We start from the raw sequence: 57,257 nt of genomic DNA on the forward strand, positions 1-57,257 counted from the left end.
GCCCCAGCGCGGGCGGTGCGACGATTCGACAAGCCCGCTCGCCACAGAGGTCCCAGTTTGCTGCGCGACAGCGCTACGTCGAAGAGGTAGTGGCACCTCCCTCGCCACAAGTGCAGTGTTCTTCCTTAAATGACGGGGCTCGTCTGATCGGGGCTGTTTTCCTGCTGACATTTTCTGACAGGGTGCTCTGCTAATCTGCAGCTCTTTTGTTTTTCGGCAGGATCAACGTGTCGCGTACCACTCGTTTACTGACGTTGTTGCAGGCCCTGCGGGGCAAGAAACGCCCGGTGACCGCCGCCGTGCTGGCGGCGCAATTGGAGGTGTCCGAGCGTACGCTGTACCGCGACATTGCCGAGTTGACCGCCCTGGGCGCGCCGATTTTCGGCGAGGCCGGGGTAGGGTATGTGCTGCGCAGCGGCCTGTTTTTGCCGCCCTTGATGCTCAACGCCGAAGAAACCGAAGCGATCGTGCTGGGCTTGCGTTATGTGGACCAGCGCGGCGATGACGTGCTCAGCCGTGCCGCCGCCAACGCCTTGGCGAAAATCGCCGATGTGCTCGACCCGACGGCGCAGGAAGCCTTGCGCAACCCGACATTGCTGCCCGGCCCGCCAGGGTTTGGCTACCCGGAAAACCGCGTGCCGCTGGATGTATTTCGCGAAGCGATTCGGCATCAGGACAAGCTGCATATCGACTACGCCGATGCCAGCCAGACCCAGAGTCAACGCCTGATCTGGCCCCTGGCCCTGGGGTTTCTCAATGAAGTGCGGGTGATCGTGGCCTGGTGTGAGCTGCGCGGCGCGTATCGCACCTTTCGCACCGACCGCGTGGCGAGTGCCGAGGTCGTCGGCGAACGTTATCCGGGGCGGCGCAGCGACTGGCTGCGGGCCTGGCGCAAGCTGATGGAGCAGAATGAATCCGGGCCGTTCACTCCTGACAAAAACTGACACACCCCTGGCTTAGCATGCTGTTACAACCACCTGAAAAGGAGCTTTGCCATGTCCCAGCCTGAATTGGCCCCCGCCATCGCCGCCTATATCGCGGCGACCAATACCCGCGACACCTCGGTCATTGCCCAGTGTTTTGCCGACGATGCCAATGTGTTCGATGAAGGCCAGCACCAGGTGGGCACCGCCGCCATTGCACGCTGGATGGAAGACACCGGGCGCCGCTACCAGCCGCGTGTCGAGGTGCTCAAGGTGCAGCACCGTACCGGCAAGGTGCTGGTCAGCAATGTGGTCTCCGGCAATTTTCCCGGCAGCCCGCTGGAGTTGCGCTACACCTTTCGCCTGGACGCGAAGGGCAAGATTTCACGGCTGGACATCTCCCTGTAGGTCATAATCGCGGGCATGACTTTCGACTCGCCCCTCGCTGCTTACCAACACGCCATCGCCCAACAGGGTTTCGTTGCCGACGACGCCCAGCGCCGAGCGGTGGATGCCCTGCAAGCCTGCCATGCGGCCCTGCATCAGGGCCGTTCGCCCGTGGCTGGCGTTTACCTGTGGGGCCCGGTGGGCCGCGGCAAGACCTGGTTGATGGATCAGTTCTACCAAAGCCTGCGGGTGCCCGCGCGGCGTCAGCATTTTCACCACTTCATGGGCTGGGTGCATCAGCGTCTGTTCCAGCTCACCGGTACCCATGACCCGTTGCAGGCCCTGGCGCGGGAGCTGAGCCGGGAGGTGCGGGTATTGTGTTTCGATGAGCTGTTCGTCAGTGACATCGGTGACGCGATCATCCTCGGCCGGCTGTTCCAGGTCATGTTCGAGGAAGGTGTGGTGATGGTCTGCACCTCCAATCAACCACCGGCCCAGCTGTATGCCGATGGCTTCAATCGGGAGCGCTTCCTGCCGGGCATTGCGGCGATCGGGCGGCATATGCACGTGGTGGCGGTCGACGGTGGCGAGGATCATCGCTTGCATCCAGGCGTGGGCCGGCAGCGCTACTGGGTGAACCAGCCCGATGCGCTGGCGAACGTGTTCGCACAATTGGCCGAAGGCCAGGCGGTGAGTCGTGGTCCTGTCACCGTCGGCCATCGTTCCATCGTGTGCGTGCAGGCCAGTGACAGCGTGCTGTGGTGCCGCTATGCCGACCTCTGCGAACAACCCCTGGCGGCGATGGATTTCATCCTGCTGTGCGATCGCTTCAAGGCGATCCTGCTGGGGGAGGTGCCCAACCTGAGTGCGCAACAGCGCCCAGGCCGGATTGCCCGCGGCACCGAGGATGGGGTCGAGCGCGTGGTGGCCGGTGATCGCGAGTTGCCGCAGTTGTCGGTGCACGACGACAGTGTGCGTCGCTTCATCGCCCTGGTGGACGAGTGCTACGACCGTAAGGTGCCGCTGTTCATCGACGCCCAGGTGCCGCTGGAGTGCCTGTATACCGACGGTTACCTGGCGTTTCCTTTCCGTCGCACCTTGAGCCGCTTGCAAGAAATGCAGTTGCAGCGCTTCGGCTGAGGCCTGTACGAAAAAAGCCCTGAATGGGCACTTTGGGTTTTTTTAATGCCAAAGCCTTCGCGCTTTCGGGCGCACATTTGTAGTTAATCTCCTTCATCTGGTGCTGACTCCACGCTTACAATCGTGCCCCTCAAAGGGAACCGGTTCCCTTGTAGTCGTGATCGAGGACGGAAATGGACACCCCAGATATCCTGGTGCTGCAAGCCAGCTACACCAATCCTGTACATGCCGAAGCCATTGCCAAGGTGCTTAACCATTACGCCGAAGACCCCATGGGCGGCGGCCATAGCCTGCCCGCCGACCTGCTGGAGCAACTGCCGGCCGAGTTGGCCAAGCGCCCCCATGCGTTCAGTGTGCTGGCGTTTGTCGGCGGTGAACCGGCGGGGCTGGTGAATTGCTTTGAAGGGTTTTCCACCTTTGCCTGCCGCCCCTTGGTCAACGTGCACGACGTGGTGGTGATGAATGAGTTTCGCGGCTTGGGGCTGAGCCAGAAAATGCTGCTGAAGGTCGAGGACATCGCCCGCCAACGTGGTTGCTGCAAGATCACCCTGGAGGTGCTGGAAGGTAATGCCGTCGCCCAGTCGGCGTATCGCAAGTTTGGTTTTGATGATGCGAAGTTTGATCCGGCCCATGGGCGCATGTTGTTCTGGAACAAGCCGCTTTAATAAATAACCGGCGAAAAAAAGGGCGCCAGCAGAGGGCGCCCAATAAACCTTTGCCAACGGAGCGGAATGGCCGAGGGTATTGCGGATTAACTAACGATTAAATTAACTCTTGGGCTGTTCCTGTTCGGTCGTGTTGGTGTTCGGTGTCTTGCCGTTGGCGGACGCCGTTTGTTCAGTCGTGCCGTGAAGCGTCTGCTGCGTGAAGGTGAAGTTGTTGTAGAACTCCTTCGAGCGCTCCGAGCCGCCTTCGGCAAACGCGGCGGCGGAGCCCAGGGTCATCAGGCTGGCAAGCATCAAGGTCGAGAGTTTCATCTGTGTTTACTCATTAAGTGTGATCGGTTATCTGCTCTGTCCTTGATCAGAATCTTGGGGCGATTCTGGTGCGATCTTATTAAGTGGGAATTAACGCGAGAAACATCCGAAGTTAACAATATCGTTAACTTCGGATGGCCGGCTTTAAAGCTTCCAGTCCAAGGCCAGCGTAATGGCGCGTGGGTCGCCCCAATACACGCCGTTATAAAAGCCGACGCGTTCGTAATACTTTTTATCGAATAGGTTGTTGACGTTAAGCGACGCTGAGACGTGCTCGTCGAATTGATAGCGGGACATCAGGTTGACCACCGTGTACGCCTGTTGTGTGATCTTCGCCCGTTCGGTCACCGGTGTGTTGCCGACGCGTACCCCTGTAGGTCGATTGCTCCAATCGTAAATGTCGCTCTGCCAGTTCACCGCGCCGCCGACCGTGAGGTTGCGCCACGCCCCCGGCAAACGGTAGGCGCTGGACACTCTCAGCAGGTTCAGCGGCTGCCCGGTGTTGTTGCGTTTGCCCGAGCCGTTGACCGAATGGGTGTAGGTATAACCGGCCGTCAGGTTCCAATCGGGCAGGATTTCTCCGGCAGCTTCCAATTCGAAGCCGTTGACCTTGTTACCTTTGCCGCCGGACTTGTAGTACTCCTCGCCGGTGGTCGGGTTTCGCTCCACCGAATCGTCCCGCTCGGCGACGTTGTCCTGGGTGCTCCAGAAATATGCCGCCGCCAGGTTCAAGCGTTCGTCGAGCACGCTGCCCTTGAGGCCTACCTCGTAGTTGCTGCCGACCACGGGCTCCAGGTACTTCTTGTTGGCATCCCGCAGGCTCTGGGGTTTGAAAATGTCGGTATAGCTCGCGTAGACGGTGTACTCCGGTGTCAGGTCGTAGAGCAGGCCGGCGTAGGGCGTCCACATATCATTGTGGGTCTGGCTGGTTTTCCCGGCGGCGGTAAGCTGGTCGTTGGCATCGTAGTGCGGGGCGGCGCTTTTCAGTTCCCAACTGCCATAGCGACTGCCCAGCACCGCATGCAAGCGGTCGGTAAGGCTCAGTCGCGTGGCCAGGTAGCCGGCCTTTTGTTGCTTGCTGCTGTGTTCGCCCTTGAGGTCGGTGACGGTGTCGCCGAACTTGGCGATCCCGCCCATGTATTTCCAGTCTTCGATGGTGTAATAGCCGGCGGGTAGGTTGCTGCGCATCACGGGGGAGACGTCCCGCTGCGTGGCCTCGCCATAGCCCATCATCAGTGCATGTTCGCGGCCCAGCAGTGCATAGCTGCCGGCGAGGTTGAGGTCGACGGCCTCCATTCTCGATGTGCCGCGCATATGGCTCGCCCAGGCGGTCATGCCGCTGCGGTCATCGTTGGGGAAGCCTGCGCCGCCGTAGTACACCTTGCCATCCGTATCGCTCTGGCGATGGGTGTAGGCGGCCTTCACGTGCCAGTCGCCGCCCAGCCGATGGTCGAGGGTCGCGAAGGTGGTCTTGTCCGTCAGCGGCCAGGAACTCCAGTGCGCCGCCATATTGGTGGAGCGCGACAGTCCGGCCTTGCCGCCCTCACTGTTCCAGTACGGCACGGTACCCCATGAGGTGCCCTGGACCTGCTTGTTCTGGTAATCGAAACCTACGGCCAGCACGGTATCGTCGGAAAGATCGCCTTCCAGGATGCCGTAGCCGACCGCCCGCTGCAGGCCATAGTTGTCGCGGAACGATTGGCTGTCACGGTAGGCCAGCACCGTGCGTCCGCGCAGCTTGCCGTCGAACGCCAGCGGGCCGCCCACGTCCACGTAGCTGTAATAGTTGTCATGGCTGCCGGCGCTGACGCCGGTTTTCGCCTGCCATTGGGCCGTCGGGCGCTTGCGCACCATATTGATGGTGGCCGAGGGGTCGCCGGCGCCGGTGGTCAAGCCCGTGGCACCGCGTACCACCTCGATGTGGTCATAGATGATGGTATCGGCGTCGGACTTCATGTAGCCGAAGGTATTGAGCATTCCGTCAATCTGAAAGTTGGTGATGCCGTAGCCGCGGGAGGAATAGGACACGCGGTCGGAGTCGTTGTGCTGGACGTTGATCCCGGTGGTCTGGCGCAGCACGTCGGTCAACGTGTTGAGATTGAAATCATCCATCTGCTGGCGAGTGATCACCGAGATCGATTGTGGGGTTTCCTTGACCGACAGGTTCAGGCGGGTGGCGGTGCTCATCGAGCCGGTGGTGTAGGCACCGGTGTGTTCGGTGGTGGCGCCCAGGCCTTCGGCGGAGATGTTGGTCGCGCCGAGTTCGAGCGGGGTGTGTTCGGGGTCGGTTTCACCCAGCAGGTCCGGGCTTAGGGCGGCGCCGCACAGGCCGAGCGTGAGGGTCATGGAGCGGGTAAAAGGCGCGAACATCGCGGAAGACTCCTTGTCGTCTTTGCGGCCACCCCGGAAAGGGAAGGCCTTGGCTCAAAGACGAAAGGAGCGGGGGAACTTTAGGGCTAAACGAGAATGATTGTTATCTTTCTGTTACAAGGCCGGCGGTTCCTGCAGGACCACATCGGTCGGATTAACCTTCTTGGGCTTGATCAGGCTGAAGTCAATCAAGGCCTTTTGCGGGCGCATGTAGGGGTTGCCGATCATCAGCGGGCGCGGCGTGAAGCTGTCGCTCACGACGCTCTTGCTGCGGTCCAGTTCGTTGAAACTCAGCCCTGCGAGGTCGGCCCAGGTGTGGATCAATTGCGAGCTGCTGTAAGGGCGTTGCAAGTCGCCGGCAAACTTCCAGTCGTGGGTTTCACGCCATTTCGGCGAGGCGTAGGCCATGAACGGAATGGTGTACATCGGCGCTGTCGGCTTGCCTTCGTTACGCCCCAGCGTGGCGTGGCCAGCGGAATCGAATACGTCTTCGCCGTGGTCCGACAGGTACAGCAAAAAGCCGTTGGGATCGGTCTTGGCGTAGTCCTTGATCAGGCTCGACACCACGAAATCGTTGTACAGCACCGCATTGTCGTAGCTGTTGTAGATGGGCAGTTGATCGTCACTGATCCCGGCAGGCACGCCCTGGCGGTCGGTGAATTTGTCGAAGGTCGGTGGGTAGCGGTACTGGTAGCTCATGTGGGTGCCGAGCAGGTGCACCACGATGAACTTGCGCTCGGCCGGATCGGCCAGGGCCTTGGAGAATGGCTCCAGTACATCGCCGTCGTATTGGCGGGCGTTCTGGTTGCGGTTGTTGTTCAGGTACACCTGCTCGTCGGCCTGTTCGGAAAAGGTCGTGAGCATGGTGTTGCGTTTGGTCATGGTCTGCTGGTTGGTGATCCAGTAGGTCTTGTACCCGGCCTGTTTCATCACGCTGACGATCGACGGTGTCTTGAGGTAGAGATCGGGGTTCTCCTCGTCGGCGAACGTCAGTACCTGTTGCAGGGCTTCGATGGTATAGGGGCGCGGGGTGATGACATTGTCGAACACCGCCAGTTGGTCGCGCAGCTTGTCCAGTTCCGGCGTGGTGTTGCGCGGATAGCCGTAGAGACTCATGCGTTGACGGTTGGTGGACTCGCCGATCACCAGCACCAGGGTCGACGGCTGGCCGGCCATGGTGTCCTTGAGGTTGGTCAAGGGCGCGATCTGGCTGGCGCTGTCGAGCATGCCCTGCATGTTGTCCAGCTGTTCGGTGTAGCGGCGGTAGGCAACGATCATCTGCCAGGGCACGGCCGGTTCGATGCGCGATTCGAAGCGGTCGATGGCGTCGTCCAGGGTGTCGCTGCGGGCAATCTGCTTGACCAGCGGGTAACCGATGATCGCCACCAGGATCGCCGTTGCCGCCACCAGGGCCTGGCCGCGCGGCAAATACACCGGGCGTACCCGGGTCCACAGGAAAATAGCCACGGCGGTGTGGGCAATGAACGCCAGCACGATCCACCAGGCGAAGTATTGGGTGGCGTACTCGCCGGCTTCGGAGATGTTCGACTCGAACATGATGAAGATGACGCTTTGGGAAAATTCCTGCTGGTAGATGAAGAAATAACCCAGGCTGGCCATGGAACAGGCCCACAGCACCACGCCGATCACAGCGGCCAGCAGGCGCGTACGGCGGGGGAATACCAGCAGGGGCGCGAGCCATATCGCGCTCATGAAGAAGGCTTGGCGAAAACCACTGAAGCCGGAAGTGCCGCTGAGTTGGATCAGCAGTTGGGTAATGCCGGAGAAGTACCAGAAAAACACGAATAGCCAGGCAAGACCGGCCCAATCAAAGCCTTTCGCAGACTTGCTGCTGCGTTCGAACATCGCCATCCAGCGCTCCAACCCGATAATTTTTCAGTTGACGCGCAGGGCTGCACGCAACAGAGGCCACCCTTGCATGGGATGGCCCTTGGGGGCGGGAGTATCGGGAAGGGCATGTGAAAACTTTGTGAGATTTATGTAGCCGTTATCTTACAAAGTGATGACGGGCTCAGCAGAGCGCGGGCTGCACACCGGAAGGCTGGTCCAGCTGGGCTTGAATGATATGGGCACGCAGGCGCATGACCTCAAGCTGCAACTGATCGCGTTCGTCTTTCAACTGGCGCAATTCATCGCGACGGAGTGTGACGTAGAGGGTCTGTGGAGGACGGGTCATCTGTGCTGTGCTCATTGCTTGCCTCGCAAATAGCCGGTGTGTCGCGGTGTGCCAGAACGCTTGAGTCGAGGTTCTCGGCAACAGTCGGAAGCAATTCTGAATTCTTTTCCACTTCAATGGAACTTTTTTATTTTTGGTGGTCGTGTGACTTTCGGAGGCGTGATGGTGAAACGATGGCAATTTTTTCCCATGAAACTACACGGATCTGCCCTGGACTAACCCTCATTAGCCTCATTGCGCTATAAACTATGTCACACATTTATTCAGTAGTTGGGAGCATCAGCACATGCAACTGGGGATTATCGGACTAGGCCGCATGGGCGGGAATATTGCACGGCGCCTGATGCTCAATGGGCATACCACCGTTGTTTACGACCGTAACGAAGCATTTGTCAAAGGTTTGAGCGAAGAGGGCGCCACCGGCGTTGCCGACTTGAAGGCCCTGGTGGCCGGGCTGCAGAAACCCCGTGCCGTCTGGGTGATGTTGCCGGCAGGCGACCCCACCGAAAACACCATCAATGAACTCAGTGAGCTGCTGGAAGACGGTGACGTGATCATCGACGGCGGCAACACCAACTATAAGGATGACGTGCGTCGCGGCAAGGCCCTGGCGCAAAAGGGCCTGCACTATGTCGATGTCGGTACCTCCGGCGGGGTCTGGGGCCTGGAGCGTGGCTACTGCATGATGATCGGCGGCGACACCGAGACGGTGCAGCGCCTCGACCCGATCTTCGCCAGCCTGGCACCGGGCCTGGGCAACATCCCGCGCACCAAGGACCGTTCCGCGTCGGCTGACAAGCGTGCCGAGCAGGGCTACATCCACGCCGGCCCGGCGGGCTCCGGGCATTTCGTCAAGATGATCCACAACGGCATCGAGTACGGGATGATGCAGGCGTTTGCCGAGGGTTTTGACATCCTCAAGACCAAGAACTCGGAAAACCTGCCCGAAGACCAGCGCTTCGACCTCAACGTTGCCGATATCGCCGAAGTCTGGCGCCGTGGCAGCGTGGTCTCGTCCTGGTTGCTGGACCTGACCGCCGACGCCCTGGCCACCGACCCCAAGCTGGACGGTTACTCCGGTTCCGTGGCCGACAGTGGCGAAGGCCGCTGGACCATCGAAGCCGCCATGGAGCAAGCCGTACCGGTGCCGGTACTGTCCACGTCGTTGTTCGCGCGGTTCCGCTCGCGCCAGCAGAGCACCTACGGTGACAAGATGCTGTCTGCCATGCGCTTTGGCTTTGGCGGCCACGTGGAGACTTCCAAAAAATGACCGCCAACGGCAAGAAACTCAAGGCCGAACCTGCTCCACCCACCACCCTGTTTCTGTTTGGCGCCCATGGCGACCTGGTCAAGCGCCTGCTGATGCCGGCGCTGTACAACCTCAGTCGTGATGGCTTGCTGGGCGATGGCCTGCGTATCGTTGGCGTCGATCACAACGCCATCAGCGATGCCGACTTCGCCAAGAAACTCGAGGATTTTATCCGCACCGAGGCGGCGAGCAAGGTCAAGGGCAATGGGGATAACGCCCTCGATCCGGCATTGTGGGCGCAACTGGCCAAAGGCATCAGCTACGTCGAGGGCGATTTCCTCGATGACAGCACCTACGCCGACATCGGCAAGAAGATCGCCGGCAGCGGTACCGGCAACGCGGTGTTCTACCTGGCCACCGCACCGCGCTTCTTCAGTGACGTGGTGCAGCGCCTGGGCAGTGCCGGCCTGTTGACGGAAACCGATGACAGTTTCCGGCGCGTGGTGATCGAGAAGCCCTTCGGCTCCGACCTAGCCACCGCCGAAGCGCTGAATGCCAGCCTGCTCAAGGTGATGAGCGAGAAGCAGATCTATCGCATCGACCATTACCTGGGTAAGGAGACGGTGCAGAACATCCTCATCAGCCGTTTCTCCAACGTGCTGTTCGAAGCGTTCTGGAACAACCATTACATCGACCACGTGCAAATCACCGCCGCCGAAACCGTCGGCGTGGAGACGCGAGGCAATTTCTTCGAAAAAACCGGCACCCTGCGCGACATGGTGCCCAACCACCTGTTCCAGCTGCTGGCGATGGTGGCCATGGAGCCCCCGGCTGCCTTTGGTGCCGATGCGGTGCGCGGTGAAAAGGCCAAGGTCATCGGTGCGGTACGCCCGTGGTCCCTGGAAGACGCGCGGGCCAACTCGGTGCGCGGGCAATACACCGCGGGCGAAATCGCCGGCAAGCCACTGCCCGGCTACCGCGAAGAAGCCAACGTCGCTCCCGACAGCAGCACCGAGACCTTCGTCGCCCTCAAGGTGATGATCGATAACTGGCGCTGGGTCGGCGTGCCGTTCTACCTGCGCACCGGCAAGCGCATGAGCGTGCGCGACACCGAAATCGTGATCTGCTTCAAGCCGGCGCCCTATGCGCAATTCCGTGACACCGAGGTGGACGAGGTCAAGCCCACCTACTTGAAGATCCAGATCCAGCCCAACGAAGGCATGTGGTTCGACCTGCTGGCGAAAAAGCCCGGGCCGACCCTCGACATGGCCAACATCCAGCTGGGCTTTGCCTACAAGGACTTCTTCGAGATGCAACCGTCGACCGGGTACGAAACCCTGATCTACGACTGCATGACCGGCGACCAGACCTTGTTCCAGCGCGCCGACAACATCGAAAACGGCTGGCGAGCAGTGCAACCGTTCCTCGATGCATGGAAGGAGGACGACGGGATCCAGACCTACAAGGCCGGTGAAGACGGGCCCGCAGCGGCTGATGGGTTGCTGGCGCGCGATGGCCGCACCTGGCACTCGCTCGGATGAGTGATGCAGCGATTCATCCCATCCGTTTTATCCTCAGCGACGTGGACGGCACCTTGCTGCATCCGGATCACCGCCTGAGCCAGCGTACTGTCGACGCGGTGAGCGCCCTGCGCGAGGCCGGGGTGTTTTTCAGCCTGGCCAGCGGGCGACCGCCCAAGGCCATGCTGCACCTGATCGAGACATTCGGGATCGATGTGCCGGTGGCGGGCTTCAACGGTGGCACCTTGATCAACCCGGATGGCAGCATCCTGGTTGCCCACCACCTGCCGGCGGAGGCGGCGCTGGTGACCTTGGCGCTGTTCTCGGCCGAGCCGGATGTGGAAGTCTGGGTGTTTGCCGACGGCGACTGGCTGCGCCGTGGTCCGCCAGGGCCGGTGGAACCGCGGGAAGCCCATGGCCTGGGTTATGGGCCGGTGGTGGTGGAAAGTTTCGAACCCTACCTGGAGCGTATCGACAAGATCGTCGCCGCGAGCAACGACACCCAATTGCTGGTGGCGTTGGAAGCGCAATTGCAGCCCAAGGTCCAGGGCTTGGCCCAGGTGTCGCGTTCGCAGCCGATTTACCTGGATGTGACGGCCATGCTGGCCAACAAGGGCGAGGCGTTGAAGACCCTGGCGGCGCACCTTGGGGTGCCGCTGGAGCAGACGGCGGCCATCGGGGACGGGGGGAACGATCCGGCGATGTTTCAGGTGGCCGGGCTGTCGATTGCCATGGGGCAGGCGGAAGAAGCCGTCAAGCGCCAGGCCAGCGTGGTCACCGGCAGCAATGTCGAGGAGGGCGCTGCGGAAGCAATCGAACGGTTTATTCTAGCGGCGCGATAAGCGTCTTAAGTTCCATTGTGCAACTCGCGATCACTGTTTTGCAGTGATCGCAAGTTAGCCGCGATTTACTTCGGCATGGCCCAGGACTGCAACTGGTAGCCATCTTTGTCGAGTTCGGCGCGGGCCTGCAACAGCAAGTCTTCCAATTGCGCCGGGTCGCTATAGGTGTTCGACGACAGCTGTTTGCTGCCGATACGGTTATTGGTGCGGTCGATGACACTCAGGCTCAGGGCGCCATTGCCATCGTGCCAGGCCACGCATTGAAAGGGCTGGAAAGCACGGTCTGCGATCAAAAGAGCTTCGTTGATGCGGAGCGGGGCGTTCATGTGGGTCTCTCTCTAAATGCCCATTCAAGTGAGTACCGGCGGTTGGGCTGACCGTGCGGCGGGTTACTTGTACTGATGCGCGATGACGGGGTACGGGTCACATGTTAGAGCAACAAATTTCAACTTTTCCTGATGGACGTCATGTAAGCGGCTGTTTTGAAAGCTGATTGAAAGTTTTGCGAAGACGCAACTTTTTGACCTGCAAACACGAGTAGTGGCTTTTTGTCCGCACTTATAGCGAAACGATACAAGCACGCTGTCAAGATCTTGCTAGGGTTATCGGCAACCATTACAAACTGTTGTTTCTAAATAACTTTAGTGATTTTTGACGCCAAGGATCAGTCATGGGTGTGCCCCTCGTCCAACGTCGTTTGCTCGTGGTTGACCCCTGTGACGACTGCCACGGGTTGCTGCCCGGTTTGCGTACGGCCGGGTGGGATGTCGACAGCTGCACATTGGAATCGGTAGGAGAGCGCTCATGCGATGTCGGCCTATTGCGCCTGCAGCCCTATCATCTGGAGCGGCCCGAAGCGGTCAAGGAACTGATCAGCCGCAGTGGCACCGAGTGGATCGCCGTACTCAGCCAGGATGTGCTGCGCCTGCAAAATGTGGGGGACTTCGTCTGCGAGTGGTTTTTCGACTTCCATACCCTGCCATTCGACGTGGCGCGGGTGCAGGTGACCCTGGGCCGCGCGTTTGGCATGGCGCGCCTGCGTGGCAAGGGTCACACCCCGGTAGATGAAGGGCACGAGTTGCTGGGGGAAAGCCGCCCCATTCGTGAATTACGCAAATTATTGTCCAAGCTGGCGCCCACGGAGTCCCCGGTACTGATCCGTGGCGACAGCGGCACCGGCAAGGAGCTGGTGGCCAAGACCCTGCACCGCCAATCCCAGCGCCATGCCAGGCCCTTTGTCGCGATCAACTGCGGCGCCATTCCTGAACACCTGATCCAATCCGAACTGTTCGGCCATGAGAAGGGCGCGTTTACCGGTGCCCATCAACGCAAGGTCGGGCGCATCGAAGCGGCCCATGGCGGCACCCTGTTCCTCGATGAAATCGGCGATTTGCCCATGGAACTGCAAGCCAACCTGCTGCGCTTTCTCCAGGAAAAGCAGGTCGAGCGGGTCGGCGGCAGCCAGCCGATTCCGGTGGACGTGCGGGTGTTGGCGGCCACCCACGTCGACCTTGAGGCGGCCGTCGCCAAGGGCGCTTTCCGCGAAGACTTGTACTACCGGCTCAATGTGCTGCAGGTGGTCACCGCGCCCTTGCGCGAGCGCCATGGTGATGTGGCGATGCTGGCCAACCACTTTTCACGCTTCTACAGCCAGGAAACCGGCCGCCGCCCCCGCAGCTTCAGCGATGACGCCCTGGTGGCCATGGGGCAACACCCGTGGCCGGGCAATGTGCGCGAACTGGCCAACCGCGTGCGCCGCGGCCTGGTACTCGCCGAAGGGCGCCAGATCGAAGCCGCCGATCTGGGATTGCTGGGCGAACAGGCAATTTCGCCACCCATGGCTACACTGGAAGACTATAAGCACCGTGCTGAACGCCAGGCGCTGTGCGATGTGCTCAATCGGCACAGCGACAACCTGAGTGTCGCGGCCCGTGTGCTGGGGATTTCCCGGCCGACGTTCTACCGGTTGCTGCACAAACACCAGATCCGCTAGGGCGGGTAAACCGAAAAGCCCCGCAACGACCCTTATCGTTGCGGGGCTTTTCCTTGTGCACCGGATTCTGTAGCGGTCGGGTTAGAAGTAATACGGGAATTTCAAGCTGAACGTAAAGTCCGGCGCATCGTCTGTCATGCCGATTGCCAGGTTCGGCACGATGGTCAGGTTATCCGACGCGGCAATGGTCATCCCCACGTTGAAATAACCGGCGTTGGCATCGCTGGAAACCACCGATTGCCAGTCGCCGCCGTTGGGCTTGAGCCTGCTCTTGCGCTGCACCAGGTCGGACACCGAGAACGACATACTCATCTTCTCGTTGAGGGCAAAGGCCACGCCGACCCCGAACTGGAAGCTGTCGCCCAGGCTGACCTTGCCGCCGACCTTCTGGTTGACGTCACTGCTGATGTCATCGAAGGATTCTTCGAAGTTATGGGTGTAGGACAGCGAGCCGAATAACACGGCAGGATCGAAGGTCTTGACCAGGGAAATGCCCGGAGTGATCGACCACACGCCATTGCCCGTAGGCAGGCTTTCCGGCACGAACAGGTTGTCGTTGCCGGGTGTATTGATCAGCTTGATACCAAACGGTTCTTTGCCGGTGGGCGCCTTGACCCGCACCGACACCACCGCATCCGGCAGGGTGGGGGTTTCGTCGAGGAACTTGTAGGCCACGCCGAAGTTGACGTCGCCGATGGTCGGGTCGCGCGTCACCGATTGTTCCGATGTGGCGGTGCCGTTGTTGCCGGCACCGGCAGACTGGTAGGTCGACTCGCGGTACACCACCGGCACGTTCACGTCGAACTGCCAACGGTTATCGACGTTGTAGCGCCCGGTCAGGTCCAGGGTCCAGTTATCGGACTTGATCCGGTCCAGGTTGATATTGCCGAGGAAAATCGAGTCCAGCGCCAGGAACCCGTTGAGGGTCAACTGACGGGCGTCGTAACGGGCATAGGTAACGCCGGTTTCGAAGCTGAACTTGCCGTTGCCGAAAAAGCCGCTGGCTTCGTTATAGAGGTTACTGACACTTTGCGCCGGGGCCGAATCATCCTTGAGGGACTGGCCGTAGGAACTGCCGCCGCCCCCCGCCCCACCGGATGCCGCCGCGGCCCCCGTGCCCGCGACGGCGGTGCCGTTGGCTTTTTGAAAGTCTGCCGGCGACTTGGCCAGGCGTTTGGGGGCCGGGGTTGCCGGTTGGTCTTCGACCTGACGCACGCGCTGCTCCAGCACGGCCAGCGCTTTTTGCTGCACTTCGTACCGCTGCTTGAGTTCCAGGAGTTCCCGTTTGAGGGTTTCGATGTCGCTGTCTGGCGCTGCATACAGAACGGATGCGGGCAAGAGCGTACTTAAACAGATCACAGCACGGAGCGATAACGATCGATGCATGAAATAAGCCGTCCTTTTCTAATGCGTAAGTGTCGACGGTCAGCGTAGTTCAATAACCGAGCGTGCGTAGGGCTTTGAGTTGATCCAGATTGCAGTTCAACGCACCGTTGTTCAAACCGTTGTTGTTCATCACGACGTTAAGTTGGGTCATGTTGTTGACGAAGTTAGTGTTGCCGGTCAGCACCGTGCCTTGCAGCACATTCCCGCCGCCGATCTGCTGCAGGCTGTTGCCCTGGTTGTGGTTGGCCTGGATCGCCATCTGCAAGCCGCCGTTGTTGGCCGACACGCTCACGCGGCCTGCCGCGCTGTCACCGGTAACGGTGCCGCCGGCGACCAGCACTTGCCCTGATTGCACGATGTTGGAGGGCGCAAAGCCGTTCTCGACGGTGATGCCCACATTGTTGTAGGCGGTGTTGCCATCGCCGGCGGTGCGCACGCTTTGTGTCACACCCTGGCCAGTGCCCAGGCCGGCGCCGCCGGTAACCGTGCCGGTGCCGGTATTCGGGTTCGTGCCGTTGCCGGTCGAGCCGGTGGTTTGTACATAGAATTGCGGGGTAACGGTCGACGAATCGATCTGCATGCTGGCCTTGCCGGTGATGGTGTCACCCACGGCGTTGGTCCAGGTGCTGCTCATGACAATGCCGAAGCTGATGATCCGTCCCGGCATCACGTAACGACCGCGCAGGTCGGCCATTTCCGAATCCTTGAGCTCGATGGGTTTGAACCCCGACGAAGCATAAGCGGGCATTGAGGCTGCCAGACACAAGACCGTCAGCCAACGGGAAGTGTTCATCTTTTGCTCCTGGAGCGTCCTGCCCCTTATTGCGCTTCTTAGAAGAAGTCGCTCTGGATAAAACCGAAATCCATCAGCTCGGCATCGCCTACGGGCCTGAACTCATTCAACTGGTTCTTGGCGGTCAGTGGCGTGGGCGGGTCGAGCAGGGCGTTGGCCTTGTCGTAACCTTCACCCAGCACGGCGAACACGATGCCGTTCCAGCCCTTGACGAAGTCATCATGGGAATAGCGCTTATGGCCCAGTACCGGGTCGCCGATATAGACCCAGTCCTTGTCGGCCCGCTGCATCACCACGAAGTGCTTGTAGCCACGAATTTCCAGCAGGACCACCACGGGGATCCTTACGGTGACCAGTGTTTCTGGCGCGATTTTGTAGCCCCGGGCACGCATGCCGATGCTTTCGAGGTAGCGCTTCATGTCCAGCATGGAAAAGCCCTGGGTACGCACCAGGTCCTGGTCGGCATTGACCAGCATGCCTTTGATGACGTGATCTTCGTCTACATCCAGCCAATAACCCTGGCGCAGAATGGTAGCGAGTGCCGCAGCACCGCAGCTGAAATCGGTTTTCTGTTCCACCAGGTTGGCGAACCGGCGTTCACGAATACTCTCGACCTTCTTGTAGATCACTGTACCGCCAGGCAGGGCGGAGATCGCCATGGTGCCTGCCCAGGTCGGGCCGGTGAGCAGCATCAGGAGGGTGAGGGTCGCGAGGCGCATGATCGTGTGACCTGCTGGACACTGGAATAAAAAAGGGCCTTGTTGCCAAGGCCCCGTTGGATCAGAAGCGCACGCCGCTGGCGCAGACGCTGCAACCTTGACCGATCGACAGGCTGTTGCTGCCTTGGTTGCCCGAACCGGATTGCAGGTTCACACCCACATTGCCGGAGTTGCGGTTAACCGAGTTGTCGAGGCTGGAGTTGTTGGACACGTATTGGGCTTTGCTGCCATGGCCATACCCGTAGCTGGTAGCGGCAGTGTTCAGGTAGCTGTTGGCGAGCGAGTTTTGCTCGGTGTTGGCGGCCGCTGCGATGTTTTTGCCATCAGCGGTGGTGATTGCCAGGTTGTTTTTACCCTGGTTGCCTTGACCGGCCTGGCCGTTGTAACCCAGGTTGCCGGAGTTCCCGTTAGCCGAGTTATCCAACGAGGCGTTGTTCTGGGTGCCTTTGTTGACGAAGTTGTTGAGCCCGCTGTTTTGATTGACATCGACGACAGCGAATACCGTTGCAAAGTCACCTTTGGCACTGGAGATGGCGCCGGAGTTGTCGGCCTGGTTACCACTGCCCGCCTGTACGTTGACCCCGGTGTTACCGCTGTTGCTGGTGACCGAGCCGTCGGCGGAGGCGTTGTTTTCGGTTTTGGTGTCATCGAACTTGTTGCCCACGCTGTTCTGCACATCGGTCACCACAGAGGCAACCACACCGGTGGGTTGAGGCGCAGGGTGCCAGCCACCACCTGCTTGAGCAGCAGCAGCCATGAGTGCGGCCAGTGCGAAAACCAGTGGTTTCAGAGCCATTTGAGGTTTCATGGTGTTTCTCCTTGCTTCTAATTAGTTGGTTAAGTGTTGGTACGGTCTAACGAGTGCTACCAAGCGTTTACTTGATAGTGATGCCCAGGGTGTTAGCCACTCGGTTCCCCACCCCGGCACTCTGGTTCACCTGAATCACTCCTCGGCTGCCTGTGAAGGCCTGGTCGCTCGTAACGACAAGGCGGCTGCCAGTGGTGGGGGTGAGCCCTGAGTCGGTTGCCAGCGTCGTGGTGTTCTGTTGCAACAGGACGCTGTCATCGATGCTTTGCGGGCCAGGGTTGATGCTGATCCGCACGGCATTGATGGATTGGTTATTGGCCCCGGCCGACTGGTTGATGCCCAGTACACCGTTGCCGTTGGTAAATGAGCTGCCCTGGATCGCCGCCCTGGCGTTCAGGGACGGGTCGACACTGCCGTCGAGGCGCTGGATGTTGACGTTGGTGGCCTGGCCACCGAGCGCGATGGCGCGGCTGTTGGACATTTGTTGCTGGTTGCCGGCCGCCTGGTTGATCGACACGACACCCTGGTATTGTTGGCCGCTGTTGTGGATCACCGCCGTGTCGTCGGCGAATGCCGGGGCGCTGGCCAACAGGGCGAGAACGAGCAGGGAACGATTCATCACTTGCCCCCCAGCATGCTGCCGATGTTATTCAACGGCGCCATGCCGCGCTGGACCGAGTCGCTGATCTGCCCGCCCATGCCGCTGCCCGCACCGTGGCCCGCGGCGGAGCCGGCCCCCAGGGTGGACATGCTGTTTTGTGTGGCGTGCAGGCCGGTCAAGGTGCCGTTGGTCTGAACTGCGCGGACAATGCTTGAGCCGCTGCTGATGCCGCCGATATCCATATCACTGAGCTCGCCAGTGGCACCGATGATGTCCCGGCTGGGGTTGGCGTTGGCGGTGGTGGGGTAGGGGTCTTTACCGAAGGCGGCGCGGCCGTACATATGAGCCTGTACGTTGCGCCCTGTCACGATCACGCCATCCTCTGCAAAGCTGGGAACACTGATGCCGACGCTGAGTACACAGCTGATCAGCAGCACGTTCATCGAACCTTGAGTGAGTGTGGCCACGGCGGCATTCCTTATTCGTCGCGCTGACCCTAAACAGCGCTGCAAGGGATAGAGCAGAAGCCGTGCCGCTTTTTATTTACCGTTGTTATTCAATGGCTTGGAGTTGTTTGTGGGCGAAGTGATGTCAGTGCTGTTTCAGCGCTGAGACACCTGCCGCCCAGGCATACACACAGCGCCGTACCACAAACGATTCACCAAGCTGTATCAGCGTTGTAACACTGCCTATGACAAAACGATGAATCCGCACCACAGGGGCGGTCCAGGGGAGTCGAGTGTCTCAAAAATGGACACTTCAGGCGCAACGACGCCCGAGCCGGGGGCAAGCTCAGCCTTTGGGGGATTTACGCGGGATGGAATTGAGTACGGGGTTGCCATCCTGGTTCTGGGTCAGATAGACCGGCAAGACCTTGGGCAAGGAGGGGATGAGGTTATTGACCTCGGTGATGTTGTAGATGCCGCCGATGCGAATCGTCCCGGTGTTGGCGTCTGCCAGCATCACCGGTTTGTTCAGGTAGCGGTTGATCAACGGCAACGCATCCACCAGCGCCAGGTTGTCGAGCACCAGCTTGCCCTGGCGCCAGGCCAGGGCGCTGTCATTGGCGGTGATTGCCTGTATGCGCGGCGTTGCATCGCCCTGTTGGTAGCTGGCCTGCATGCCCGGCGTCAGGGGCACGCTGCCGTGTAACGCGTCGCTGGCAATCTGCACCGAGCCTTCGAGCAACGTGACCCGCACCTGGTCTTCATACTTCCAGACGTTGAACTGGGTGCCCGTGACGCGCACCTGGCCTTCGCCTGCGTGCACGATAAACGGATGGGCGCTGTCATGGCTGACTTTGAAGAACGCCTCGCCCTTGTTCAACGTGACGCGGCGCTGATCCTTGTAGTTGCTGAAGACCAGCTCGGTACCCAGGTTGAGTTCCACCTGGCTGCCGTCGCCCAGGGTGACCTGGCGCAAGCCGTTGGCGGCCTGGAAACGCTCATAGGAACTCGGCAGCCAGCCGGCTTCCCAGCCAGTGAAGGCGGCCAGAGGCAAGGCGACCAGGCAGATCGCCGCCGCGACCGCGTAGGTGCGCAGCCGGCTGCGCGGCTTGAACGGCACCACCACCGACGGGATCTCGTGGCGCGGCAGGTGGTCGGCGACGTCCCAGATTTCCAGCATGGCCGCGTATTCAAAGGCGTGCAGCGGATGGGAGTCATGCCATTGCGCAAAAGCCTGACGTTCATCCGCGGTGCAATCACTGGCGTGCAGGCGCATGCACCAATGCGCGGCGGCGTCGGTGATGGCGTCATATTCGGCTTCTGAAACGGACTTTTCGCTCATTAACTCATCCTGATTTCGCACATTCTAACCTCCCGAGGTGGACCGCGAGAACAGGCGTCATGGCGATTGCACATCAATTGGAACTTATTCTTATTTGCCAGGACCTAAAAAATTCAGGACATTCCCACAATGGAGTACGAATATGCTGAAGAAAACCTTAGTCGCCCTGTGTGCAACCACCGCGCTGCTCAGTGCCGGCGCCGCCATGGCCGATAAGCCCGGTGCGGGCTGGATCACCATTGAAAAGGCGATTGAAGTGGCCAAGACCAAGGCCGGCTACATCGAAGTCTATGCGGCCGAAGCCGATGACAACGGCTATTGGGAAGTCAAGGGCCGCAAGTCAGACGGCACCGTGTATGAAGCGCGCATCGATGGCGCTTCGGGCAATATCCTGCGTGACCAGAAAGACTGATAGACCCGCCGGGAGCCTGTTCAGGCTCCCGCATCCAGTTCCCGGCCGAGTTGGCTGATCATGTAGGTCACCGAGTCGGCATTCGCCAGAATGGTATCGATACGTTTATCGGCGTCGCTCATGAAGATGGCACGGGCATCACTGAGGGTGCGAGTGCCGGTGGTGCTCAGCACCTTGTCCTTGGCCGGTGTGGTCCCGCGGTTGCTGCCGAAGTCTTCCCATTCCTGGGAAAAATCGTCCCAGGTCTTGAACAGCAGGGCGGCGGGCGTGAGGGTGGACAAGGCGGTCTCACGCAAGTCGGCCAGGTCGGTCTGCATCGGCCTGGCGCCGCGGATGCTGACATTGATCAGGTCGTGGAACGGCCGCATGCTGTCCAGGTAGGCCAGGTCTTCGGTCAAGGATTTGATGTGGGTGATTTCGTGAATCAGCACCGTTGCCCGTGCATGGGCAGAGAGGTTGAAGGGCGTGTTCAGACGGTTTTGGTAGATATCCATGTGCGGGTCGAAGAAGCGATCGAGCAAATAGATTTTCTGCTCCGTGTCATTGGGCAGTACGAAGGCAAACGTGTCGTGTGGGCTATAGCGATGGGTGCCGGCGACAAAACGCTGTGAGTCGGGACCGATCAGGGTGTGATTGGTCAACTCATCGAGCAGTTCGTCGACGCGTCGCTCGACTCTTTGCACTTGATCGGAGGTCAGCGTGACCACGCCGAACAACTCACTGAAAAACCGCCCCGCGCGGCCGTTGGGGTCCAGGTGCGTGGCAAAGTGCAGGAGGTTGCGCTTGCAGGTGACCGCATAGTACGTCGCGACATTGAGCGCTTCATCGATGCACTGGGCTTTCCAACTCGACAACGCCGCAATTTCCCGCATGCCCGCCGCTTCGATATTGATGGCATCGCGCTCGGCCGCCCGTGTTTGCACCCTGCCGGTGTAGCGACTCAAGGTTTTTCCGTAGCGTGGATGATGTCGATCCAGGTCCAGTGTCCAGCCGCCCTGGGCATGGTGTTGTACATAAGGGCCGTGCAACTCGCCGTTGCTCAGGCGCCAGCGTTGCCCCGCTTTTTTCACCGGGTAGACCTTGCCTGCCACCGCGACAAAATCGCGGGTGCCGGTCTCATCTCGATAGGGGCTGTTGGGTGAAACTTGCTTCAAATCAGCCAAGGCCACCCCATGGTTTTCAAACGCTTGCAAATGGGTACGCCCGGGAGCGGTCAGGTCCAGGTCAGCCGACCTATCGGGTGAGGGCGCAAAGGCCTTGTCCATGTCCCTGCGCAAAGAGGCCAGCTCGGCCACCCCGGCGGCAAAGGTCTTGAGCGCGTGTTGCCAGCGATGTTGCTGCAGGTCTTCAGCGGAGACCTTGAACAATTCATAGCTGCGCCACACCACCAGCGGATAGGCGAGCTTGCCGGCCAGCAATTGCAGGCCCTTGGGGATTTCCTCGCTGAACAGGCTGGTGACCGCGTCCCATTGGGCGCTGCCCAATCGCTCGAACTGGCGGGCCAGCATCCGCAGCAGCATCTCACTATTGTCATCGAACAACTGGTTCAGCAGGTTGCCGCCGATGGGCGATACGCCAAGACGAATCTCGGACAATCCTTGGCTCCAACGCTCGCCCAGCAAGTTGCGGTAAGTCGCTTGATGGGGCGCATCCAGCTGCCCGACTATCCAATCCTGCAGTGCGCCCGGGGTGGTGAATTCATGGAGCAGCGCGGCTTCATCCGCGTATTCGCGCAATAGATGCCTGGGACTGTAGGGCGCGTACAGGACCAGTGGGCCGCGGACGCCGGCGGCCGGCCCGATCAGGTAGCAGCCCAGCGCCTTGACCCGCGCCGCGCCCTCGGTGGCGATCAACTCAAGCGGACGAACGATCGCGGTCGCGCCACGCACGGCGGCCCGCGCCACCGCATCGGGCATGTCGAAGGCTTGCTGGATATAGCTCCAGGCCGAGGCGGACAGCCGCTCATCGAGGGTTTGCCCATGGGCGTATTGCAGCAATTGCCAGGGCAATTGCCGGCAGAACAATCGACGCCGTTCGCGGGCATCTTCGGACTGACCCTTGAGCAGAGGGGTGAGCCGGGCCTGGTAGAGGCGTTTCAAATCCAGTTGGCGCACCAGCTGCACGATGGCATTGCCGTCCAATGCCGCCGGCAGCGGCGTGGCGGTACGCGAACGTGGCCGTATGGCGTCGCCACTGAGTTCGGGCAAGTGCCGCAAGGCAAAGTCCGTCAGGGTCTGGGCGTTACCTTTCAGGTCGATACGGCCGGGTATCAATACGTTATCCGGATTGACCACTTGCCCCGGAAAACGCGCGTTGAGCAGTTCCGCAAGCACACGCCGGGCTTCATTGCGCATCGGCGTGATGCTGTGCAGGTAGTCACGTGCGTCCGGTGCGCTGATGCGGTATTGCTCCAGCAGTTCGGCGTGGAGGATTTGCTCGTGGGGTGGCGCCATGCCCAGCCCTACCGGCAGCGCCTGCTGGCGGACCAGCGCGTGCGCGATGGCGATGGCCCTGGGCAGGTTGCTCGGTGGCGGGCGGCGGATCAGGTTGTCCATGCCGGTCTGCAAACGCGCGGCCTTCAGTCCCATCCAGAACAGATGATTGATCTCGTCACGGGTGAAGTCGCTGTAGGTCTGTTGCCGGTCATGCAGCAGGTGATCGTCGATACGTTGCAGTGGGCCGAGCTGACAGGCCTGATGGGGCACGCGCTTGGAGACGCGCAGGTTTTCCATCAGGGGCAGTCGCCGCCGGGGATCCTGCAGGCGTTGCTCCAGGTCATCGCGCAGGGCCTTGATCGATGCAAAGGCTTCATAGCCGCCATGGGGCGTCCACAACAGCGCCATGCCTGAATGCACGTTGTCCAGGCCGCCACGTTCGGTCAATACAAAACAATTGGCCAGGGCATGGGGCGTGGCATCCGAGCCGATGCGGACAGTCAGGCCGAACGCATCCGGGATAAAGCCGTTCAAGCCATGGCGGGTGAGGCGGGTCATGCTGTCGGCCTGGAGCGTGCTGTCCAGCAACGCCAGGCCGGCGGGCGACAGGCTCTTGTTCAGCGCCCGCAGTTGCGCTTCGCCGTTCAGGCCTTGCAGCATGCCCTGGCTCAGGTGCGCCTGGTTATTCTCCAGCAGCACATTCGGCAAGCTGCGCAGGTCATTGCGGGCAAACGTGCTCACTACCTGGTCGATGATCGCGTTGAAGGTCGCGAGGGTCAGGTTGTTCAGTTTGTAGGCGGCACCGGCGCTGCGCTTGCCGTAGAACCAGGTCAGGTAGGACGCGGGCAGGGCATCGGCTTGCCTGGCCAGGCGGGCGATAAAGTGCTCGACCATGCTCGAAGACGCCTGGGGCAAGCGCTCTTCGCGCTCCTGGGCCTGGGTGGGGTAGGTATTGATGTAGACGTCTTCGGGCTGCAGGTCCAGGTTTCGTCTGCTCAACTCCACCTGCAGCGCATGGGCGGCCAGGGTGCGCAGGGTTGGGAGTTGGCTGCGCTCCCGTGCCATTGCCGCCTCGACCGCCTGCAGGCGTTGCAGGTGCAGCCTGGCTTTTTCCGCCTGGACGGTGGAGGGGCGGCCATTGCCGCTGCTAATCGGATGGATGGACCAGCGTCCGTCGCTTTCCTGCTCCAGCAACCGAGTGTCGAGCATGTTGCGTACGTCCAGGGCGCTGTCGAGCAGGGCGGCCAGGTCGACGTTGCCTGCGCTGCGCCGATAAAGCCCGAGCGCATGCTCAAGGTTGCCGAGCTGTTTGGCGACGATGTCCGCGACCGTTTCCTGGAACACATCGCCGGCGACAGGTGTTCCGGTCACCTGGATGTGATCCATGCCGACGAATACGCTGCGCTCATCCATGGACAGGAAATTGAGCAACTCGTCTTCGTGCCCCGCGGTCTTGAGCATGGCCAGCAGGGTGTCGTTGAGGTCCTTGAGGTCGGCGAGTACCTGCAAGCCACGGGATTGGGTGTAGAGGTACGCGTGGGCAGTGCTGATCATCAGGGTGCTGGCCAGCTCGACGTAATGCTGAAAAGGCGCATGCACCCGCACTTTTTCGATGTTCAGCTGGCTGTCAACGGCTTTGCGCGCGGCCTGGTCCGGAAGGAATACCGTGCGCAGCCGCAGGCTTTCAGCGCTGCTGAGGATCGTTGCCTGGTGCTTGAACAACAGGTCGGCGCGAAACTTGTCAGCCATGACCCGGCTGAAGAAGCGCACGCGCGACTGGCCATCCTTGAAGTCTTCGTTCCAGTAGGTTTGCAGCAGGCTGTTCAATAACTTCGAAAGAATGCTGGCGGTTTGTTCGACCACGCTGTCCCAGCGCTGTTGCTCCTGGACCAGTTGCTCGGCGCTGAAGGCCCGGGTGTCATGCCCGATGTTGAAATACGTGTGGGTCTGGTCCGTGGGCCAGGCCTGCTGCACATAGAAGCGCAACAGCGCATCCCGCAGCGGTTCGGAGGCGACCCAGTGCATGTCCGCGGCCGTGGCCGCACGGCGGAAAAAGTTCACCCGGGTGTTGCTCTGGTTCACCCCTGGAAAATAGGTGCGGGCCATGATGCCGAGCAAGGTGTCGAGCATCTCGCGCAGGCTGGGGAGTTTGCGCAGCTCGGCGAGCATCGCCAGCACATTTTTCTGCTGGGCCGCGAGGATCACGCGTTCCTGGTCCTCCATCACTGCGCCCTGGATCACTGCGGTGGTGACTGTCAGTCGTGTGTCCGCCCCAAGCCCATCCCGCTCGTCGATCGACAGGAAACTCAGCAGGTCGGCGCGGTGCTGCGGTTGAGCCAGGCGGTCGCCGAGTGCATCGAACAACCCGGTGTGGCTTGCGAACAGCTCCAGGCCGCCGTAGGGCGTATAGAGCACGGTCTTGGCCTCGTCGGGTGTCGGGCTCATCACGAAGGCGCCGGCCAATGGGATGGCAGGTTGGTCGGCGAGGCCCACCAGCAGCCTTTCCACCCGCATGGGATAGCCGGTTTCCGTCGGCGCCATGCGTATCGCGTCAGTGGCGTAATACAGCGTGTTCAGCCAGTCAAGGTCCTTGACGGTGAACCCGAGCGCACGCTCCCGTTCCGTCGGTTCCTTGCGTCGGTCCGGGCGCAACAGTTCTTCGAAGAAATAAGGTGGGGTGACGTTTGCCATGCTGCACTCTCCATCGGTATGGCGCGTTTGAGGCTCCAAAGTAGGTGCTGGCATCACGTGGAGGGCGGTAGATAACTGGCGCAGATCTCAAGCGCCCGTTGACAGCAGGCACGGCAGGCGTTGTTTAATCATCGGCCTGGATTCTTGTTGTCTCTTCCAATTATAAAATCGGAGCTACAGATGTCTGCCCAGTCCCCGATAGTCGACAACGCCACAGCCCTCATCGGTTTCAACGACCTGGTGGGGTTGCTGAGTGCGGTATTCGTGAAACACGGCACCGCGCCGGAAGTGGCCGAAATCCTGGCGCGCAATTGCGCCAGTGCCGAGCGTGACGGCGCCCATAGCCACGGCATTTTCCGCATCCCCGGTTACCTCAGCACGTTGGCCAGTGGCTGGGTCAATGGCAAGGCGGTGCCGGTGGTCACTGATGTGGCGTCCGGCTTTGTACGGGTAGACGCCGGCAACGGGTTTGCCCAGCCGGCCCTTGAAGCGGCGCGCGCGCTGCTGGTGGATAAGGCTCGCAGTGCCGGTATCGCACTGCTGGCGATCCACAATTCCCATCACTTCGCGGCCTTGTGGCCGGATGTCGAACCCTTCGCCGAGCAAGGATTGGTGGCGCTGAGCGTGGTCAACAGCATGACCTGCGTGGTGCCCCATGGCGCCGACCGGCCGCTGTTCGGCACCAACCCCATTGCCTTTGCCGCGCCGCGTGCCGACGGCTTGCCGATTGTGTTCGACCTGGCCACCAGCGCCATCGCCCACGGCGACGTGCAGATTGCCGCGCGCAAGGGTGAGCGCTTGCCGCCGGGCATGGGGGTCGACAGCCTCGGCCAGCCCACCACCGACCCCAAGGCTGTGCTGGAAGGCGGCGCATTGTTGCCCTTTGGCGGGCACAAGGGCTCGGCGTTGTCGATGATGGTCGAATTGCTGGCGGCGGCCTTGACGGGCGGTAACTTTTCCTTCGAGTTCAACTGGGCCGACCACCCCGGCGCACGCACGCCCTGGACCGGGCAACTGTTGATCGTGATCGACCCCAGCAAAACCGCCGGGCAAAGCTTCGCCGAGCGCAGCCAGGAACTGGTGCGGCAGATGCATGCGGCGGGGTTGCGGCGCTTACCGGGGGATCGACGTCATCGCACACGGGCGAAGTCGTTGGAGGAGGGCGTGGTGGTGGATCTGGACGCGTTGAACCAGCTGCGGGACTGGGCTACGTAGCAGTTGACGAGGCTCGTCAGCTGCTACGGGCATGTGTCGGTCAGTTACGGCGACCCAGCAGCAGGCCAATCACCAGGCCAAAGCCCGCGGAGATCGCCACGGTCTGCCATGGATGGCCACCGATGTAGGTTTCGGTGGCATCGACCACCGGCTTGCTGCGCTCGCGCACGTTGGATACCGAGTCCAGTGCCTGCTTGAGTTTGATGGCGACCTGTTCGCGCAGGGTTTCGCCTTCTTCGCCCACCAGGGCAGCGCTGCTTTTAAGCAGCTTGTCCGATTCTTCGATCAGGGCCGTCAGTTCACTGAATGCTTGATCCTTGATTTGATCTTCAACAGCTTGGGCGGCAGTTTTGCGGGCCATGGGTGTGACTCCTTGCAGGTGAATGTGACAGTGAACAATGGAGTGCCGGGCGGTGGCAAAAGTTGCAGTTTTTTTGCCGGGTCGGCACTGGCGAACGAAATCCGAATCCGGAAAAATCGACCTACAGTGTAAGATGTCGTCTATTTGTGCAGCAGGAATTTCAACATGAGCTTCAATCTCGCCAACAAGACCCTCGCCGAACGCGCCGAGCTGGAAGATGAAAAGTCCCGCCTCTACGACCTGTGGCAAACCAACCTGGGCAAAGCCAAGGGCGAAGCCGCGCGGTTGTTCGGTGAGCGCGCCAAGCGCAAGGGCAAGTGGGCCGAATGGGTCCGCGCCGAACTCGACGGCATGTCGCCGCCGGAGTTTTCCAACATGGTGCGCAGCGAAGTCAACAAGTTGATGGCGGCGGCGAAGTAAAGCCGGCGGCAATCGCTTCGCGTACTTTAAGCAACATCGGATCAAGCTGGGCCTGGGTGCGCCAACCCAGTTCCACCGGGTAGCGCGGCAGCGCCAGCGGGCAGGGCAGGACCCGCAGGCCGGTCATCTCGGCGATGGCCTGCGCCGCATGCCCGGGAATGGTCGCCACCGCCTGGCTGCCCTTGAGCAGAAACGGCAGTGCGGCAAAATGACTGGTCGAGGCGCACACCTGGCGGCTCAGGCCCTGCGCTGCCAGCCCTTCGTCGGTGATGCCGATGAACCCGCCTGACGACACCAGCACATGCTCGCGGGTGACAAATTCATCCAGGCTGAGACTTTCCTGGCCCGGCGCCAGGCTGCGTGGGTCCACGACGCAGCGATAATCCCCCTCTCCCAGTACCTGCCGACTCAACCGGCTTTGCGCAAAGCCGCCTGCAGTAATTGCCAGGTCCAGGGTGCGATCGAGCAGGGCGCCGGCGACGATCTGGCTATGGGTCTGGCGAAAGATCACCCGCAGCTTCGGCAAGCGCTGTGCGATGGCATCCATCAGCCGGCGGCCATAGGCGATCTCGAAGTCATCCGACAGGCCCACCACCACGGACCGGCCTTGATAATTCGGGTTGTCCGGATTGACCATCGCCAGGCTTTGCCGACAGCGCGCCAGCGCCTCGCTGATCACCGGTTTCAATTGGTTGGCCCGCAGCGTCGGCGCCAGGCCACGGCCGGTGCGCACAAACAGTTGGTCGCCATAGACGTCGCGCAGACGTCGCAGGCCTGCACTGATGGCCGACTGCGTGACACCCAGGCGCAACGCCGCGCGGCTGGCGCTGGACTCATCGTGCAGGGCTTCGAAGGTTTTCAGCAGGTTCAGGTCGACCTGGGCGATATTCATCTGGCTCATATCATTCAGCACTGAGGTGGGCTTTATTCATGATCGAGCCTGGCGAGAGAATGGGCAACCCCCCTTATCTGGAGTGATCGTGATGCCCGTTTCTACTGTGGCGGCCCTGCAAATCGGTTCCCTGCCTGGCGGCAAGGCCGACACCCTGGCGCAAATCCTCGCCTATGAAGACGAGATCCTGCGCAGCGGCGCGCAATTGGTGGTGATGCCCGAAGCGCTGCTCGGCGGCTATCCCAAGGGTGAAGGATTCGGCACCCAATTGGGCTATCGCCTGCCCGAAGGCCGCGAAGCCTTTGCCCGCTACTTTGCCAACGCCATCGATGTGCCGGGCGCCGAGACCGAGGCCCTGGCCGGCCTGTCGGCACGTACCGGCGCCAGCCTGGTGCTGGGGGTGATCGAGCGCAGTGGCAGCAGTTTGTATTGCACCGTGCTGTATGTCGAACCCACGGGCGGCCTGGTGGCCAAGCACCGCAAACTGATGCCCACCGGCACCGAGCGGCTGATCTGGGGCAAGGGCGACGGCTCGACCTTGCCGGTGATCGACGCGGCGGCAGGGCGTATCGGCGGTGCGGTGTGCTGGGAAAACATGATGCCGCTGCTGCGCACCGCGATGTACGCCAAGGGCGTCGAGGTATGGTGCGCGCCGACGGTGGATGAGCGCGAGATGTGGCAGGTGAGCATGCGCCATGTGGCGCATGAAGGGCGCTGCTTTGTGGTCAGTGCGTGCCAGGTGCAGGCCTCGCCCCAGGCATTGGGCATCGAGGTCGCCAACTGGCCTGCGGAACGCCCGTTGATCGCCGGCGGCAGCGTGATTGTCGGCCCCATGGGCGACATCCTTGCCGGGCCACTGGTGGGGGAGGCCGGGCTGCTGACGGCGCAGATCGACACCGATGACCTGGTGCGAGCGCGGTACGACTATGACGTGGTGGGGCATTACGCCCGCCCGGATGTGTTCGAGCTGGTGGTGGATGAGCGCGCCAAGCCAGGTGTGCGCTATATCACCGACTGAAAGCGGGTGGAAATGTGGCAGGGCCCCTCAGCGTTTAGAGGATTGGTTTTCCAGCCATTCCTCGCGGGTCATTTCCCAGATATCCCGTGGGAAAGTACCTGCCACAAACTCACCTTCATCCGTTCTGATCAAACGCATACCCGTACGCTCGGAAATCCGCCGCGAGCCCAGGTTGGGCGCGGCCTTGGGCACTCGCAGCACAGGGCGCTTGAGCACGCCGAACCAGTAGTCGGTCACCGCCGCGCTGGCTTCGGCCATCAACCCTTGCCCCTGCCATTGCGGCCCCAGCCAGAACCCGCGGTTGTTATCCTGCTCGTCCATCAAGCTGACGTTACCAATCAACTGTCCAGGCGCGCTTTTCAGGCGCAGGGACCAATGCCATTCCTCGCCACAAGCCATGGCGGGCAGGGCGATGTGCTCCAGGTAGGTGCGCGCGCCGTCGGCCGGGTAGGGCCACGGCACCAGGGCGTTGAGGTAACGCACCACGTCCCAATGCGCGAATTGCTGCTGGATCCCTTCGGCATCGTCCAGGGTCAGCGGGCGCAGGATCAGGCGTTCGGTAAAGAGTGTCGGTTGCATGGTGTCATTACCAGGTCGCGGTATTCGGCAAGTCCAGCGTGCCACGGTCCACAAAGCGCATCGTGCCGAACAGCCCGCCCGCCAGTTTGCCCCGCAGCACGTAGGGCAGGTTGTTCAAGCTCTGGGTCTGGCTCAGGCCCAAGGTCTGGCGCAGCACGGAAAACGCCGAAACGCTGACCGGCACCATCAGCACGGTCTCGGAAAAACGCGGGATGCTGCCGCGCTGGTCACTCACCCCCGACGCCAGCGGCCGGCCATTGACCTCCAGATCCAGGGCCACGCCGTTGTAGTCGATCGCCGTTTCATTGGGGTTCTGCACCCGCAGTTTCACGGCGAAGCGCACTTCCAGGTCCTGGCTTTGCAGCGGCTCGATGCCCACCACATTGATATTCACCGGGTCGCGGTTGGGGAACAGCGCACAGGCGCTCAGGCTCAGCAGTAGCAGCGATAGAACCATGAGCTTGCGCATGCAAAGGGTGCTCCTATTTCGTGACGTCCGGGTCCTGCATCACTTTGAGGGTAGAGGACTCCGGATCAAATTCATCTTCTTCCAGCTCTATGAACGCTTCCGGCAGGAAAATGTTCAGCAGGATTGCACAGAACGCGCCCACGGTGATCGGCGATTCGAAGATGTTGTGCAGCGCCTTGGGCAGGTCGCGCAACACTTCCGGCACGGCGGCCACGCCCAGGCCCATGCCCAGGGAGATCGCCACGATCAGCACATTGCGGCGGTGCAGCCCGGCTTCGGCGAGGATCTTGATGCCGGCCACGGCGACAGTGCCGAACATGATCAGGGTCGCGCCGCCCAGCACCGGCTTGGGCATCAGTTGCAGCACCGCGCCGATCATCGGGAACAGCCCCAGCAGCACCAGCAGGCCGGCAATGAAGTACGCCACGTAGCGGCTGGCCACGCCGGTCAACTGGATCACGCCGTTGTTCTGGGCGAACGTCACCATCGGCAGGCTGTTGAAGGTCGCCGCCATCGCCGAGTTGAGGCCGTCGGCCAACAGGCCCGACTTGATGCGCTTGATGTACAGCGGGCCCTTGACCGGCTGTTGGGAAATCATCGAGTTGGCTGTCAAGTCACCGGCCGCTTCCAGGGGCGAAATCAGGAAGATCACCGCCACCGGGATAAACGCCACCCAGTCGAACGAAAAACCGTACTTGAACGGCACCGGCACGCTGATCAGCGGCACCTGGGGCAATGCCGCCATATCGACGCGGCCCAGGTACCAGGCCACCACAAAGCCCAGGGCCAGGCCGATCACGATCGAACCCAGGCGCAGGAACGGGTTATTGAAGCGGTTGAGCACCACGATGGTCAGCAGCACCAGGGCCGCCAGGCCCATGTTGCTCGCCGCGCCCAGGTCGCTGGCGCCAAAGCCGCCGGCCATGTCGGTAACGGCCACCTTGATCAGCGACAGGCCCATCAGGGTAATGATGGTGCCGGTCACCACCGGGGTGATCAGTTTGCGCAACTTGCCGATGAACTGGCTGAGCACCACTTCGATAAACGCCGCGAAAAAGCAGATGCCAAAGATCGTCGAGAGGATCTCATCGGTGCCGCCGCCCCGGGCCTTGACCATGAACCCCGCGCTGAGAATCACGCTGATAAACGAGAAACTGGTGCCTTGCAGGCACAGCAGCCCCGAACCGATAGGGCCGAACGTGCGCGCCTGCACAAAGGTGCCGAGCCCCGAGACAAACAGCGCCATGCTCACCAGGTAGGGCACTTCGCTTTCCAGCCCGAGCACGCCACCGACGATCAGGGTGGGGGTGATGATGCCGACGAAACTGGCCAGCACGTGCTGCAACGCGGCAAATATCGCCGCACTGAAATGCGGGCGGTCCTCGAGGCCGTAGATCAGGTCGGATTTATAGCGGGGGCGGGGGGCTTGAGCGTCAGACAAAATGAGGGCTCGGGTCAGAAAATGGAGGCGCAGGATGCCAGAAACGGCCCGGCGTCAGAAGTGTAAAAAAATATTTATAAAGACCCTGCATAAAACCCTGATTCCTGCCGATACTGCTTATAGGCCCATCTATCAAAAACAACAGTGATGGCCGGTGTCAGGCAGTGCGTTGACGCTGGCTGATCGTTTCGTGGCATGGACGCGCGCCGCCACTCTATTTCGAGATCGCCCTTATGTCGCTCCGTCACCTGAATATCGCCCCTCGCGCTTCCCTCGGTTTCGCCTTCATCGCCCTGTTAGTGGTGGTGTTGGGCGGGTTCGCGGCCAACCGCATGACGTTGATCCGCCAGGCCTCGGTGGACATGAGCAGCAACCAGCTGCCCAGTGTGACGTACCTGGCCCAGATGACGGAGAACGTCCTGCGCATGCGTATCCTGTCATTTCGAGTGCTGGTCAACCGCGAGCCAGCCGGCCTGCAGGAAGCCGAAACCCGCATCGGCGTGCTGGTCGACAAGGTCAAGACGGCCCAGGCCGGCTACGCGGCATTACCCGCCGGTACTGAGGAAGCGGCGTTGTACAAGACGTTTGTCAGCACCCTGGATAACTACTTCAAGGCCCAGGCGGACATGCTGGCGCTGTCCAAGCAAGGCGACGTCGAGCAGATGCGCACCCTGATCAATACCCGGATCAAGGAAGGCACCGATCAGATGGGCGAGCAGTTGAACAAGCTGATTGCGATCAATGCCGCCAACGCCAAGCAAGCCAGCGACGCGGCAGGGCACAGTTACACCAGTGCCATCACCGGGATTATCGTGGTTTCGGTCAGCGCTGCACTGCTCACGGTGCTGCTGGCCTGGCTGCTGACCCGCAGCATTGTCACGCCGTTGCGCAAAGCCGTTCAGGTGGCTGAAACCATCGCCGGTGGCAACCTGACCAGCGTCGTTGAAGATAATGGCAACGATGAACCCGCGCGCCTGATCAACGCCCTGTCGACCATGCAAACCAACCTGCGCCAGACCATCCAGCACATTGCCGGTTCGGCCACGCAGCTGGCCTCGGCGGCGACAGAGTTGAGCGCCGTGACCGAGGAAGCGTCCCGGGGCCTGCAGCAACAGAACAATGAAATCGACCAGGCCGCCACGGCGGTCAACGAGATGACCGCGGCGGTGGAAGAAGTGGCGCGCAATGCGGTGTCCACCTCCGAGGCGTCCAACCAGTCCAACCAGGCCGCGCGGTCGGGTCGCGACCGGGTGATGGAAACCGTCGGCGCGATCCAGACCATGACCCAGGACGTCCAAAACACTGCCGCGATGATCGAAGGCCTGGCCACCCAGGGCCGTGACATCGGCAAGGTGCTGGACGTGATCCGCGCGATTGCCGAGCAGACCAACCTGCTGGCGCTCAACGCCGCCATCGAAGCGGCCCGCGCCGGTGAAGCCGGCCGCGGCTTTGCGGTGGTAGCGGATGAGGTGCGGGCCTTGGCCCATCGCACGGCACAGTCGACCCAGGAAATCGAGAAGATGGTCGCCGGCATCCAGAACGGCACCGGTGAAGCGGTGCAGTCGATGCAGCAGAGCAACCAGCGCACCCAGGACACCCTGGAAATGGCCCGCGCCGCCGGCGTGGCCCTGGAGCAGATCACCCAGTCCATCAGCCTGATCAACGAACGCAACCTGGTGATCGCCAGCGCGTCGGAAGAACAGGCCCAGGTCTCCCGCGAAGTGGACCGCAACCTGGTGAACATCCGCGACCTGGCGACCCAGTCGGCGGCGGGCGCCAACCAGACCAGTGCCGCCAGCCATGAGCTGTCGCGCCTGGCGGTGGACTTGAATGGGATGGTGGCGAGGTTCGTTATCTGACCCACTTTTTGCAATGCAATCAAATGTGGGAGGGGGCTTGCCCCCGATGGCGGAGTGACAATCAACTTATCTATAGCTGATCCACCGCTATCGGGGGCAAGCCCCCTCCCACATGTGTTCTGTGTGGTGTCAGAAGCTATTGCTTCCAGGCCCCTGGGTTCACCAGATTCTTGGGTTTTTCACCCGCCAGCGCCTGCAACAGATTATCCACCGCACACTTGGCCATCGCCTCCCGCGTCTCATGGGTCGCCGAGCCGATATGCGGCGTCGCCACCACGTTGTTCAAACGCAGCAACGGCGAGTCGTGGCTGAGCGGTTCTTTCTCGAACACATCCAACCCCGCCGCCCGAATCGTACGTTGCTGCAAGGCGTCCACCAACGCCGCCTCGTCCACCACCTTGCCCCGCGAGATATTGATAAAGATCGTCTGCGGGCCCATCCGCGCAAATTGCTCGGCGCCGATCAGCTTCTCGGTTTCGGCGGTCAGCGGCAGGGTCAGGCAGACAAAATCGGCCTGTTGCAGCAAGTCGTCGAGGCTGCGGTACTGCGCGCCAAAGCGCTGTTCCACCGCCGGCTTGGGCGAATGGCTGTGGTAGAGCACCGGCATGCCAAAACCGAAATGCCCGCGCTGGGCCAAGGCTTCGCCGATGCGGCCCATGCCGATGATGCCCAGGGTCTTGCCATGCACGTCGCTGCCGAAGTGTGACGGGCCGATATTCTTGTTCCACTGGCCGGCGCGCACCATGTCGGCCAGCTCCACCACACGCCGGGCGGTGGCCAGGATCAGCGCGAAGCCGGTGTCGGCGGTGGTTTCGGTGAGCACGTCCGGGGTGTTGCTGAGCAGGATGCCGCGCCGGGTCAGGTAGTCGATATCGTAGTTGTCGACCCCCACGGACACGCTGGCCACGGCTTCCAGTTGCGGCGCGAGGTCGAGCAAGCCGGCATCCAGGCGCAGGCTGGCACCCAGCAGGCCATGGGCGGTAGGCAGTGCATCGCGCAGCTTGGCCAGGCCGGTCTCGTCCAGTGCGTCTATCAGGGTGACGTCGCACTGTTCATGCAGGCGCGCCATCAACGGTGCGGAGAGCTTCTTGTACAGAACCACAGACTTTTTCATGGGGTTTTCACCTTCAATTCGAGGGTCGAGATGGGCGCGCGTTCACGGTCACTGGCGCCGGGCTTGAGGAAAATCGTCAGCACCACCGACAGCATCAGCGCGCCGCTCATCAGCAGGTACGAGGCGCCGGGCGAGCCGGTGCTGCTATTGAGGTAACCCACCAGGTAGGAGCCGCCGAACGAGCCGAGGGCGCCCATGCTGTTGATCAGCGCCATGGCGCCACCGGCGACGTTGGCGGGGAGGATTTCCGGGACAATGGCAAAAAACGGCCCGTACGGCGCATACATGCAGGCTCCGGCAATGACCAGCAGGGTGTAGGACCACCAGAAATGTTCGGCGCCCAGAGCGTAGGAAGCGTAGAACGCGATGGAGGCAATCAGCAGCGGCGGCCACACGAAGCGCTTGCGCTTTTGCAGTTTGTCCGAGCCCCACGACACCGCCAGCATAGCGATCACGGCGGCGAGATAGGGCAGGGCCGAGAGCCAGCCGGCTTCGACCATGTCCATCTGCAGGCCTTTCTTGAGGATCGACGGCAGCCACAAGACGAAGCCGTACACGCCGATGCTCCAGCAGAAAAACTGCAGCGCCAGGATGATCACCTTGGGCGAACGGAACGCTTCGGCGTAATTCTTCACCGCCTTGATACCGACCTGCTCGGCGGCCAACGCGCTTTCCAGGTCTTTTTTGTGCTGCTCGCTCAGCCACTTGGCGTCTGCGGGTTTTTCATCCGCCAGCTTCCACCAGATAAATGCCCACAGCACCGCCGGCAGGCCTTCGATGATAAACATCCAGCGCCAGCTGAAATGCTGCACCAGGTAGCCGGACACCACCGACATCCACAGCATGGTCACCGGGTTGCCGAGGATCAGGAAGGTATTGGCCCGCGAGCGCTCGGCACGGGTGAACCAGTGGCACAGGTACACCAGCATGGCCGGCATCACGGCGGCCTCGACCACGCCGAGCATGAAGCGAATGACGATCAGCATGTAGGCGTTGGACACCACGCCGGACAGGGTGGCCAACCCGCCCCAGAGGATCAGGCTGACGAAAATCAGCTTCTTGACGCTGCGCTTTTGCGCATAGATGGCGCCCGGCACCTGGAAGAAGAAGTAGCCAAGGAAAAACAGTGCACCCAGCAACGACGACATGCCGGGGGTGATCATCAGGTCCTCGGCCATCCCGGAGGCGGCGGCAAAGCCGTAGTTGGCGCGGTCCAGGTAGGCCAGGCTGTAGGTGATAAAGACGATGGGCATGATGTACCACCAACGGCGGGTGGCGAGTTTCACGGTGTCCATAAGGTTGCTCCTGAGCTTGTTGTAGTTGTGGCAACAGGGTGTGGGTCAAGCGACGGATCGGGTGGGTAATTCGGAGCGGGTGGGCAAGCCTTCCATATCGCCGCGGCTTTGCACGGCGCGGCTGCCGATCCAGTTGCCGCGTTGTACCGCCTCGGGGAAGCTGAGGTTTTCCAGCAGGGCGCTGATCATGCCCACGGCAAAGCCATCGCCGGCGCCGACGGTGTCCACCACCTTGTCCACGCGCACGGCGGCGACAAAGCCCTGGTCCAGCTGGGTGCGGAAGTAGGCGCCGTCCGGGCCGAGCTTGATCGCCACGGCTTCGGCGCCCTGGTCGAGGTAGAACGCGGCAATATCCGCCGGGTCGTCGAAACCGGTGAGCAGACGGCCTTCGCCCAGGCCCGGCAGGACCCAGTCGGCGAGGCCGGCGAGGGCGTTGATTTCGCGGATCATCTGTTCCTGGCTGGCCCATAGCGAGGGGCGCAGGTTCGGGTCGAACGACACGCTGCGCCCGGCGTTGCGCATCTGGGTCATCAATTCGCGGGACAGCTCGCGGGTGGCCTCGGACAAGGCCGGCGGAATGCCGGTGGCATGCAGATGGCGGGCCTGCAACAGCACCGGGCTGATGGCCGCAGTGGACAAATGGCTGGCGGCCGAGCCCTTGCGGAAGTACTCCACCTGCGGGTCATCGCCGGCTTCTTCGCGGGACTTGAGTTGAAAGCCGGTGGGGTGCAACGGGTCGACCGCCACATGCCGGCAATCCAGGCCTTCTTTTTTCAGCGTGTCGACCACAAAGCGCCCAAGGGAATCATTGCCCACCCGGCTCAGCCAGGCGACGTTGAAGCCCAGGCGCGACAGGCCGATGGCAACATTGCTGTCGGCGCCGGCAATGCGTTTGTGAAACTGCGCCACCTGGGCCAGGTCGCCGGTCTGCTCGGCGACAAACATCGCCATGGTTTCGCCAAACGAGAGGATATCGATCTCAGACATGGGCATTCTCCCCACGGGGTTGGCCAAGGAGGGCGAGGGCGGCCACCTGTTGCGCGGTGACGTCGACCAGGTCATCGCCCTGCAACGGGAATTCCACCGCCCGTGTAATGCCTTGAGTCATATGGGTGAGCAGTTGTTCCCACAGATGCAGGTCGGTGGCGCCGGGCGGCAGTGCCACCAGCTTGCCGTCCGCGCGACGGGCCACGGCCTTGCAGTGCAGGTAGTCGACGTGCCGGCCGAGCAGGCGCGCGGCGGTCAGGGCGGATTGGTCCTGCCATTGCCAGTTGCCGATATCGAAGGTCATCTTTACCGGCAGGCCCAGGCGTTCGACTTCAGTGAAGAAGCGCTGCATCGGCTCGATGCGCCCGCCGTGCAGGGTCTGGTCGTTTTCCACCAAGAGTTTGACCGGATGGTGGGCGAGCAGGGCGTGCAGGCTTTCCAGGTCGTTGGTATCGGTGAAGTAGCCGAGGGAGACTTTCAGCCAGCGCGCACCAAAGGCCTGGGCGCGGTCCAGGGTTGCGTTGAGGTCGGCATTCGGCTGGGCGCGGCCGGCGATCCACAATTCCAGGGGCGATGAGAACACACACTCCAGGCCTTGCTCGGCGGCAGCCTGGGCCAGTTGTGCAGGTTGCTCGCTGGTCAGCAGTTCTTCGCGCCACTCGATGCGCCGGGCACCGGCGGCGGCCAGCAGTTCGACAAAACTCAATTGGCCTTGCTGGCGGACCAGGTCGGCGCCGTAGCTGGAAAGGCTGATGGAGACGGGGTATTTGTGCATTGTTGTTTAACTCTGAAACCGGTTTCATTTTTTCACGTTATAAAGGTTGAATCGACTCTGCTACGCGTAAGGACGCTGGGTCGAACCTCGAATGATCAACTGGGGCAAAAAGTCCAGGGTGCGGGTCGGTTCGGTGTCACCGCGCAAGCGCTTGAGCAGGCAGTCGAACGCACTGGCGCCAATGGCTTCGGTGGGTTGGGCGAGGGCGGTGATGCCGTTGCCCACCAACGGGTACCAGTCGAGGTCGTCCAGGGCGATCAACCCGATATCGTCGAACAGGTTGCAGTCCAGCGCCTTGAGCGCACGGGTGCAGGCCAGTGTGGCGACGCCGTTGGCACAGAACACTGCCTTGGGGCCGGGTTTGGCGAGAAAGGCTTGCAGGCGTGGTTCCAGCCCGTCATCGAGCGCCAGCACCGCGCCGGTCAGCGCCGGGTGCCGGGCGATTTCGCCCTTGAAGCTGTCCAGGCGTTCCTGCCGTGAACTGGTGCCATCGCAGGCTTCGCTCACCAGCAATACATCGCGGTAACCCTGCTGTTCCAGGTGTTCCACCGCCATGCGCACCGCCGCCGGGTTATCCAGCCCCACCAGGTCGCTGTGCAGCGGCTCGACCTTGCGGTCCACCAGCACCAGGGGCATTTCCCGTTGCAGTTCCAGCAGTTGGTCGAGGTGATGGCCGAGGGTGTTCACGATCAGCCCTTCGATGTTGTAGGAGCGCAGCGCCGCCAGGTGTTGGCGCTCCTGTTCGTCATCGCGGTCGGTGTTGCACACCACCAGGCTGTAGCCGTGCCGGCGGCAGGCGGTTTCGACGCCGTGCATCACGGCAATGGAATAGGGGTTGCGGATATCGGCCACCAGCATGCCGATCAGGCGCGTGCGACCACGTTTCAACCCGCGGGCCATCTGGTTGGGGCGGTAGCCGAGTTGTTCGATGGCGTGTTCGATACGCAGGGCGATGGCATCGGAGAGCAGGGCGCGGTCCTCGCCGATAAAGCGGGACACGCTGGCTTTGGACACGCCGGCGCGTTGGGCGACGTCGAGCATGGTGACACGGGTGCGTTGGGCGGCGGAAAAAGGGGTCACGGTCGCGGGCCTTTCTTATTGGTGTTGGAGGTCATTAAACATCGACAAGGATGCTTGAAACCGGTTTCAGAAAACACCAAATCAGAAGATCCGTCAAGCCAATGCGGCGCCGACGTAGCTGTTGAAACCGACGAGCGGCGATGCCTACCTGTTAGTTTTGACAGTACCCAAGCGTGGTATTTGGGCGCTTAATCCTTGCCAAGGGCATCTTCCGTTGTATCGTCGGCAGGACAGTTATATGAACACTTCCAACCCTCGTCGCAGACGTGTCTCCAGAAGCAATATTTTGTCTTTTTCCGAGATCAAGGTGCCCATCCTTGATGATGCCGTGCCCCCGATTATCGAGGGGTATATCCCGCGCGAGTACCTTGATTCGGATATTGAGGTGGTCATCGAGGAGCTTTGGCCAGAGTCCGCGCCGGAGGGGAGTTTCGACGTCCTGGTCGTTCATTGGCGCCGTAGTGGAAGTGAGGGAGAGCCGCTCCTGCGCCGGCGGTTCAATGGCCCGATTGATCCGGCGATTTTTCCACTGCGTATTCCCGTCGACCGGAGGTATCTGGAGAACGACGGCACCGTGTTGCTGAGCTATGAGGTGCTTGAACAGGGCACTTTGCCCACCTCTTCGCCAACGCGCGTGTTAGTGCTGGACCGTACCCCACCCAACAACAATATCGCCCCCCAGGTGCCTGAATTTCCCGTCAGTATCATCGATGAGGATTATCTGGCTGAGAACCCGACTGTGAACATGCGGATACCTTTTTACACTGGCCGTCGCGCATGGGACCGCGTCGAGTATTACCTTTCGGATGAAACACCACCACCGGAGCGGGATACGCCTGATGGTTTTTTTGACTTTGTTTCTGAAACTGAGCCGTTGGTTTTCCCCGTACCAGGAGATCTGTTTCGGCTTTATCGAAACGGCCTTCAATACATGCATATTGTGTTGCGGGACCGCTCCGGTAACCCAGGGCCGCGATCAATCCAGACACCGGTTATTGTTGATCTGGATCCCTCGCCCTCCGACCTCCAGGCACTGGTTGTTCCGGCGATGGTGAACGGCTTGATTGATCGCCAGGATGCACGCCTTGGCGTTGTGGGGAAGGTGCTGTACGACAATTGGCAGGAGGGGGACCATGTCACGGTTACGTGGGGCACTACGCCGTTACCGCCACAGCCGGTCACCCATTTGCCTTTTGATGTCAGCATCCCTTGGGAAACGTTGATTGCCCAGGGGCTGGGGCAAGCTTCCGGCGTTGCTACGTACACCATTACTCGCACCGGTGGCACGCTCCCCACCCCTCCCAGCCCGCCGACGGTGATCAGATGGAACTTCACGGTGGCGGGGCAAGACCACGGCGATGCACCGCAACTGCTTAATCTCGACCTTCCTGCCGTGATGGTCTGGGGTGAAGGTTCCATGACCGAGAACCTTATCGATATACGTGATCAGGATCAGCGCATTTACGCCAGTGTTCCGTTGTACCACCGGCCTCAGGATGGGGAAAAGTTGACGCTGTATTGGGGCAACTTTCCCAGTACCGCTGTACCGGTTGCACACTACACGGTGGATGTAAGTAAGGGCGATGCGGAAGGCAGCATTGTCGAGTTCAGTGATATTCCCTGGAATGTCATCACGGGAGCAGGCAATAACGACAGAATGCCTGTTTATTACACGACCTCTAACGGCGTTAATGAACAATTGGCCAACTTCACCAACGTGACAGTGGCCGTGGTTCCTATATTGAGTCTTACGCAAGTGCAATTTCCCAGTGCAACTGCAGACGCCTGGATAAATTGTCAGACTGTTCCTCCCATGTGGGACCATATCCCCCTGGGAATTCCGGGAAATACACAGCTCAGAGAAGGCGATGCGGTGCTCTTGAGTTGGCAGGGTTATGAGGGTTTTTTTACCGGGCCCATTGACGGGACTGAAGACTCTTTGCTGCATTTCCTTTCGGCGGAAGAAGCGAAGAATGGTTATATATTTAAGCAAGATAACTATGAAGAAAAGATAAAGCCCATACGGTCAGACAATCCGGCAAGCGTGGGGAGTTCGGCACTGGTGTCTTACGAAGTGCTCCGTGGCACCAGAATCATAGGCAGGGCACGGGAGCGGCAAGTCAAGATTGACCAACGCTACTCCAGTGGACGTTATTGCGGTCCCGACGAAGACGGGGAACAGGACTCGCCTGTTAACGAGTGACTGAGTCCAATAATAAAATTGAGCTTCGATAGTGGTCTCAAGTGTTTTAGAGGCGGGGCCAACTATTCGGTTCAAGGCGAGCGATTTCTCGTTTCGCCTGTGACATTGAAGTGGTAACCGGCGTTAATAATTCGCTTATGGAGAACGTAGATGACTATCTTTAGTAAGAAACAACAGGCTGCACTTGCCTCTCGAAAGCTCAATCGAGAGTATGTTTCCAAGTATGGCGGCGGTATTTTTGAGTTTGAGGCGCCGGAGTTCAGCTCGCTAAACGATCAGGGGCTGATCCTCGCAGCGGCCTCAAGAAAAGACTTACCTGTTACGTTTGTAGCCCCATCGCTTGAGGTGCCTCCTGCAGAAGCCCGGCTGGAATTGGTGATGCGCGATAAAGGTGTGACAAATTGGGCACCGTCTCTGTATACGCTTCGCTATTCGGGAGCCGGTGCAATCAATGCGGGCGACATTATTGTCAGGAATATTCCGACCTCCCGCCTGAGTCAGGGGAAGTACGAAATTGCCTATATCTTGTATGAAGACAAGCTCCCTACCCTGTCAGGAATCGCGCCATTGGAGGTGGATCTGACGGCACCCTACAAATTCAATGTCGACGACGATGAAGAACACGATATCCATCCGTTTGCTCCGTTATTACCGGCCGACCTAGGGCCGGAAATCGACGAACTCTATGTAGAGGAACATGATGAGGGATTGGTATGTACCTACCCGAATTACGAGGACTATGGTCGAGCAGACGGTGACACAATCACGGTCTATTTCTCGAAGTATTCCTCATCGCTTCTTGCTACAGAGATCGACACGGTGCCGGTGGAAGATAGCCTTGAGTTTGTTATTCCATGGGACCGGATCGAAGTGCTGGAAGCTGGCACATACTATTTGTTTTATGTCCTGAAAGACCTGGCCCGTAACAAAAGCAGGGAATCTGTTCCCTGTCCCGTCCGGCTGAACCTGGTGGGGGTTCCTGATCCTTTGCAGGCGAGGGTGCCGTTGGCGCTGTTGCCGGCCGATGGCCTGATTGATCTGGCGGATGCTCACGAGCCCGATGGCGTGACGGTGGAGATTCCTCAGTACGCCAATGTGCGAGAGGAGCTGGATGTCATTGACCTCACCTGGGGCGGCGAGAGCGTGGGGCGCTTCAATGTCAGGGATTACACGCCGTTTCCTCTAAGGCTGCCGGTTGATACCGATATCATCTTCGACGTGTATGGTACCGGCCCCGGGGAAGTGGACACGGATATCGATTACCTGGTTGATCGCAATGGCAACGAATATCCCGCGCCCACGCTAACCATTGAAGTGGATCTTTCAGGCCCCGGCCCCGACCCGACGCCAGACCCGGAAAACTCTCGGCTCAACCTGGTGACCGTGTACGGTAGCGATCCCGATCAGGAAAACCATTTGCTGCCGGAAGATTTCGGTAACGACGCGACCGTCGAGATTGTGCTGTGGGAGGTTCCCCCGCCTGTACCCGGTATCACCCTTACTGGTTATTGGGGCAGTTTTGCGTACCCCTTCGATTCAATCGAGCTGGATGGCGAAGCCGGTGGAGACACCGTTACCCTCAACGTGCCTTGGCCAATCATCAAGGAGGTTGGCAATGGCACGGTCCCGGTGTTCTATACCTTGAGTTGGGAAGTCAATGACAACCTCCAGCGATCTCGTCCCCAGAATGTCGAGGTCGACGCCAACATAGTCGTCATGGAGCAGCCGACCTTCGTCAAAGCTGGCACGGATATGGCTTGTACGGATCTGGATCCGTTTAACTTTTCCGCACGTGTCAGAGTGCCGGGCAATACCACCTACTTCCAGGAGGACGCTGTCGTCCGCGTGGAATGGCAGGTATACAGCGACAGGGCCAGCACTACGCCATTGGGGGATCCTGTATCGTTCAACTCGCTACCGTTGACACCGGATATGGTTTCAAATGGTTTCTTCCTGACGATTCAGCCTTACACCACCGTCATCAGGCCTGCTGGGCGCAACTCAGTCAGCATTCAATACTTTGCGATGGTTAATGGCGTTGAGGAGCCATCTGAGAAGGGCTTTACAACGACGCTGTTCGCAAACCGGTCTACGCCGCCACTGTACTGCGAGGAGCTGCCGGTTCTCGGGGAGGATGAATAGTCAATACACGTTGTTCAAAGGGCGCTTCGGCGCCCTTTGGTTTTCACCTGTCATGAGCTTCCTTGCGTAGTTGCGTTACCCCATTCCCGCCATTGATACGCGATTTTCCTTAGGATGGTTCGGATAATTCCTACATCCGTCGTTAGTGCTCACCGGTAATTTTGCGGGCCTTAACTGGCCAGTTTCCACTGCATTCGAAACAGGCCGAATTTTTCTGTTATGGAACGCCTGTTGAACGAGTGAGTGATCATGAATACCCAGTCTATTTTTAAGTTAAATCCTTTAGCCTTCGTCGTTAAGGTTGCGTCGATTGCATCACTGTTAGCTCTCGCTCCGCACGCTCAGGCAAGGCTGATCGAAAATCGAACCGAGACCATTGACTTTCACGACGTGCTCGACAGCTATACGTTGGAAAATGCCACGCTCAACGTGATAGAGGGGCGAACCGAGAGCGTCTATGCCGCCCGCTCCAACCTGAACCTGAGCGACTCGAGTACCGTCCTCGGCACCGTCGTTGCACAGGCGGGCTCGAACGTCAACGTGGATACCAGTCGTGTTGTGGCGCAGGGTGATTTCAATGCGGGTATCACGTTGTACAGCAGTAATGCGTTGATCAACGGCAGCGTGATTTCCAGTGCCGACTACGATGGGTTGGTGCTCAGTCGTTTCTCAGGCTCCACCGTGGGTTCCAACGCGACTGTCAATGGCAGCGTGGTTTCCGGGGCAACCGGCGGCGCAGCGGTTGGAGGCCACAGCGTGCTGAACCTGGACCGCAGCATCGTGCAGGGTACAGACGCTGGCAGTTTCGGTTTGAAGTTGCAGGGCGCAGAGGCCCATGCTCGTCAAAGTGTAATCACAGGCGGCCTTAACGGCGTAGTCCTGACGAATGAACCCCGTAGTGTGCTTGCCAATAGCTTGGTACTGGACAATACCCACGTGACTGGCGAAACCGGTGCAGCGATTGTGGTAGAAGGCCTGCTGGGCAGAGGGGCCAACGCATCGATTGAGGTGCTGAATGGCTCGACACTGTCCGGTGGCAACGGCAACCTCCTTGAGGTCAAGGATGGGTCTTCGGCCACTGTACGGGTTGATAACAGCCAACTACTGGGCAACGTGATCGTTGAGTCGGGCAGTACCACACACCTTGACTTGCAGAACCGGGCTGCGTTGACCGGTCGCCTGGAAAATGTTTCGTCGTTGAGTATCGGTAGCCAGTCGCTGTGGGACATGACCGGCAACAGCCAGGTCGGCGCCTTGAATCTGTCGGGCGGGATGATCAGGTTTGGTGCGAGTGACGCCTTTTACCAGTTGGACCTGACCAGCCTGTCAGGTAACGGTACGTTTGTGATGGGCACTGATTTTGCCCGGGGCTTGACCGACTTCCTCAACATCACGGGTTCCGCCAGCGGCAACCATCAATTGCTGCTATCCAGCAGCGGCGTCGAGCCGGTCAGTGCCAATGAGGTGCGTATTGTTCATACCGGTGGCGGTGATGCGCAGTTTTCGCTGATAGGCGGATCGGTCGATGTGGGGGCGTGGTCTTATGGGCTCAAGCAAGACGGCAATGACTGGTTCCTCGACCCGTCGTCGCGGGTCATCAGCCCTGGCACCCGCTCGGTGCTGGCGCTGTTCAATGCCGCGCCTACCGTGTGGTATGGCGAGCTGTCTTCTCTGCGTACCCGTATGGGTGAACTGCGCCACAATGGTGCTGAGTCCGGCGGATGGGTCCGCAGTTATGGCAACAAGTTCGAGGCCAAAGGTGGTGCCGGAAATGGCTACACCCAATCGCAACGCGGTTTTTCCCTCGGTGCGGATATGCCGATGATGGACAGCCCATGGCTATTGGGGGTCATGGCCGGTCATAGTGAATCAGATCTGGATGTTGGCCGTGGAACGTCGGGCACTATCAAAAGTTACTACGTCGGTGCCTATGCCACTTGGATGGATGAAGACAGTGGCTACTACTTTGACGGTGTGGCCAAGGTGAACCACCTGCGCAATGACTCCAAGGTGGGGTTGAGCGATGGCGCACAGGCCAAGGGTAACTACTCCACTAATGCCTTGGGTGTTTCGGCAGAGGTCGGGCGTAATATTCGGTTGGATGATGCGTTCTTCGTTGAACCGTTTGCCCAAGCGTCGGTGATGACTACCAAGGGCAAGAGCTACCAACTGGATAACGGGATGCAGGCCAAGGGCGATCACACCCACTCGGTCCTGGGTAAATTGGGGGTGACTGTCGGCCGTGATTTTGTGCTCGATAGCGGTAGCGTTGTACAGCCTTACTTGCGCGGTGCGGTCGCTCATGAATTTGCCAAGAACAACAAGGTGTCGGTGAATAACCAGGCTTTCAATAACGATCTCTCGGGCAGCCGTGCAGAGTTCGGTGCGGGGGTTTCGGTGTCCTTGTCCCAGAACCTGCAGTTGCATGCCGACTTCGAACATGCGAAAGGCAAGCGGATTGATCAGCCTTGGGGCGCCAACGTGGGCGTGCGTTACAGCTGGTAATCAACAATGCCCTGGATCAAGTGATAAAAAACGCCCCGGTTTCCGGGGCGTTTTTTGGCGGGTCAAACATTGAACAGGATTTGCATACGTTGATCCTTCATATTGACGTCAACGTAGTAGACGTCCAAGGCGCCACTGACATGGTTGGTTTGCTGGTTATGGATAAACTCAATCGTGCCGCGCGAGGCTGTATAAGCGGGAGGTGGCGCGTCATTGAGCTCCATATAAATAATTGAAAAACGCTCGTCGGGTTCGTCGGGCTTGAGGGTATACCGGCCGGAGGGCAATGTCGCCGGATCCGCCAGATATTGGAAAACAACGATTCGCCGGCGGTTGCCAATGCCTAAATCCCGCTGAGTGGCCTCAACCCACCAATAATCGGATTTGAGTTCATGTTTGGGGAAATCGTCCTTGAAAGCCTGAGTCGCGATCGTTCCCTGAAAGTAAACTTGGTTAGTGGACCGGCTGTTTTCACTTACCGCAGATGCAGTTGCAGTACTCATGGTTATAGTCTCCCGCTCTCGTCAATAAATGTCCTGTGAAGGCATCATTGCCCACTTGGGACAAGCCTGTTAAATGCGACGGTTTACGTTTGCCTCCTTTGCACGCGCTTTCATTCCATTGCCTTTAATGAAATATTGTCGACGATCAGAAAAGTAATGCCCTGTATTTGCAGCGTGATGTCATGAATGCCAGCGGGGACGGTGAATAAGTAGGTGTATGAATCCCAGCCTCCCTCTCCGCGTAACTCGAACTCAGGTACGTGATCGGGGGTTATATGAAACATTACAACCCCATGGCCGCCGGTTGGTGTTTGTGCATCGATAGAGAAGACCAGCGCCTGCTCGGGAACGACCCTGATGTCCTGCTCGATATAAGCGCCCAGATTCAACTGACACCGTTGATCGTGGAAGGTCGCGGAATTGGGTGGCGGTGACGAAGTCCATTCATCGCCGTTGCGTGAGAAGTCCCCGTTACCGATCAACTCAATCGGTATGATCGTCCCTTCTTCCTCCACTAGCCTGACGTTATCGAACCAGACGTCCCCCGACGTTCCTGTCAATTGCACGGTTGCGCTGACAGTGCCTGTGGGAGGCGTGAACGTTAATGACTGACGCAACCAGCCTTGGTTGCCGGACATCGATATCGATTCATTGACCCCCGAAGGCTGAAAAACCACCGTTATCGAGCCGGTACCTCTGTAAGTAATCAGCGTAAACAGGCTGAGGGTATAGACCGTTGCCTCAACCACAGGTACCGTTTGCTCAGCCATTCCTTGAGTTCTGACGATGCAACTGTGCTGGGAAAAATCAACCCTGCCGGGAAGTGTCGCGGTGGCTGTCCAATGGGTTCCATGGTCGATAAAGTTTCCATTCAGGATCAGATTCTTATTTAACGGAACAAGTGGTGACATGGCGTGCTCCCGCAGGCTTTGATACCCGTCATGGCCCGTGCTTTTTGACAAGTGGCTTTATTCAGCGCCATTAACGCCTTGCCCACAACTGTCAGAATTCACAGGTTTGCTCGCCATTCGTCGCCTTTTCTATGCTCCCGCTAAAACGCTCAGCCAGGCGGAGCCGAACAACAGCAACGCCATACCTTGGTTAAAACGCTGCATGGCCTTGGTCGAGCGAAACACCCGGCTCGACCCCACCCCCAGCAACGCCCACGCCCCCAGGCACGGCAACGAAATCATAAAAAACGCCAACGACAGGTACAGCACATGGCTCTGGCGCGCCTCACCGTTGTCGGCAAACACACTGACCACCGCCAGCGCCATCATCCAGGTCTTGGGGTTGACCAATTGCAGGCTGGCGGCGCCGGCCAGGCCCAGGCGTTTTTGCGGGGTGTTCGGGTCGATGGCTTCGGCCGGCGCGCGGAAGATCTGCCATGCCAGATAGCTGAGCCAGGCCACGCCCACCCATTGCATCGCGGCCTGCACCCTGGGCAATTGCGCCAGCGACTGGCCCACGCCCGAGCCCACCAGCAACACAATTCCCGCAGCCCCCAGACAGGCACCCAATACGATAGGCAGTGCAGCCTTGAGCCCATAACGCGCGCTGTTGCTCAGCACCAGGATGTTGGTGGGGCCGGGGGTGATGGAGGCAACGAAGGCAAATAACAGGAAGGGCAGTAACGGGGAGGACATGCTGGGGACTCCAGTGAATCGTTCAGTGGCGTCCATCCTCACAAGCCTGTGCGTTACTGTCTGGAAGATTTGAGCAGCGCTTGCGGTACGCGGCCGGTGTCAAGCCGTAGGCGCGCACGAACCAGCGGCCCAGGTGACTTTGATCGGCAAAGCCCAGGGCAATCGCCATATCCGCCGGTTGCTCGCCCTTGGCCAACAAATGCCGGGCACGGGCCAAGCGCAGTTGTACGAGGTAGGCATGCGGCGGCAGGCCGAAGGCGCTCTTGAACGCGCGGGTCAGGCGGAAGCGGTCGACGCCACAGGCTACGGCCAGTTCGTCCATGCCGACGTCTTGATGCAAGTGGGCATGCAGGTATTCGCGGGCCTTATGGGCGACCAGTGGCAAGCGTGGATCGTCACGGTAGCGCGCGCGCCACGCCAGGTGACCGGTGAGGCGCTCCAGCAATTGGTCCATGACACGCTGGCGCACGATGCGCAATTCACCGCTGTGCAGCGTCTGGAACGCCTGGCTGGTGGCGATGGCCAGGCGTGGATCGCTGGTCAAGGTCGTGGCGAAACCCAGTTGGCTGTTGAGCGGCGCTTCTTCGAACACCGCACTCACTTCCCGCGCCAGCCACTGCGGGTCGAGGTACAGCATGTGGTAGGTAAAGCCGTCCGGCGTGGGCGCGTCACCGTCATGCAATTCACCGGGCTCCACCAGGAACACCTGGCCGGGCACGCTGTTGTGCCGGGTGCGGCGGCAGTTGAACTGCTGCACGCCTTGTTCGGTGACGCCGACCAGATAGCTGTCATGCCAGTGGGGGTCGTAGGCGTGGCCCTCGAAATGCGCGCGCAGGGTCTCGATGCCGGTGTCGGCGTCCTGGGACAGATCGATCCAATTATGCGCAGCCATGAAACACCGGGACGGAATGTGTAAGGGTATTAGCGCCCACCGACACCTGAGCGTCTAGAAGGTTTGTGCAGCCTAGCCGAACAGCCCGGCGGCGATGTTGATCGAGAACCCCAGGATCGCCGTATTGAACAAAAAGCCGATCAGCGACTGCCCCAGCACCACCTTGCGCATGCCGCGGGTGGCGACGCCGACGTCAGAGGTTTGCACCGCCACGCCGATGGTGAAGGAGAAATACAGGAAGTCCCAGTAGTTCGGCGTCAACAGCCCTTCGGCAAACCGCAACGCCGGCTCCTTGCCATTCCAGGTGTAATACAGGCGGGCGTAATGCACGCTGAAAATCACCCCGATCAACAGCCATGAACCGATCACCGTCAGCCCGGTAAACCCGTAGTGCAGCAGGCGCTCGGACGTGGCCAGGTCTTTGCTGCCCACCAGTTCGAAGGTGATGGTGGCCAGGCTCGCGATGGCGGCGATGCACACGGTGAACAGCACCAGCCCGGCGTTTTCGTCCTCGATTTCGGCGATACGCTTCACATCGTCGGCCTTGGCACGGCTGGTCAGCCACAGCATCAGCACCAGGTAGGTCCAGACCCCGGCGTTCCAGCCGATGAGGATTTTGCTGGCGAGGGTGTCGGCCGGCGCCAGGATGCCGACGGCAAGGCCGAGCACAGCGGCGGCGGAGAGGCGAGGGTGGGTACGGGCTAGAAAGGGCATGGCAGCTCACAGATGGTTACCTGTGAGCACCTTAGCGCATTTTTGTTGTGGCAAGCGGGCTTGCCACCGTTACAGTGTCCCCCCAAAAGCCTTAGCGCTTTTTGCGCACCAGCTTCATGACCACCACAAAGAACACCGGCACAAACACCACCGCCAGGGTCGCGGTGATCATCCCGCCGATGACCCCGGTACCAATCGCCTGCTGGCTCGCCGAACTGGCACCGGTGGCAATCGCCAAGGGCACCACGCCGAGGATAAACGCCAGCGAGGTCATGATGATCGGGCGCAACCGGAGTCGTGCGGCTTTCAGGGTGGCGTCGATCAGGTCTTCGCCCTGGTCATACAGGTCCTTGGCGAACTCGATGATCAGGATCGCGTTCTTCGCCGACAAGCCGATGATAGTGATCAGGCCGACCTTGAAAAACACATCGTTGGGCATGCCCCGCAAAGTCACCGCCAGCACTGCGCCGAGCACGCCCAGCGGCACCACCAGCAACACCGACGTCGGGATCGACCAGCTTTCATACAGCGCCGCCAGGCACAGGAACACGATCAGCAGCGACAGGCCCAACAGGATTGGGGCCTGGGAGCCGGACAAACGTTCCTGCAACGACAACCCGGTCCACTCCTGGCCCAGGCCTGCCGGCAATTGGCTGACCAGGCGCTGGATTTCCTCCATCGCCTCGCCGGTGCTGTGGCCGGGTGCGGCCTCGCCGGAAATGGCGATGGCAGGGTAGCCGTTATAGCGCGTCAGTTGCGCCGGGCCCTGGGTCCATTTGGCTTCGACAAACGCCGACAGCGGTACCATCTTTCCATCCTTGTTGCGCACGTGGATCTTCATCAAATCCGCCACCTGGCTGCGCTGGTCGCCTTCGGCCTGTACCACCACGCGCTGCATGCGGCCCTGGTTAGGGAAGTCGTTGACATAGGCTGAACCGATGGCCGAAGACAGCACATTGCCCACATCCGCAAACGAGACGCCCAGCGCGTTGGCCTGCTTGCGGTCGACTTCCAGCTGCACTTGCGGCGCCTCGGCCAGGGCGCTTTCGCGCACGTTGGCCAGGATCGGGCTTTTTCCGGCGGCGTCGAGCAATTCGGTACGCGCCGCCATCAAGGCTGCATGGCCTACACCGCCGCGGTCCTGCAAGCGGAACTCGAAACCGCTGGAGGTGCCCAGGCCGTCCACCGGGGGCGGCAGGATTGCATAGGCAATCGCGTCCTTGAGTTCGCTGAAGGCCATGTTGGCGCGGTCGGCAATCGAGGCGGCGGAGTCATCGCTGCCGCGTTCCGACCAGTCCTTGAGCGTAGTAAACGCCAGCGCGGCGTTTTGCCCGGAGCCGGAGAAGCTGAAGCCCATGATCATGGTGGTGTCACCCACCCCTGGCTCCCCGGCGTTAAGCGCTTCGATCTGTTCGGCCACCTGCACCGTGCGGTTCTTGCTCGCGCCGGGCGGCAGCTGGATGTCGGTGATGGTGTAGCCCTGGTCTTCCACCGGCAGGAACGAGGAGGGCAGGCGGCTGAACATCAGCCCCAGGCCCACCAGCAGCACCAGGTAGATCAGCAGGTAACGGCCGCTGCGCTTGAGGGCATAGGCGACCCAGCCTTCGTAACGGTCGGTGAGTTGCTCGAAGCGCTTGTTGAACCAGCCGAAGAACCCGCCCTTGGCATGGTGCTCGCCCTTGGCAATCGGCTTGAGCAGCGTGGCGCACAGGGCTGGGGTCAAGGTCAGGGCGAGGAAGGCCGAGAACAGGATCGAGGTGGCCATCGACAGCGAGAACTGCTGGTAGATCACCCCCACCGAGCCGGCCATGAACGCCATCGGCAGGAACACCGCGACCAGCACCAGGGTAATGCCGACGATGGCGCCGGTGATCTGGCCCATGGCTTTTTTCGTCGCCTCCTTGGGCGACAGGCCCTCGGTGGCCATGATCCGCTCGACGTTCTCCACCACCACGATGGCGTCATCCACCAGGATGCCGATGGCCAGCACCATGCCGAACATGGTCAGCACGTTGATCGAGAAGCCCAGCAACAGCATGGTGGCGAAGGTGCCCATCAGCGCGATCGGCACCACCAGCGTCGGGATCAGGGTGTAGCGCACGTTCTGCAGGAACAGGAACATCACCGCGAACACCAGGGCCATGGCTTCGAGCAGGGTGTAGACCACCTTGGTGATCGAGACCTTGACGAACGGCGAGGTGTCGTACGGGATCTTGTACTCCACATTGGCCGGGAAATAGCGCGACAGCTCGTCCATCTTCGCCCGCACCAGGGTCGCGGTGTTCAGCGCATTGGCCCCGGGCGCCAGTTGCACGCTGACGGCGGTGGACGGCTTGCCGTTCAGGCGCGTGGAAAACTGGTATTCCTGACTGCCCACTTCTACCCGCGCCACATCGCCGATGCGCACGGTGGAGCCGTCCGGGTTGGCCTTGAACACGATATCGGCGAATTCCGCCGGCGTGGACAGCTGGCCCTTGACCAGGATCGCGGCGGTGATTTCCTGGGTCCTGGTACCCGGCAAGTCACCGATGCTGCCGGCCGAGACCTGGGCGTTCTGTGCGCTGATCGCGGCATTCACGTCGGCCGGCGTGAGGTTGAAGCCGATCAGTTTCTGCGGGTCGATCCAGATGCGCATGGCGCGTTCGGCACCGTACAGCTGGGCCTTGCCGACCCCGTCCAGGCGCTTGAGCTCGTTCATCACGTTGCGCGCCAGGTAATCGCTGAGCGCCACATCGTCGAGCTTGCCGTCGTTGGAGGTGAGGGTCACCAGCAGCAGGAAACCGGCGGAGACTTTCTCCACCTGCAAACCCTGCTGGGTCACGGCCTGGGGCAGGCGCGGCTCCACCGCCTTGAGGCGGTTTTGCACATCGACCTGGGCCATTTCCGGGTTGGTGCCGGGCTGGAACGTGGCAGTAATCGTTGCCGAGCCGAGGCTGCTCTGGGATTCGAAATACAGCAGGTGATCGGCGCCGTTGAGCTCCTGCTCGATCAGGCTGACCACGCTTTCATCCAGGGTCTGGGCCGAGGCGCCCGGGTACACCGCGTAGATTTCCACCTTCGGCGGCGCGACGTTGGGGTACTGGGCCACCGGCAACTGCGGGATGGCCAGCAAGCCGGCCAGCAGGATAAACAGGGCGACCACCCAGGCGAAGATCGGGCGGTCAATAAAGAACTGCGGCATTGTCAAAGATCCTTATTGGCCGGAAGCCTGGGCAACGGGTGTGGGGCTGTCATCGACCTCGACTTTTTCACCGGGGCGCGCGTGCTGCAGGCCTTCGACGACGATACGGTCGCCGGGCTTGAGGCCATGGCTGACCACCCAGCGGTCAGCGATCACCGCACCCAGTTCCACCGGCTGCTGGCTGACGGTCTGCTCGGCGTCGAGCAGCAGCACCATGGGGATGCCGGCGCTGTCGCGGGTGATGGCGCGTTGCGGCACGCTGATGCCCTGTTTGTCGACGGCCTGCTCCAGGCGGACCCGTACGAAGCTGCCGGGCAACAGGTCGAGGTCCGGGTTGGGGAACTCGCTGCGCAGGATGATCTGCCCGGTGCCCGGGTCGACGCTGATCTCGGCGAACAGCAACTTGCCCGGCAGCGGGTAGAGGCTGCCATCGTCCTGGATCAACGTGGCCTTGGCCTGGTCCTGGCCTACCTGCTTCAAGCTGCCGGCGCGGAAGGCGCGGCGCAGGTCGTTGAGCTCGCGGGTGGACTGGGTGAGGTCGGCGTGGATCGGGTCCAGTTGCTGGATGATCGCCAGGGGCGTGGCTTCGTTCTGGCCCACCAGTGCCCCTTCGGTCACCAGGGCGCGGCCGATGCGCCCGGAAATCGGCGCGGTCACGGTGGCGTAGCCCAGGTTCAACCTGGCGCGCTCGACGGCGGCCTTGTTGGCGGCGACTTCGGCGTTGGTCTGGCGCAGGTTGGCGCGGGCGTTGTCGTAGTCCTGGCCGCTGATGGCATTGCCTTCCACCAGTTGGCTGTAGCGCTGCTCCTGCAGGCGCGCCTGGAACGCATTGGCCTCGGCCTTGCTCAGGTTGGCCTGGGCGCTGTCCAGGTCAGCCTTGAACGGTGCCGGATCGATGCGAAACAACACGTCGCCCTGTTTGACGTCATGGCCTTCCTTGAACACCCGTTGCATCACCACCCCGGCCACCCGTGCGCGCACTTCGGCGATGCGTGGCGCGGCGATGCGTCCGCTCAATTCGCTGGTGATGGAGAGGGGCTTGGCCTCAAGGGTTTCGATGCGCACTTTGGCCAGGGGCATTGGCGGCGCTTCGTCGGCCGATTGGTCACAGGCACTCAGGGCCAGCGTCAGGGCCAACAGGCAGAATGGCGCAAACAGATTCTTCGACATGCTCTTATCCCAATATTGACTGGCGCATCCTAAGGGCACCTGCGCCGTGGTGCTGTGAAGCTGTGTAGGTCGTCTGTGAAGAAATGTAAGGTGCGGCGCGCGGGGCGCCGAGGGCGTATATCCTTGCACAATCCTGCAACACACCAACAAACCGCATTATTTGGAAACACCATGCCCAACATCCTCCTGGTGGAAGACGACGCCGCACTCTCCGAGCTGATTGCCAGCTACCTGGAACGCAATGGCTACCACGTCAGTGTGCTCAGCCGTGGCGACCACGTCCGCGAGCGCGCGCGCCTCGACCCGCCGGACCTGGTGATCCTCGACCTGATGCTGCCCGGCCTCGACGGCCTGCAAGTGTGCCGCCTGCTGCGCGCCGACTCGGCGGGCCTGCCGATCCTGATGCTCACCGCCCGCGACGACAGCCACGACCAGGTGCTGGGCCTGGAAATGGGCGCCGACGACTACGTGACCAAACCCTGCGAGCCGCGTGTGCTGCTGGCGCGGGTGCGCACCTTGCTGCGGCGCAGCAGCCTGTCCGAGCCCCAGGTGGCCAACGACCAGATCCTGATGGGCAACCTGTGCATCGACCTGTCGGAGCGCACCGTGACCTGGCGCGAGCAGGCGGTGGAGTTGTCCAGCGGCGAATACAACCTGCTGGTGGTACTGGCCCGGCACGCGGGCGAGGTGCTCAGCCGCGACCAGATCCTGCAACGCCTGCGCGGTATCGAGTTCAACGGCACCGACCGTTCGGTGGACGTGGCCATTTCCAAGCTGCGCCGCAAGTTCGACGACCACGCCGGTGAAGCGCGCAAGATCAAGACCGTATGGGGCAAAGGCTACCTGTTCAGCCGTTCCGAGTGGGAATGCTGACCGATGTTTCGTGTACTGCTACGCCTTTACCTGATCACCATCATTACCTACAGCGCGGCGATCTTCCTGATTCCCAAGCTGGTGATCCAACTGTTCGAGCACCGTTACCTGGACTACAACGTCGAGCAGTCCCGAGGCATGCAGAAGCTGATCGTCAAGCAGTACCTGCGCGCGCCGGTGGAGCGCTGGTCCCAGGTGACCGAGCAACTGGGACGTGACTTCGCCCCCCTCAAAGTGCAATTGCTGTTGCGCCAGGACGCCAGCTACACCACGCAGGAAGCCAAACTGCTGGAGCAGGGCAACCCCGTGATTCACCTGGGGGAGTTCGGCTGGATGGAGGACATCAGCTCGCCGCTCAACGAGCAGTTCGTGGTCAAGCTGACCATTCCGCCAGACCCGCTGGACATGAACCTGTTGTACTGGTCGATGAACGTGCTGATCGGTGCGGCGTTGCTGGCCTGCCTGCTGTTCTGGCTGCGTCCGCACTGGCGCGATCTCGAACGCCTGAAAAGCACCGCCACGCAACTGGGCAAAGGCAACCTGGCCGAGCGCACACACATCCCGGCCAGCTCCAATATCGGCAGCCTGGCAGCGGTGTTCGATACTATGGCCGACGACATCGAACACCTGCTCAACCAACAGCGCGACCTGCTCAACGCGGTCTCCCACGAACTGCGCACGCCCCTTACGCGCCTGGATTTCGGCCTGGCCCTGGCGCTGTCGGAAGACTTGCCGGAGGCCAGTCGCCAGCGCTTGCATGGCCTGGTTGCGCATATTCGCGAGCTGGATGAATTGGTGCTGGAGTTGTTGTCCTACAGCCGCCTGCAAAACCCGGCGCAATTGCCCGAGCGTGTGGAGGTGGTGCTCGATGAGTTTATCGACAGCGTGCTCGGCAGTGTCGATGACGAACTGGAAAATCCCGAGATCGTCATCGATGTAGCACTCGACTGCGCTGTGGAACGCTTCAGCCTCGACCCGCGCCTCACCGCCCGTGCCCTGCAGAACCTGCTGCGCAATGCCACGCGTTACTGCGACAAGCGCATTCAGGTGGGCGTCAAGGTCTGCGCCAAAGGCTGTGAAATCTGGGTGGATGACGATGGCATCGGCATTCCGCTGGACCAGCGCGAGCGTATCTTCGAGCCTTTTTACCGTCTCGACCGCAGCCGCGACCGCGCCACCGGTGGCTTTGGCCTGGGCCTGGCCATCAGCCGGCGAGCCCTCGAGGCCCAAGGCGGCACCCTGACCGCACTGGCCTCGCCGTTGGGCGGCGCACGGTTCCGGGTGTGGTTGCCCACGGCTGCCGATTAGAAAATCTCCCGGGGAAGGCGCACACTGTGCCCCCGCTTTACCCGAGGAGAGATTGGCAATGACTGGTGTCCACACGTCTGCTCAACGAGGTTTCTCTACCCAGGCCGCCACCTACGCCCAGGGCCGGCCGAATTATCCCAGGCAACTCACGGGCTGGCTCACGGATGTACTCGGCGTCGATGGGCACTCACGGGTGATCGACCTGGGCGCCGGCACCGGCAATTTCACGCGCCTGCTCAGCACCCTGGCACCGACGTTGATCGCCGTCGAACCGGTGCAGGCCATGGGTGCGCAGTTGACCCGGCTGTTGCCGGACGTGCGCCTGGTCAACGGCACCGCCGAAGCCATCCCCCTGGAAACCGCCAGCGCCGACGCGGTGGTCTGCGCGCAAGCCTTTCACTGGTTCTCCACCCAGGCCGCGCTGGCGGAAATCCACCGCGTGCTCAAGCCCGAAGGGCGCCTCGGGCTGGTGTGGAATGTGCGCGATGAGTCGGTGGACTGGGTAGCGGCGATCACTGCGATCATTACGCCCTACGAGGGTGACACCCCGCGTTTTCACTCCGGACGCTGGCGCGAAGCCTTCGACGGCAAGTACTTTTCCGACCCCGAAATGACCTGTTTCCCCTATAGCCACGTCGGCAGCCCCCAGGAAGTGATCATGGATCGCTTCCTCTCCGTGAGCTTTATTGCTGCGTTGCCCGAGGCTGAAAAAGCCCTTGTGAGCGAGCAGTTGCGTGGCTTGATCGCCAGCCATCCGGCCCTGAAGGACCGCGACACGGTGGCGTTTCCTTATCAGACCCAGGCGTATGTCTGTCGTCGACTGCCATAAAAGGCATAAAGTCAGATCATATTGATATAAGTCGTTATAAGAAAAATCGCTATCCTGCGGCCAGAAATTTATAAGGCCGCGGGTAGCGTTGATGGAAGTGGGTAACTTTGGTTTTGTAATTGCGGGCCTGATCGTTGGTTTTATCGTCGGCATGACCGGTGTCGGCGGGGGCTCCTTGATGACCCCGATCCTGTTGTGGTTCGGCATCAACCCGGCCACGGCCGTGGGCACTGACCTGCTGTACGCGGCCATCACCAAATCCGGTGGTGTGCTGGTCCACAGCAAGAACAAGAACATCGACTGGACCATCACCGGCTGGCTGACCCTGGGCAGCGTGCCTGCGGTGTTGCTGACCCTGTGGTTCCTCGCCAGCCTGCACACCGACCCCAGCGCCATGAACGCGGTGATCAAGCAGGCCCTCGGCGTGGTGCTGCTGCTGACCGCCCTGGCGATCCTGTTCAAGCAACGCCTGCTGGCATTCGCCCAGCGCCACGCGGGCGATCATTACCATATGAACCCGCGCAACCTGAATGCCCTGACCGTGGTGACCGGTGC

General features: G+C 60.8%; 50 protein-coding genes (1 of these 50 running past the window's edge). 20 read left to right on the forward strand and 30 right to left on the reverse strand.

Going from position 1 to position 57,257, the window contains the following annotated elements:
- Positions 1-227 precede the first annotated feature (227 nt).
- From FX984_RS00005 to FX984_RS00020, 4 genes are all read left to right on the forward strand, one after another.
- Positions 228-944, forward strand: coding sequence for a helix-turn-helix transcriptional regulator (locus tag FX984_RS00005; protein WP_027606462.1), 717 nt, complete (start codon positions 228-230; stop codon positions 942-944).
- A 51-nt stretch (positions 945-995) separates the two neighbouring features.
- Complete coding sequence (locus tag FX984_RS00010; protein WP_027606461.1) at positions 996-1,331, forward strand: nuclear transport factor 2 family protein; 336 nt, start codon at positions 996-998, stop codon at positions 1,329-1,331.
- A 15-nt stretch (positions 1,332-1,346) separates the two neighbouring features.
- Complete coding sequence (gene zapE / locus FX984_RS00015; RefSeq protein ID WP_146477918.1) at positions 1,347-2,450, forward strand: cell division protein ZapE; 1,104 nt, start codon at positions 1,347-1,349, stop codon at positions 2,448-2,450.
- A gap of 173 nt (positions 2,451-2,623) precedes the next feature.
- Complete coding sequence (locus FX984_RS00020) at positions 2,624-3,115, forward strand: GNAT family N-acetyltransferase (RefSeq protein WP_027606459.1); 492 nt, start codon at positions 2,624-2,626, stop codon at positions 3,113-3,115.
- A 102-nt stretch (positions 3,116-3,217) separates the two neighbouring features.
- On the opposite strand, the gene FX984_RS00025 is transcribed toward FX984_RS00020, so the two are convergent.
- The 4 genes from FX984_RS00025 to FX984_RS32350 all read right to left on the reverse strand — a co-directional run bounded on the left by FX984_RS00025 (position 3,218) and on the right by FX984_RS32350 (position 8,009).
- On the reverse strand, positions 3,218-3,427 hold the full coding sequence (locus FX984_RS00025; RefSeq protein WP_027606458.1) for a hypothetical protein: 210 nt from the start codon (positions 3,425-3,427) through the stop codon (positions 3,218-3,220).
- A 144-nt stretch (positions 3,428-3,571) separates the two neighbouring features.
- The gene (locus tag FX984_RS00030) at positions 3,572-5,797 is read right to left on the reverse strand and encodes a TonB-dependent siderophore receptor (RefSeq protein ID WP_027606457.1); all 2,226 of its coding nucleotides are present in this window, start codon (positions 5,795-5,797) and stop codon (positions 3,572-3,574) included.
- Positions 5,798-5,911: 114 nt separating this feature from the next.
- Positions 5,912-7,669 (reverse strand): phosphoethanolamine transferase CptA, encoded by a 1,758-nt coding sequence (locus FX984_RS00035; RefSeq protein WP_027606456.1) that lies wholly within the window; start codon positions 7,667-7,669, stop codon positions 5,912-5,914.
- A gap of 160 nt (positions 7,670-7,829) precedes the next feature.
- On the reverse strand, positions 7,830-8,009 hold the full coding sequence (locus tag FX984_RS32350) for a DUF6026 family protein (RefSeq protein ID WP_256221270.1): 180 nt from the start codon (positions 8,007-8,009) through the stop codon (positions 7,830-7,832).
- Positions 8,010-8,235: 226 nt separating this feature from the next.
- Between FX984_RS32350 and gnd the strand changes: the two genes are divergently transcribed.
- From gnd to FX984_RS00050, 3 genes are read left to right on the forward strand one after another with little or no spacing between them, the layout of a single operon-like run.
- A complete protein-coding gene (gene gnd / locus FX984_RS00040) occupies positions 8,236-9,264 on the forward strand; it encodes a phosphogluconate dehydrogenase (NAD(+)-dependent, decarboxylating) (protein WP_223841635.1) in 1,029 nt (342 codons plus the stop codon).
- Complete coding sequence (zwf, locus tag FX984_RS00045; protein WP_027606454.1) at positions 9,261-10,784, forward strand: glucose-6-phosphate dehydrogenase; 1,524 nt, start codon at positions 9,261-9,263, stop codon at positions 10,782-10,784. The genes gnd and zwf overlap by 4 nt, the downstream gene beginning before the upstream one ends.
- A complete protein-coding gene (locus FX984_RS00050; protein WP_092357825.1) occupies positions 10,781-11,605 on the forward strand; it encodes an HAD family hydrolase in 825 nt (274 codons plus the stop codon). Before zwf ends, FX984_RS00050 begins: the two co-directional genes overlap by 4 nt.
- Positions 11,606-11,670: 65 nt before the next feature.
- Here the strand turns inward: FX984_RS00050 and FX984_RS00055 are convergent, their stop codons facing one another.
- On the reverse strand, positions 11,671-11,931 hold the full coding sequence (locus FX984_RS00055; RefSeq protein ID WP_027606452.1) for a hypothetical protein: 261 nt from the start codon (positions 11,929-11,931) through the stop codon (positions 11,671-11,673).
- 344 nt (positions 11,932-12,275) lie between these two features.
- On the opposite strand from FX984_RS00055, the gene FX984_RS00060 reads away from it, so the two are divergent.
- Positions 12,276-13,598 (forward strand): sigma-54 dependent transcriptional regulator, encoded by a 1,323-nt coding sequence (locus tag FX984_RS00060; protein ID WP_027606451.1) that lies wholly within the window; start codon positions 12,276-12,278, stop codon positions 13,596-13,598.
- A gap of 81 nt (positions 13,599-13,679) precedes the next feature.
- Here the strand turns inward: FX984_RS00060 and fapF are convergent, their stop codons facing one another.
- The 7 genes from fapF to FX984_RS00095 form a co-directional block, all read right to left on the reverse strand.
- The gene (gene fapF, locus FX984_RS00065) at positions 13,680-14,984 is read right to left on the reverse strand and encodes a fibril amyloid transporter FapF (protein ID WP_146477920.1); all 1,305 of its coding nucleotides are present in this window, start codon (positions 14,982-14,984) and stop codon (positions 13,680-13,682) included.
- A 49-nt stretch (positions 14,985-15,033) separates the two neighbouring features.
- Positions 15,034-15,777 (reverse strand): fibril amyloid subunit FapE, encoded by a 744-nt coding sequence (fapE, locus tag FX984_RS00070; protein WP_146477922.1) that lies wholly within the window; start codon positions 15,775-15,777, stop codon positions 15,034-15,036.
- Between the two features lie 38 nt (positions 15,778-15,815).
- A complete protein-coding gene (locus FX984_RS00075; protein ID WP_027606448.1) occupies positions 15,816-16,496 on the reverse strand; it encodes a C39 family peptidase in 681 nt (226 codons plus the stop codon).
- A 61-nt stretch (positions 16,497-16,557) separates the two neighbouring features.
- Positions 16,558-17,304 (reverse strand): amyloid-like fimbrin subunit FapC, encoded by a 747-nt coding sequence (fapC, locus tag FX984_RS00080; RefSeq protein ID WP_027606447.1) that lies wholly within the window; start codon positions 17,302-17,304, stop codon positions 16,558-16,560.
- A 67-nt stretch (positions 17,305-17,371) separates the two neighbouring features.
- Positions 17,372-17,923, reverse strand: coding sequence for a fibril amyloid subunit FapB (gene fapB, locus FX984_RS00085; protein WP_027606446.1), 552 nt, complete (start codon positions 17,921-17,923; stop codon positions 17,372-17,374).
- Complete coding sequence (gene fapA / locus FX984_RS00090) at positions 17,923-18,372, reverse strand: fibril amyloid chaperone protein FapA (protein ID WP_027606445.1); 450 nt, start codon at positions 18,370-18,372, stop codon at positions 17,923-17,925. The genes fapB and fapA overlap by 1 nt, the downstream gene beginning before the upstream one ends.
- A 325-nt stretch (positions 18,373-18,697) precedes the next feature.
- Complete coding sequence (locus FX984_RS00095; protein ID WP_027606444.1) at positions 18,698-19,693, reverse strand: FecR family protein; 996 nt, start codon at positions 19,691-19,693, stop codon at positions 18,698-18,700.
- Between the two features lie 142 nt (positions 19,694-19,835).
- Between FX984_RS00095 and FX984_RS00100 the strand changes: the two genes are divergently transcribed.
- Entirely contained in the window at positions 19,836-20,105 is a 270-nt protein-coding gene (locus tag FX984_RS00100; RefSeq protein WP_034104642.1) for a PepSY domain-containing protein, read from the forward strand.
- 20 nt (positions 20,106-20,125) lie between these two features.
- Here FX984_RS00100 and FX984_RS00105 read toward each other — a convergent pair whose 3' ends face one another.
- The gene (locus FX984_RS00105; protein WP_146477924.1) at positions 20,126-25,231 is read right to left on the reverse strand and encodes a dermonecrotic toxin domain-containing protein; all 5,106 of its coding nucleotides are present in this window, start codon (positions 25,229-25,231) and stop codon (positions 20,126-20,128) included.
- A 180-nt stretch (positions 25,232-25,411) separates the two neighbouring features.
- On the opposite strand from FX984_RS00105, the gene FX984_RS00110 reads away from it, so the two are divergent.
- A complete protein-coding gene (locus tag FX984_RS00110; protein WP_027606441.1) occupies positions 25,412-26,446 on the forward strand; it encodes an Ldh family oxidoreductase in 1,035 nt (344 codons plus the stop codon).
- Between the two features lie 40 nt (positions 26,447-26,486).
- Here FX984_RS00110 and FX984_RS00115 read toward each other — a convergent pair whose 3' ends face one another.
- Positions 26,487-26,807: an ElaB/YgaM/YqjD family protein gene (locus FX984_RS00115; protein ID WP_027606440.1), complete on the reverse strand. Its 321-nt coding sequence runs from the start codon at positions 26,805-26,807 to the stop codon at positions 26,487-26,489.
- Between the two features lie 165 nt (positions 26,808-26,972).
- Here FX984_RS00115 and FX984_RS00120 point away from each other — a divergent pair, with 165 nt between their 5' ends.
- The gene (locus FX984_RS00120) at positions 26,973-27,227 is read left to right on the forward strand and encodes a hypothetical protein (protein ID WP_003190904.1); all 255 of its coding nucleotides are present in this window, start codon (positions 26,973-26,975) and stop codon (positions 27,225-27,227) included.
- Here FX984_RS00120 and FX984_RS00125 read toward each other — a convergent pair.
- On the reverse strand, positions 27,199-28,119 hold the full coding sequence (locus FX984_RS00125; RefSeq protein ID WP_146477973.1) for a LysR family transcriptional regulator: 921 nt from the start codon (positions 28,117-28,119) through the stop codon (positions 27,199-27,201). The two genes, FX984_RS00120 and FX984_RS00125, sit on opposite strands and share 29 nt — an antisense overlap.
- A 91-nt stretch (positions 28,120-28,210) precedes the next feature.
- Between FX984_RS00125 and FX984_RS00130 the strand changes: the two genes are divergently transcribed.
- Complete coding sequence (locus FX984_RS00130) at positions 28,211-29,137, forward strand: carbon-nitrogen hydrolase family protein (protein ID WP_027606438.1); 927 nt, start codon at positions 28,211-28,213, stop codon at positions 29,135-29,137.
- A gap of 27 nt (positions 29,138-29,164) precedes the next feature.
- Here FX984_RS00130 and FX984_RS00135 read toward each other — a convergent pair whose 3' ends face one another.
- Genes FX984_RS00135 through FX984_RS00145 form a run of 3 tightly spaced genes read right to left on the reverse strand, consistent with a single transcriptional unit; the run spans position 29,165 to position 31,626 of the window.
- Positions 29,165-29,716, reverse strand: coding sequence for a GNAT family N-acetyltransferase (locus tag FX984_RS00135; RefSeq protein ID WP_027606437.1), 552 nt, complete (start codon positions 29,714-29,716; stop codon positions 29,165-29,167).
- A gap of 7 nt (positions 29,717-29,723) precedes the next feature.
- Positions 29,724-30,185, reverse strand: coding sequence for an LEA/WHy family protein (locus FX984_RS00140; protein ID WP_065927877.1), 462 nt, complete (start codon positions 30,183-30,185; stop codon positions 29,724-29,726).
- A gap of 13 nt (positions 30,186-30,198) precedes the next feature.
- Complete coding sequence (locus FX984_RS00145; RefSeq protein ID WP_027606435.1) at positions 30,199-31,626, reverse strand: nucleobase:cation symporter-2 family protein; 1,428 nt, start codon at positions 31,624-31,626, stop codon at positions 30,199-30,201.
- A gap of 233 nt (positions 31,627-31,859) precedes the next feature.
- Here FX984_RS00145 and FX984_RS00150 point away from each other — a divergent pair, with 233 nt between their 5' ends.
- Entirely contained in the window at positions 31,860-33,485 is a 1,626-nt protein-coding gene (locus tag FX984_RS00150; protein WP_027606434.1) for a methyl-accepting chemotaxis protein, read from the forward strand.
- Positions 33,486-33,621: 136 nt separating this feature from the next.
- Here FX984_RS00150 and FX984_RS00155 read toward each other — a convergent pair whose 3' ends face one another.
- The 5 genes from FX984_RS00155 to FX984_RS00175 are packed head-to-tail and all read right to left on the reverse strand — an operon-like array spanning position 33,622 to position 38,736.
- Positions 33,622-34,599, reverse strand: coding sequence for an NAD(P)-dependent oxidoreductase (locus tag FX984_RS00155; protein ID WP_027606433.1), 978 nt, complete (start codon positions 34,597-34,599; stop codon positions 33,622-33,624).
- The gene (locus FX984_RS00160) at positions 34,596-35,894 is read right to left on the reverse strand and encodes an MFS transporter (protein WP_146477926.1); all 1,299 of its coding nucleotides are present in this window, start codon (positions 35,892-35,894) and stop codon (positions 34,596-34,598) included. The genes FX984_RS00155 and FX984_RS00160 overlap by 4 nt, the downstream gene beginning before the upstream one ends.
- A gap of 45 nt (positions 35,895-35,939) precedes the next feature.
- Positions 35,940-36,881, reverse strand: coding sequence for a sugar kinase (locus FX984_RS00165; protein ID WP_146477928.1), 942 nt, complete (start codon positions 36,879-36,881; stop codon positions 35,940-35,942).
- A complete protein-coding gene (locus FX984_RS00170; protein ID WP_098479690.1) occupies positions 36,874-37,656 on the reverse strand; it encodes a sugar phosphate isomerase/epimerase family protein in 783 nt (260 codons plus the stop codon). Before FX984_RS00170 ends, FX984_RS00165 begins: the two co-directional genes overlap by 8 nt.
- Before the next feature lie 60 nt (positions 37,657-37,716).
- Positions 37,717-38,736 (reverse strand): LacI family DNA-binding transcriptional regulator, encoded by a 1,020-nt coding sequence (locus FX984_RS00175; RefSeq protein WP_146477930.1) that lies wholly within the window; start codon positions 38,734-38,736, stop codon positions 37,717-37,719.
- Between the two features lie 238 nt (positions 38,737-38,974).
- On the opposite strand from FX984_RS00175, the gene FX984_RS00180 reads away from it, so the two are divergent.
- The 3 genes from FX984_RS00180 (at position 38,975) to FX984_RS00190 (ending at position 45,586) form a co-directional block, all read left to right on the forward strand.
- Complete coding sequence (locus FX984_RS00180; RefSeq protein WP_146477932.1) at positions 38,975-40,939, forward strand: hypothetical protein; 1,965 nt, start codon at positions 38,975-38,977, stop codon at positions 40,937-40,939.
- Positions 40,940-41,089: 150 nt separating this feature from the next.
- On the forward strand, positions 41,090-43,081 hold the full coding sequence (locus tag FX984_RS00185; RefSeq protein ID WP_146477934.1) for a hypothetical protein: 1,992 nt from the start codon (positions 41,090-41,092) through the stop codon (positions 43,079-43,081).
- A gap of 249 nt (positions 43,082-43,330) precedes the next feature.
- Positions 43,331-45,586 carry an autotransporter outer membrane beta-barrel domain-containing protein gene (locus FX984_RS00190; protein WP_186511915.1) on the forward strand — a complete coding sequence of 752 codons (2,256 nt, stop codon included), beginning with the start codon at positions 43,331-43,333 and terminating at the stop codon, positions 45,584-45,586.
- A gap of 62 nt (positions 45,587-45,648) precedes the next feature.
- Here FX984_RS00190 and FX984_RS00195 read toward each other — a convergent pair whose 3' ends face one another.
- The 7 genes from FX984_RS00195 to FX984_RS00225 all read right to left on the reverse strand — a co-directional run bounded on the left by FX984_RS00195 (position 45,649) and on the right by FX984_RS00225 (position 53,692).
- Positions 45,649-46,089 (reverse strand): hypothetical protein, encoded by a 441-nt coding sequence (locus FX984_RS00195; protein ID WP_027606426.1) that lies wholly within the window; start codon positions 46,087-46,089, stop codon positions 45,649-45,651.
- A gap of 110 nt (positions 46,090-46,199) precedes the next feature.
- The gene (locus tag FX984_RS00200) at positions 46,200-47,000 is read right to left on the reverse strand and encodes a hypothetical protein (RefSeq protein WP_085205426.1); all 801 of its coding nucleotides are present in this window, start codon (positions 46,998-47,000) and stop codon (positions 46,200-46,202) included.
- Between the two features lie 129 nt (positions 47,001-47,129).
- The gene (locus FX984_RS00205) at positions 47,130-47,735 is read right to left on the reverse strand and encodes a LysE family translocator (RefSeq protein ID WP_027606424.1); all 606 of its coding nucleotides are present in this window, start codon (positions 47,733-47,735) and stop codon (positions 47,130-47,132) included.
- 22 nt (positions 47,736-47,757) lie between these two features.
- Positions 47,758-48,627, reverse strand: coding sequence for an AraC family transcriptional regulator (locus FX984_RS00210; protein ID WP_027606423.1), 870 nt, complete (start codon positions 48,625-48,627; stop codon positions 47,758-47,760).
- 72 nt (positions 48,628-48,699) lie between these two features.
- Entirely contained in the window at positions 48,700-49,341 is a 642-nt protein-coding gene (locus FX984_RS00215) for a DUF1345 domain-containing protein (RefSeq protein WP_092488619.1), read from the reverse strand.
- A gap of 91 nt (positions 49,342-49,432) precedes the next feature.
- The gene (locus FX984_RS00220; RefSeq protein WP_154905221.1) at positions 49,433-52,522 is read right to left on the reverse strand and encodes an efflux RND transporter permease subunit; all 3,090 of its coding nucleotides are present in this window, start codon (positions 52,520-52,522) and stop codon (positions 49,433-49,435) included.
- A gap of 12 nt (positions 52,523-52,534) precedes the next feature.
- Positions 52,535-53,692: an efflux RND transporter periplasmic adaptor subunit gene (locus FX984_RS00225; protein WP_027606420.1), complete on the reverse strand. Its 1,158-nt coding sequence runs from the start codon at positions 53,690-53,692 to the stop codon at positions 52,535-52,537.
- A gap of 171 nt (positions 53,693-53,863) precedes the next feature.
- On the opposite strand from FX984_RS00225, the gene FX984_RS00230 reads away from it, so the two are divergent.
- The 4 genes from FX984_RS00230 to FX984_RS00245 all read left to right on the forward strand — a co-directional run.
- Entirely contained in the window at positions 53,864-54,565 is a 702-nt protein-coding gene (locus FX984_RS00230) for a response regulator (RefSeq protein WP_027606419.1), read from the forward strand.
- Between the two features lie 3 nt (positions 54,566-54,568).
- Positions 54,569-55,873 (forward strand): ATP-binding protein, encoded by a 1,305-nt coding sequence (locus FX984_RS00235; protein WP_027606418.1) that lies wholly within the window; start codon positions 54,569-54,571, stop codon positions 55,871-55,873.
- A 58-nt stretch (positions 55,874-55,931) separates the two neighbouring features.
- Positions 55,932-56,702 (forward strand): class I SAM-dependent methyltransferase, encoded by a 771-nt coding sequence (locus tag FX984_RS00240; protein ID WP_146477939.1) that lies wholly within the window; start codon positions 55,932-55,934, stop codon positions 56,700-56,702.
- A 91-nt stretch (positions 56,703-56,793) separates the two neighbouring features.
- Positions 56,794-57,257: the 5' portion of a sulfite exporter TauE/SafE family protein gene (locus FX984_RS00245; protein ID WP_027606416.1), read on the forward strand. 322 nt of this gene lie beyond the right edge of the window; the window shows 464 of its 786 coding nt (coding positions 1-464); it begins with the start codon at positions 56,794-56,796; its stop codon lies beyond the right edge, outside the window.

Origin of the sequence: Pseudomonas marginalis (genome assembly GCF_008692035.1) — a bacterium.
Taxonomy (GTDB): Bacteria; Pseudomonadota; Gammaproteobacteria; order Pseudomonadales; family Pseudomonadaceae; genus Aquipseudomonas; species Aquipseudomonas marginalis.

Excerpts from the sequence above, each read along its gene's own strand:
- FX984_RS00010 (WP_027606461.1), top strand. The coding sequence starts at position 996 with ATGTCCCAGCCTGAATTGGCCCCCGCCATCGCCGCCTATATCGCGGCG.
- zapE (WP_146477918.1), top strand. The coding sequence starts at position 1,347 with ATGACTTTCGACTCGCCCCTCGCTGCTTACCAACACGCCATCGCCCAA.
- FX984_RS00020 (WP_027606459.1), top strand. The coding sequence starts at position 2,624 with ATGGACACCCCAGATATCCTGGTGCTGCAAGCCAGCTACACCAATCCT.
- FX984_RS00025 (WP_027606458.1), bottom strand. The coding sequence starts at position 3,427 with ATGAAACTCTCGACCTTGATGCTTGCCAGCCTGATGACCCTGGGCTCC.
- FX984_RS00030 (WP_027606457.1), bottom strand. The coding sequence starts at position 5,797 with ATGTTCGCGCCTTTTACCCGCTCCATGACCCTCACGCTCGGCCTGTGC.
- FX984_RS00035 (WP_027606456.1), bottom strand. The coding sequence starts at position 7,669 with ATGGCGATGTTCGAACGCAGCAGCAAGTCTGCGAAAGGCTTTGATTGG.
- FX984_RS32350 (WP_256221270.1), bottom strand. The coding sequence starts at position 8,009 with ATGAGCACAGCACAGATGACCCGTCCTCCACAGACCCTCTACGTCACA.
- zwf (WP_027606454.1), top strand. The coding sequence starts at position 9,261 with ATGACCGCCAACGGCAAGAAACTCAAGGCCGAACCTGCTCCACCCACC.
- FX984_RS00050 (WP_092357825.1), top strand. The coding sequence starts at position 10,781 with ATGAGTGATGCAGCGATTCATCCCATCCGTTTTATCCTCAGCGACGTG.
- FX984_RS00055 (WP_027606452.1), bottom strand. The coding sequence starts at position 11,931 with ATGAACGCCCCGCTCCGCATCAACGAAGCTCTTTTGATCGCAGACCGT.
- FX984_RS00060 (WP_027606451.1), top strand. The coding sequence starts at position 12,276 with ATGGGTGTGCCCCTCGTCCAACGTCGTTTGCTCGTGGTTGACCCCTGT.
- fapF (WP_146477920.1), bottom strand. The coding sequence starts at position 14,984 with ATGCATCGATCGTTATCGCTCCGTGCTGTGATCTGTTTAAGTACGCTC.
- fapE (WP_146477922.1), bottom strand. The coding sequence starts at position 15,777 with ATGAACACTTCCCGTTGGCTGACGGTCTTGTGTCTGGCAGCCTCAATG.
- FX984_RS00075 (WP_027606448.1), bottom strand. The coding sequence starts at position 16,496 with ATGCGCCTCGCGACCCTCACCCTCCTGATGCTGCTCACCGGCCCGACC.
- fapC (WP_027606447.1), bottom strand. The coding sequence starts at position 17,304 with ATGAAACCTCAAATGGCTCTGAAACCACTGGTTTTCGCACTGGCCGCA.
- fapB (WP_027606446.1), bottom strand. The coding sequence starts at position 17,923 with ATGAATCGTTCCCTGCTCGTTCTCGCCCTGTTGGCCAGCGCCCCGGCA.
- FX984_RS00095 (WP_027606444.1), bottom strand. The coding sequence starts at position 19,693 with ATGAGCGAAAAGTCCGTTTCAGAAGCCGAATATGACGCCATCACCGAC.
- FX984_RS00100 (WP_034104642.1), top strand. The coding sequence starts at position 19,836 with ATGCTGAAGAAAACCTTAGTCGCCCTGTGTGCAACCACCGCGCTGCTC.
- FX984_RS00105 (WP_146477924.1), bottom strand. The coding sequence starts at position 25,231 with ATGGCAAACGTCACCCCACCTTATTTCTTCGAAGAACTGTTGCGCCCG.
- FX984_RS00110 (WP_027606441.1), top strand. The coding sequence starts at position 25,412 with ATGTCTGCCCAGTCCCCGATAGTCGACAACGCCACAGCCCTCATCGGT.
- FX984_RS00115 (WP_027606440.1), bottom strand. The coding sequence starts at position 26,807 with ATGGCCCGCAAAACTGCCGCCCAAGCTGTTGAAGATCAAATCAAGGAT.
- FX984_RS00120 (WP_003190904.1), top strand. The coding sequence starts at position 26,973 with ATGAGCTTCAATCTCGCCAACAAGACCCTCGCCGAACGCGCCGAGCTG.
- FX984_RS00125 (WP_146477973.1), bottom strand. The coding sequence starts at position 28,119 with ATGAATATCGCCCAGGTCGACCTGAACCTGCTGAAAACCTTCGAAGCC.
- FX984_RS00130 (WP_027606438.1), top strand. The coding sequence starts at position 28,211 with ATGCCCGTTTCTACTGTGGCGGCCCTGCAAATCGGTTCCCTGCCTGGC.
- FX984_RS00135 (WP_027606437.1), bottom strand. The coding sequence starts at position 29,716 with ATGCAACCGACACTCTTTACCGAACGCCTGATCCTGCGCCCGCTGACC.
- FX984_RS00140 (WP_065927877.1), bottom strand. The coding sequence starts at position 30,185 with ATGCGCAAGCTCATGGTTCTATCGCTGCTACTGCTGAGCCTGAGCGCC.
- FX984_RS00150 (WP_027606434.1), top strand. The coding sequence starts at position 31,860 with ATGTCGCTCCGTCACCTGAATATCGCCCCTCGCGCTTCCCTCGGTTTC.
- FX984_RS00155 (WP_027606433.1), bottom strand. The coding sequence starts at position 34,599 with ATGAAAAAGTCTGTGGTTCTGTACAAGAAGCTCTCCGCACCGTTGATG.
- FX984_RS00160 (WP_146477926.1), bottom strand. The coding sequence starts at position 35,894 with ATGGACACCGTGAAACTCGCCACCCGCCGTTGGTGGTACATCATGCCC.
- FX984_RS00165 (WP_146477928.1), bottom strand. The coding sequence starts at position 36,881 with ATGTCTGAGATCGATATCCTCTCGTTTGGCGAAACCATGGCGATGTTT.
- FX984_RS00170 (WP_098479690.1), bottom strand. The coding sequence starts at position 37,656 with ATGCACAAATACCCCGTCTCCATCAGCCTTTCCAGCTACGGCGCCGAC.
- FX984_RS00180 (WP_146477932.1), top strand. The coding sequence starts at position 38,975 with ATGAACACTTCCAACCCTCGTCGCAGACGTGTCTCCAGAAGCAATATT.
- FX984_RS00185 (WP_146477934.1), top strand. The coding sequence starts at position 41,090 with ATGACTATCTTTAGTAAGAAACAACAGGCTGCACTTGCCTCTCGAAAG.
- FX984_RS00190 (WP_186511915.1), top strand. The coding sequence starts at position 43,331 with ATGAATACCCAGTCTATTTTTAAGTTAAATCCTTTAGCCTTCGTCGTT.
- FX984_RS00195 (WP_027606426.1), bottom strand. The coding sequence starts at position 46,089 with ATGAGTACTGCAACTGCATCTGCGGTAAGTGAAAACAGCCGGTCCACT.
- FX984_RS00200 (WP_085205426.1), bottom strand. The coding sequence starts at position 47,000 with ATGTCACCACTTGTTCCGTTAAATAAGAATCTGATCCTGAATGGAAAC.
- FX984_RS00205 (WP_027606424.1), bottom strand. The coding sequence starts at position 47,735 with ATGTCCTCCCCGTTACTGCCCTTCCTGTTATTTGCCTTCGTTGCCTCC.
- FX984_RS00210 (WP_027606423.1), bottom strand. The coding sequence starts at position 48,627 with ATGGCTGCGCATAATTGGATCGATCTGTCCCAGGACGCCGACACCGGC.
- FX984_RS00215 (WP_092488619.1), bottom strand. The coding sequence starts at position 49,341 with ATGCCCTTTCTAGCCCGTACCCACCCTCGCCTCTCCGCCGCCGCTGTG.
- FX984_RS00220 (WP_154905221.1), bottom strand. The coding sequence starts at position 52,522 with ATGCCGCAGTTCTTTATTGACCGCCCGATCTTCGCCTGGGTGGTCGCC.
- FX984_RS00225 (WP_027606420.1), bottom strand. The coding sequence starts at position 53,692 with ATGTCGAAGAATCTGTTTGCGCCATTCTGCCTGTTGGCCCTGACGCTG.
- FX984_RS00230 (WP_027606419.1), top strand. The coding sequence starts at position 53,864 with ATGCCCAACATCCTCCTGGTGGAAGACGACGCCGCACTCTCCGAGCTG.
- FX984_RS00235 (WP_027606418.1), top strand. The coding sequence starts at position 54,569 with ATGTTTCGTGTACTGCTACGCCTTTACCTGATCACCATCATTACCTAC.
- FX984_RS00240 (WP_146477939.1), top strand. The coding sequence starts at position 55,932 with ATGACTGGTGTCCACACGTCTGCTCAACGAGGTTTCTCTACCCAGGCC.